The 56,866-nt window shown below is 71.3% G+C and carries 55 protein-coding genes and 5 tRNA genes (2 of these 60 running past the window's edge); 49 read left to right on the top strand and 11 right to left on the bottom strand.

What is annotated here, in order from left to right; all coding sequences use genetic code 11:
* The 9 genes from FHS38_RS31730 to FHS38_RS31690 form a co-directional block, all read left to right on the top strand.
* Positions 1–277 carry the 3' end of a fumarylacetoacetate hydrolase family protein gene (locus FHS38_RS31730; protein ID WP_184739495.1) on the top strand. Its footprint begins 506 nt before the window's first position, so the window shows 277 of its 783 coding nt (coding positions 507–783); its start codon lies off the left edge, out of view; it ends in the stop codon at positions 275–277.
* Positions 270–1,748, top strand: a complete 1,479-nt coding sequence (gene gltX, locus FHS38_RS31725; protein WP_184739493.1) for a glutamate--tRNA ligase — start codon at positions 270–272, stop codon at positions 1,746–1,748. Before FHS38_RS31730 ends, gltX begins: the two co-directional genes overlap by 8 nt.
* Before the next feature lie 287 nt (positions 1,749–2,035).
* A tRNA-Gln gene (locus FHS38_RS31720) sits at positions 2,036–2,110 on the top strand.
* 49 nt (positions 2,111–2,159) lie between these two features.
* A tRNA-Glu gene (locus FHS38_RS31715) sits at positions 2,160–2,232 on the top strand.
* Between the two features lie 62 nt (positions 2,233–2,294).
* Positions 2,295–2,367: transfer RNA gene (locus FHS38_RS31710), tRNA-Glu, on the top strand.
* 12 nt (positions 2,368–2,379) lie between these two features.
* A tRNA-Gln gene (locus FHS38_RS31705) sits at positions 2,380–2,451 on the top strand.
* Between the two features lie 26 nt (positions 2,452–2,477).
* Positions 2,478–2,550, top strand: a tRNA-Glu gene (locus tag FHS38_RS31700).
* 89 nt (positions 2,551–2,639) lie between these two features.
* Positions 2,640–3,533: an MEDS domain-containing protein gene (locus tag FHS38_RS31695; protein WP_184739491.1), complete on the top strand. Its 894-nt coding sequence runs from the start codon at positions 2,640–2,642 to the stop codon at positions 3,531–3,533.
* A complete protein-coding gene (locus tag FHS38_RS31690; RefSeq protein WP_184739488.1) occupies positions 3,523–4,491 on the top strand; it encodes an anti-sigma factor RsbA family regulatory protein in 969 nt (322 codons plus the stop codon). The genes FHS38_RS31695 and FHS38_RS31690 overlap by 11 nt, the downstream gene beginning before the upstream one ends.
* Positions 4,492–4,539: 48 nt before the next feature.
* Here FHS38_RS31690 and ndgR read toward each other — a convergent pair whose 3' ends face one another.
* The gene (ndgR, locus tag FHS38_RS31685; RefSeq protein WP_130880103.1) at positions 4,540–5,268 is read right to left on the bottom strand and encodes an IclR family transcriptional regulator NdgR; all 729 of its coding nucleotides are present in this window, start codon (positions 5,266–5,268) and stop codon (positions 4,540–4,542) included.
* A 128-nt stretch (positions 5,269–5,396) separates the two neighbouring features.
* Between ndgR and leuC the strand changes: the two genes are divergently transcribed.
* The 4 genes from leuC to FHS38_RS31665 all read left to right on the top strand — a co-directional run bounded on the left by leuC (position 5,397) and on the right by FHS38_RS31665 (position 8,675).
* A complete protein-coding gene (leuC, locus tag FHS38_RS31680) occupies positions 5,397–6,830 on the top strand; it encodes a 3-isopropylmalate dehydratase large subunit (RefSeq protein WP_184739486.1) in 1,434 nt (477 codons plus the stop codon).
* 6 nt (positions 6,831–6,836) lie between these two features.
* Positions 6,837–7,430: a 3-isopropylmalate dehydratase small subunit gene (gene leuD / locus FHS38_RS31675; protein WP_184739484.1), complete on the top strand. Its 594-nt coding sequence runs from the start codon at positions 6,837–6,839 to the stop codon at positions 7,428–7,430.
* 169 nt (positions 7,431–7,599) lie between these two features.
* Positions 7,600–7,845 carry an SCO5555 family protein gene (locus tag FHS38_RS31670; protein WP_130880106.1) on the top strand — a complete coding sequence of 82 codons (246 nt, stop codon included), beginning with the start codon at positions 7,600–7,602 and terminating at the stop codon, positions 7,843–7,845.
* Between the two features lie 125 nt (positions 7,846–7,970).
* Entirely contained in the window at positions 7,971–8,675 is a 705-nt protein-coding gene (locus tag FHS38_RS31665) for an HU family DNA-binding protein (RefSeq protein WP_184739482.1), read from the top strand.
* 160 nt (positions 8,676–8,835) lie between these two features.
* On the opposite strand, the gene FHS38_RS31660 is transcribed toward FHS38_RS31665, so the two are convergent.
* The gene (locus FHS38_RS31660; RefSeq protein WP_184739480.1) at positions 8,836–9,048 is read right to left on the bottom strand and encodes a hypothetical protein; all 213 of its coding nucleotides are present in this window, start codon (positions 9,046–9,048) and stop codon (positions 8,836–8,838) included.
* A gap of 9 nt (positions 9,049–9,057) precedes the next feature.
* Positions 9,058–9,714 (bottom strand): 2-phospho-L-lactate guanylyltransferase, encoded by a 657-nt coding sequence (gene cofC / locus FHS38_RS31655; RefSeq protein ID WP_184739526.1) that lies wholly within the window; start codon positions 9,712–9,714, stop codon positions 9,058–9,060.
* Positions 9,715–9,887: 173 nt separating this feature from the next.
* On the opposite strand from cofC, the gene FHS38_RS31650 reads away from it, so the two are divergent.
* The 3 genes from FHS38_RS31650 to FHS38_RS31640 are packed head-to-tail and all read left to right on the top strand — an operon-like array spanning position 9,888 to position 12,845.
* Positions 9,888–10,646 (top strand): lysophospholipid acyltransferase family protein, encoded by a 759-nt coding sequence (locus FHS38_RS31650; protein ID WP_184739478.1) that lies wholly within the window; start codon positions 9,888–9,890, stop codon positions 10,644–10,646.
* Positions 10,643–11,644: an NAD(P)H-dependent glycerol-3-phosphate dehydrogenase gene (locus FHS38_RS31645; protein ID WP_184739476.1), complete on the top strand. Its 1,002-nt coding sequence runs from the start codon at positions 10,643–10,645 to the stop codon at positions 11,642–11,644. The genes FHS38_RS31650 and FHS38_RS31645 overlap by 4 nt, the downstream gene beginning before the upstream one ends.
* 46 nt (positions 11,645–11,690) lie before the next feature.
* Positions 11,691–12,845 (top strand): D-alanine--D-alanine ligase family protein, encoded by a 1,155-nt coding sequence (locus tag FHS38_RS31640; RefSeq protein WP_184739474.1) that lies wholly within the window; start codon positions 11,691–11,693, stop codon positions 12,843–12,845.
* A gap of 53 nt (positions 12,846–12,898) precedes the next feature.
* Here FHS38_RS31640 and FHS38_RS31635 read toward each other — a convergent pair whose 3' ends face one another.
* Positions 12,899–13,402, bottom strand: coding sequence for a DUF3515 domain-containing protein (locus FHS38_RS31635; RefSeq protein WP_184739472.1), 504 nt, complete (start codon positions 13,400–13,402; stop codon positions 12,899–12,901).
* A 20-nt stretch (positions 13,403–13,422) separates the two neighbouring features.
* Complete coding sequence (locus FHS38_RS31630; protein WP_130880113.1) at positions 13,423–13,656, bottom strand: Lrp/AsnC family transcriptional regulator; 234 nt, start codon at positions 13,654–13,656, stop codon at positions 13,423–13,425.
* Positions 13,657–13,802: 146 nt separating this feature from the next.
* On the opposite strand from FHS38_RS31630, the gene FHS38_RS31625 reads away from it, so the two are divergent.
* A complete protein-coding gene (locus FHS38_RS31625; RefSeq protein ID WP_184739470.1) occupies positions 13,803–14,774 on the top strand; it encodes a thiamine-phosphate kinase in 972 nt (323 codons plus the stop codon).
* Between the two features lie 26 nt (positions 14,775–14,800).
* Positions 14,801–15,613: a bifunctional hydroxymethylpyrimidine kinase/phosphomethylpyrimidine kinase gene (gene thiD / locus FHS38_RS31620; protein WP_184739468.1), complete on the top strand. Its 813-nt coding sequence runs from the start codon at positions 14,801–14,803 to the stop codon at positions 15,611–15,613.
* 183 nt (positions 15,614–15,796) lie between these two features.
* Here thiD and rpmB read toward each other — a convergent pair whose 3' ends face one another.
* Positions 15,797–15,982 (bottom strand): 50S ribosomal protein L28, encoded by a 186-nt coding sequence (rpmB, locus tag FHS38_RS31615; RefSeq protein ID WP_078645170.1) that lies wholly within the window; start codon positions 15,980–15,982, stop codon positions 15,797–15,799.
* Between the two features lie 314 nt (positions 15,983–16,296).
* On the opposite strand from rpmB, the gene fakA reads away from it, so the two are divergent.
* The 9 genes from fakA (at position 16,297) to mutM (ending at position 25,684) form a co-directional block, all read left to right on the top strand.
* Positions 16,297–17,958, top strand: a complete 1,662-nt coding sequence (gene fakA / locus FHS38_RS31610; protein WP_229822831.1) for a fatty acid kinase ATP-binding subunit FakA — start codon at positions 16,297–16,299, stop codon at positions 17,956–17,958.
* A gap of 150 nt (positions 17,959–18,108) precedes the next feature.
* Positions 18,109–20,271 carry an ATP-dependent DNA helicase RecG gene (gene recG, locus FHS38_RS31605; RefSeq protein WP_229822833.1) on the top strand — a complete coding sequence of 721 codons (2,163 nt, stop codon included), beginning with the start codon at positions 18,109–18,111 and terminating at the stop codon, positions 20,269–20,271.
* Positions 20,272–20,458: 187 nt separating this feature from the next.
* Positions 20,459–21,058 (top strand): 16S rRNA (guanine(966)-N(2))-methyltransferase RsmD, encoded by a 600-nt coding sequence (gene rsmD / locus FHS38_RS31600; RefSeq protein ID WP_184739462.1) that lies wholly within the window; start codon positions 20,459–20,461, stop codon positions 21,056–21,058.
* 26 nt (positions 21,059–21,084) lie between these two features.
* Complete coding sequence (gene coaD / locus FHS38_RS31595) at positions 21,085–21,564, top strand: pantetheine-phosphate adenylyltransferase (RefSeq protein WP_184739524.1); 480 nt, start codon at positions 21,085–21,087, stop codon at positions 21,562–21,564.
* A 111-nt stretch (positions 21,565–21,675) separates the two neighbouring features.
* Entirely contained in the window at positions 21,676–22,743 is a 1,068-nt protein-coding gene (locus tag FHS38_RS31590) for a F0F1 ATP synthase subunit B (protein ID WP_184739522.1), read from the top strand.
* A gap of 273 nt (positions 22,744–23,016) precedes the next feature.
* Complete coding sequence (locus FHS38_RS31585; protein ID WP_184739460.1) at positions 23,017–23,610, top strand: YceD family protein; 594 nt, start codon at positions 23,017–23,019, stop codon at positions 23,608–23,610.
* Positions 23,611–23,612: 2 nt separating this feature from the next.
* A complete protein-coding gene (rpmF, locus tag FHS38_RS31580) occupies positions 23,613–23,786 on the top strand; it encodes a 50S ribosomal protein L32 (protein WP_030087884.1) in 174 nt (57 codons plus the stop codon).
* Positions 23,787–23,805: 19 nt separating this feature from the next.
* Complete coding sequence (gene rnc / locus FHS38_RS31575; RefSeq protein ID WP_184739458.1) at positions 23,806–24,651, top strand: ribonuclease III; 846 nt, start codon at positions 23,806–23,808, stop codon at positions 24,649–24,651.
* A 121-nt stretch (positions 24,652–24,772) separates the two neighbouring features.
* Positions 24,773–25,684: a bifunctional DNA-formamidopyrimidine glycosylase/DNA-(apurinic or apyrimidinic site) lyase gene (gene mutM, locus FHS38_RS31570; RefSeq protein ID WP_184739456.1), complete on the top strand. Its 912-nt coding sequence runs from the start codon at positions 24,773–24,775 to the stop codon at positions 25,682–25,684.
* 30 nt (positions 25,685–25,714) lie between these two features.
* Here the strand turns inward: mutM and FHS38_RS31565 are convergent, their stop codons facing one another.
* Complete coding sequence (locus FHS38_RS31565) at positions 25,715–26,134, bottom strand: winged helix-turn-helix transcriptional regulator (protein ID WP_184739454.1); 420 nt, start codon at positions 26,132–26,134, stop codon at positions 25,715–25,717.
* 111 nt (positions 26,135–26,245) lie between these two features.
* Between FHS38_RS31565 and FHS38_RS31560 the strand changes: the two genes are divergently transcribed.
* Positions 26,246–26,830 (top strand): flavodoxin family protein, encoded by a 585-nt coding sequence (locus FHS38_RS31560; protein WP_184739453.1) that lies wholly within the window; start codon positions 26,246–26,248, stop codon positions 26,828–26,830.
* Between the two features lie 133 nt (positions 26,831–26,963).
* On the opposite strand, the gene FHS38_RS31555 is transcribed toward FHS38_RS31560, so the two are convergent.
* The gene (locus tag FHS38_RS31555; RefSeq protein WP_184739451.1) at positions 26,964–28,094 is read right to left on the bottom strand and encodes a CAP domain-containing protein; all 1,131 of its coding nucleotides are present in this window, start codon (positions 28,092–28,094) and stop codon (positions 26,964–26,966) included.
* Positions 28,095–28,226: 132 nt separating this feature from the next.
* Between FHS38_RS31555 and FHS38_RS31550 the strand changes: the two genes are divergently transcribed.
* The 4 genes from FHS38_RS31550 (at position 28,227) to FHS38_RS31535 (ending at position 34,608) form a co-directional block, all read left to right on the top strand.
* Entirely contained in the window at positions 28,227–28,508 is a 282-nt protein-coding gene (locus FHS38_RS31550; RefSeq protein ID WP_184739449.1) for an acylphosphatase, read from the top strand.
* Positions 28,509–28,914: 406 nt separating this feature from the next.
* Positions 28,915–29,121: a hypothetical protein gene (locus FHS38_RS31545; RefSeq protein ID WP_045933597.1), complete on the top strand. Its 207-nt coding sequence runs from the start codon at positions 28,915–28,917 to the stop codon at positions 29,119–29,121.
* A gap of 260 nt (positions 29,122–29,381) precedes the next feature.
* Entirely contained in the window at positions 29,382–32,981 is a 3,600-nt protein-coding gene (gene smc / locus FHS38_RS31540) for a chromosome segregation protein SMC (RefSeq protein ID WP_184739447.1), read from the top strand.
* A gap of 208 nt (positions 32,982–33,189) precedes the next feature.
* Positions 33,190–34,608, top strand: a complete 1,419-nt coding sequence (locus FHS38_RS31535) for a sugar porter family MFS transporter (protein ID WP_184739445.1) — start codon at positions 33,190–33,192, stop codon at positions 34,606–34,608.
* A 489-nt stretch (positions 34,609–35,097) separates the two neighbouring features.
* Here FHS38_RS31535 and FHS38_RS31530 read toward each other — a convergent pair whose 3' ends face one another.
* The gene (locus tag FHS38_RS31530; RefSeq protein ID WP_184739443.1) at positions 35,098–36,561 is read right to left on the bottom strand and encodes a purine-cytosine permease family protein; all 1,464 of its coding nucleotides are present in this window, start codon (positions 36,559–36,561) and stop codon (positions 35,098–35,100) included.
* Positions 36,562–36,771: 210 nt separating this feature from the next.
* Between FHS38_RS31530 and ftsY the strand changes: the two genes are divergently transcribed.
* Positions 36,772–38,007 (top strand): signal recognition particle-docking protein FtsY, encoded by a 1,236-nt coding sequence (gene ftsY, locus FHS38_RS31525; RefSeq protein ID WP_184739441.1) that lies wholly within the window; start codon positions 36,772–36,774, stop codon positions 38,005–38,007.
* Positions 38,008–38,126: 119 nt separating this feature from the next.
* Here the strand turns inward: ftsY and FHS38_RS31520 are convergent, their stop codons facing one another.
* Positions 38,127–38,795, bottom strand: coding sequence for a bifunctional DNA primase/polymerase (locus FHS38_RS31520; RefSeq protein WP_184739439.1), 669 nt, complete (start codon positions 38,793–38,795; stop codon positions 38,127–38,129).
* Positions 38,796–39,254: 459 nt separating this feature from the next.
* Between FHS38_RS31520 and nsdA the strand changes: the two genes are divergently transcribed.
* The 5 genes from nsdA (at position 39,255) to ffh (ending at position 46,905) form a co-directional block, all read left to right on the top strand.
* On the top strand, positions 39,255–40,757 hold the full coding sequence (nsdA, locus tag FHS38_RS31515) for a transcriptional repressor NsdA (RefSeq protein ID WP_184739438.1): 1,503 nt from the start codon (positions 39,255–39,257) through the stop codon (positions 40,755–40,757).
* 316 nt (positions 40,758–41,073) lie between these two features.
* On the top strand, positions 41,074–42,351 hold the full coding sequence (locus FHS38_RS31510) for an ammonium transporter (protein WP_184739436.1): 1,278 nt from the start codon (positions 41,074–41,076) through the stop codon (positions 42,349–42,351).
* On the top strand, positions 42,348–42,686 hold the full coding sequence (locus FHS38_RS31505; RefSeq protein ID WP_130880131.1) for a P-II family nitrogen regulator: 339 nt from the start codon (positions 42,348–42,350) through the stop codon (positions 42,684–42,686). Before FHS38_RS31510 ends, FHS38_RS31505 begins: the two co-directional genes overlap by 4 nt.
* Before the next feature lie 46 nt (positions 42,687–42,732).
* The gene (locus FHS38_RS31500; protein ID WP_184739435.1) at positions 42,733–45,189 is read left to right on the top strand and encodes a [protein-PII] uridylyltransferase; all 2,457 of its coding nucleotides are present in this window, start codon (positions 42,733–42,735) and stop codon (positions 45,187–45,189) included.
* 177 nt (positions 45,190–45,366) lie between these two features.
* On the top strand, positions 45,367–46,905 hold the full coding sequence (gene ffh, locus FHS38_RS31495; RefSeq protein ID WP_184739433.1) for a signal recognition particle protein: 1,539 nt from the start codon (positions 45,367–45,369) through the stop codon (positions 46,903–46,905).
* Between the two features lie 119 nt (positions 46,906–47,024).
* Here the strand turns inward: ffh and FHS38_RS31490 are convergent, their stop codons facing one another.
* Positions 47,025–47,852, bottom strand: coding sequence for an MDR/zinc-dependent alcohol dehydrogenase-like family protein (locus tag FHS38_RS31490; RefSeq protein ID WP_184739431.1), 828 nt, complete (start codon positions 47,850–47,852; stop codon positions 47,025–47,027).
* Between the two features lie 376 nt (positions 47,853–48,228).
* Between FHS38_RS31490 and proS the strand changes: the two genes are divergently transcribed.
* The 11 genes from proS to lepB (FHS38_RS31435) all read left to right on the top strand — a co-directional run.
* Positions 48,229–49,641 (top strand): proline--tRNA ligase, encoded by a 1,413-nt coding sequence (gene proS / locus FHS38_RS31485; protein ID WP_184739429.1) that lies wholly within the window; start codon positions 48,229–48,231, stop codon positions 49,639–49,641.
* A 242-nt stretch (positions 49,642–49,883) separates the two neighbouring features.
* Positions 49,884–50,474 (top strand): hypothetical protein, encoded by a 591-nt coding sequence (locus FHS38_RS31480; protein WP_130880135.1) that lies wholly within the window; start codon positions 49,884–49,886, stop codon positions 50,472–50,474.
* 154 nt (positions 50,475–50,628) lie between these two features.
* Positions 50,629–51,069 (top strand): 30S ribosomal protein S16, encoded by a 441-nt coding sequence (rpsP, locus tag FHS38_RS31475; protein ID WP_184739427.1) that lies wholly within the window; start codon positions 50,629–50,631, stop codon positions 51,067–51,069.
* A gap of 2 nt (positions 51,070–51,071) precedes the next feature.
* The gene (locus tag FHS38_RS31470; RefSeq protein ID WP_020868149.1) at positions 51,072–51,311 is read left to right on the top strand and encodes an RNA-binding protein; all 240 of its coding nucleotides are present in this window, start codon (positions 51,072–51,074) and stop codon (positions 51,309–51,311) included.
* A gap of 124 nt (positions 51,312–51,435) precedes the next feature.
* On the top strand, positions 51,436–52,035 hold the full coding sequence (rimM, locus tag FHS38_RS31465; RefSeq protein ID WP_184739425.1) for a ribosome maturation factor RimM: 600 nt from the start codon (positions 51,436–51,438) through the stop codon (positions 52,033–52,035).
* Positions 52,035–52,874, top strand: coding sequence for a tRNA (guanosine(37)-N1)-methyltransferase TrmD (gene trmD, locus FHS38_RS31460; protein ID WP_184739520.1), 840 nt, complete (start codon positions 52,035–52,037; stop codon positions 52,872–52,874). Before rimM ends, trmD begins: the two co-directional genes overlap by 1 nt.
* Positions 52,875–53,006: 132 nt before the next feature.
* Complete coding sequence (gene rplS / locus FHS38_RS31455; RefSeq protein WP_184739423.1) at positions 53,007–53,354, top strand: 50S ribosomal protein L19; 348 nt, start codon at positions 53,007–53,009, stop codon at positions 53,352–53,354.
* A gap of 45 nt (positions 53,355–53,399) precedes the next feature.
* Complete coding sequence (gene lepB, locus FHS38_RS31450; RefSeq protein ID WP_184739421.1) at positions 53,400–54,263, top strand: signal peptidase I; 864 nt, start codon at positions 53,400–53,402, stop codon at positions 54,261–54,263.
* Positions 54,256–55,233 carry a signal peptidase I gene (lepB, locus tag FHS38_RS31445; RefSeq protein WP_184739419.1) on the top strand — a complete coding sequence of 326 codons (978 nt, stop codon included), beginning with the start codon at positions 54,256–54,258 and terminating at the stop codon, positions 55,231–55,233. The genes lepB (FHS38_RS31450) and lepB (FHS38_RS31445) overlap by 8 nt, the downstream gene beginning before the upstream one ends.
* On the top strand, positions 55,175–56,194 hold the full coding sequence (gene lepB, locus FHS38_RS31440; protein WP_184739518.1) for a signal peptidase I: 1,020 nt from the start codon (positions 55,175–55,177) through the stop codon (positions 56,192–56,194). Before lepB (FHS38_RS31445) ends, lepB (FHS38_RS31440) begins: the two co-directional genes overlap by 59 nt.
* Positions 56,195–56,276: 82 nt before the next feature.
* Positions 56,277–56,866 carry the 5' portion of a signal peptidase I gene (lepB, locus tag FHS38_RS31435; protein ID WP_184739417.1) on the top strand. Its footprint extends 154 nt past the window's final position, so the window shows 590 of its 744 coding nt (coding positions 1–590); the start codon lies at positions 56,277–56,279; its stop codon lies off the right edge, out of view.

The raw sequence follows: 56,866 nt of genomic DNA, 5'->3' as shown, positions 1-56,866 counted from the left end.
GCTGGGCCCCTGGGTGGAGACCGAGCTGGACCCGAGCGACCTCGGGATCATGTGCACGGTCAACGGCCAGCAGCGCCAGCTGGGCCGCACGAGCGACATGGTCCGCTCCATCGAGGACCTGATCGTCCACATCACCGAGGCGATGACGCTGCTCCCCGGCGACGTCGTCCTCACCGGCACCCCGGCCGGGGTCGGACCCCTGAACGTCGGCGACGAGGTCGCCGTCACCATCGAAGGCATCGGCACTCTCACCAATAAGGTGATCAAGCGTGGCTAGCGCAACTCCCGTACGCGTCCGTTTCTGTCCCTCGCCGACCGGCAACCCCCATGTGGGTCTGGTCCGCACCGCCCTGTTCAACTGGGCGTTCGCCCGCCACCACGGCGGCACCCTGGTCTTCCGCATCGAGGACACCGACGCGGCGCGCGACTCGGAGGAGTCGTACCAGCAGCTGCTGGACTCGATGCGCTGGCTGGGCTTCGACTGGGACGAGGGCCCCGAGGTCGGCGGCCCGCACGCGCCGTACCGTCAGTCGCAGCGCATGGACATCTACCAGGACGTCGCGCGGAAGCTGCTGGACGGCGGCCACGCCTACCACTGCTACTGCACCACCGAGGAGCTCGACGCCCGCCGCGACGCCGCCCGCGCTGCCGGCAAGCCGTCCGGCTACGACGGCCAGTGCCGGGTGCTGACCGCCGAGCAGAAGGCGGCGTACGACGCCGAGGGCCGCACCTCGATCGTCCGCTTCCGGATGCCCGACGAGCCGATCACCTTCACCGACCTGGTCCGCGGCGAGCTGACCTTCACCCCGGAGAACGTGCCGGACTTCGGCATCGTCCGGGCCAACGGCGCGCCCCTCTACACGCTCGTCAACCCCGTCGACGACGCGCTGATGGAGATCACCCACGTGCTGCGCGGCGAGGACCTGCTGTCCTCCACGCCGCGCCAGATCGCCCTCTACCGGGCGCTCGCCCAGATCGGCGTCGGCAACGGCACCACCCCGCAGTTCGGCCACCTGCCGTACGTGATGGGCGAGGGCAACAAGAAGCTCTCCAAGCGCGACCCGCAGGCGTCCCTGAACCTCTACCGGGAGCGCGGTTTCCTCCCCGAGGGCCTGCTGAACTACCTCTCCCTGCTCGGCTGGTCCCTCTCGGCCGACCAGGACATCTTCACGATGGAAGAGATGGTCGCGGCGTTCGACATCAAGGACGTCAACGCCAACCCGGCGCGCTTCGACCTCAAGAAGTGCGAGTCGATCAACGGCGACCACATGCGCCGCATGGACGTGAAGGCGTTCATCGAGGCCTGTGGCCCCTGGCTGAAGGCCCCGTTCGCCCCGTGGGCCCCCGAGGCCTTCGACCAGACGGTCTTCGAGGCCATCGCCCCGCACGCGCAGACCCGTCTGACGGTGCTCTCCGACATCACCGCCAACGTCGACTTCCTCTTCCTCGACGAGCCGGCGTACGACGAGGCGTCCTGGGCCAAGGCCATGAAGGAGGGCTCGGACGCGCTGCTGCGCACCGCGCGCGCCAAGCTGGCGGCCGCGGAGTGGAACGCCGAGGCCCTCAAGGCGGCCGTCCTCGCCGCCGGTGAGGAGCACGGTCTGAAGCTCGGCAAGGCCCAGGCGCCGGTCCGCGTCGCGGTCACGGGCCGCACGGTCGGCCTGCCGCTGTTCGAATCGCTGGAGATCCTCGGCCGCGAGCGCACCCTGGCGCGCATCGACGCGGCCCTGGCGAAGCTCGCCGGCTGACGGCACAGGGCCGCCCAGGCGGCCACAGCGCCCGTTCGCGGGCTCGGGGGCCCGTTCCCGCGGTGTTCGACCGCGGGGGCGGGCCCCCGGCCCGTGGCGGCTCGTACGGCCGTGCGGGCGCCGGGGCGGGCGCCGCGCGAGGTGCCGCGGGGTGCCCGGGCGGTTATCGGTTTTGGAGCCCCGTCCACCTTCGGGTAATGTTCTTCCTGCGCCGCCCGAGAGGGCCGAGAGGCCGGAGCGGACGGTGCAAGCCCGAGCAAGACCCTTTAACCGAGGTCGAGTTCTGGTGGGGTATGGTGTAATTGGCAGCACGAGGGTTTCTGGTTCCCTTAGTCTAGGTTCGAGTCCTGGTACCCCAGCCAAAGGAAATTCGATCGAGTTTCTTTTGGTAAATTAGTAAGCGCAGTGCGAGCCCCCGTTGTGTAGCGGCCTAGCACGCCGCCCTCTCAAGGCGGTAGCGCCGGTTCGAATCCGGTCGGGGGTACAGATCCTGAATTCCGTCACCATCCGGATAACACCGGAGGCGACGATGAATGGATCGCTAGGGCCCCCGTTGTGTAGCGGCCTAGCACGCCGCCCTCTCAAGGCGGTAGCGCCGGTTCGAATCCGGTCGGGGGTACTGGTATCACCATGGGATATGGTGTAATTGGCAGCACGAGGGTTTCTGGTTCCCTTAGTCTAGGTTCGAGTCCTGGTATCCCAGCGCAGATAGCTCTGCAAACAAAGCTAGCCCCCGTTGTGTAGCGGCCTAGCACGCCGCCCTCTCAAGGCGGTAGCGCCGGTTCGAATCCGGTCGGGGGTACAAGAAAGAAAAAATGCCTTTCGCGCGAGCGGAGGGCATTTTTTCGTGCGCTCTTCCGCACCGCCGGATGCCGCCTCGATAATTCCCGCATGGTCCATCCCCACGGCGGGCGCCGCCGGGTCCACGTCGGTGATCTCCGGCCCGGCGACCACGCGTGCCTCCTCTTCGACTCGGACGAGGAGCGTGCCTTACTCCTGGGCGGCTTCCTGCTCGGGGGCCTGGACGCCAAGGACAAGATCCTCTATCTCGCGGGGGAGGGGGGCCCGACCGGCCACGAGGCCCTGCTGGACCGCTGCCGCTTCCCCGCCGGGCCGCCGGACCTGTCCGGACGGCTGGAGATCGTGGGCCCGGAGGAAGACTCCTCCGGCCGGGGGGAGTTGGAGCCCGCCGCCCTCCTGGAGCGGCTCCGGGCCGCCGCCGACCGCAGCCGCCGGGAGGGCTACCGCACCCTGCGGATCGCGGCCGATCTGGGCACCCTCCTGCGCAACGGGCGCGACGTCCACCGCCTGCTGCGGTACGAAGCCCTGCTGGCCGCGGAGTTCGTCGACGACGAGGCGCTGGCCGTCTGCCAGTACGACCTCCGCCGCTGTGACCCCGCCGCACTGGACGCCCTCGCGGCCGCCCACCCCAGGAGCGTCGAAGTGGATCCACTCGTCCGCACGGCCGATCTGGTCGTGGTCCGCACTTTCAGCCCCCCGGGCCTGCGGATCGAGGGGGCGGTCGACGCCGGCTCGCACGGGCACCTCAGGGAGGCCCTGCAGTCGGTCGCGGCCGTCAGGGGCGACGTCCGCCTGGAGATGTCCCGGGTGGAATTCCTGGACCTCGGCGGGCTGCGGCTGCTGATGACCTTCGCCAGGGCCCGTGCCGCCCGCCACTACGCCGTCGAGCTGACGGGGCTGCTGCCCCATCTGCTGCGCGTCATCACTCTCATCGGCTGGGACCGGACACCCGGCCTCCGGCTGGGGGCCGCGCATGCCTACTGACCACGCCGACGGCACCGGATTCGTCCATCACGCCTGTCTGTACGGGAGCGACGAGGAGTTCCTGGCGACGGCCCTGCCGTTCGTCCGTGACGGGCTGGTGGCCGGGGAGCCCGTGCTGGCCGCGACGACGCCCGCCAACATCGAGCTGCTCCGGGACGCCCTCGGCGAGCGGGCGCACGCCCTGGACACCGCCGAGACCGCCTACTTCGGCCGTCGGCCCGTGGAGCGCGTCTCCGCCTTCCTGCGCTACCACGACCGGCGCGCCCGGCCCGGGCGGCGGATGCGGATGCTCGCCGAGCCGATGTGGGGCGGCAGGTCCGCCCGGCAGGTCGCCGAGTGGAAGCGGATGGAATCCGGGCTCAACGTGCTGCTCGCCGAGCTGCCGGTCTGGATGATCTGCCCGTACGACACCCGGGCCGTGTCCGCCGACGTGGCGGCGGCCGCCTGCGTCACGCACCCCGTGCGGATGGACGGCGAGCGGGCACACCCCTGTGCCCGTTACACGGATCCGCTGGCGTACGCGGCGGCGATCGGACCGCCGCCCGACACCGCCCCGGCCACGGCCGCGCGGATGGGCCCGACGGCCGACGCCTCGGCCGTGCGGCTCTTCGCCCGTGAGCGGGCGGCCGTGGCGGGTCTGACGGGCGAGCGGCTCGCCCTGGCCGAGTTCGCCGTCGCCGAGGCGGCGGGCTATCTGCTGGCCGCCGACGGCGCCCGGGTCGCCCTGCGGATCTGGGAGGTGCCGGGCGCCCTGGCCTGCGAGCTGCTGCGCGACGACCCCCACGGCGCGAGCGTGCCGGCCTTCGCCGGCTTCCTGCCGCCCGCCGAGGCGCCGGACCCCGAGGACGGCCTCTGGCTCGCGCGCACCCTCAGCGAGTCCCTGGAGGTGTGCGCGGAGGGCCCCCGCACCCGCCTCGGCCTACGCCTCGCGGGCCTGCGTGACGCGGAGTGCGGGTGACCGCACGGGCGGTCACCCGCGCACGGGCGGTCGTCTCGGCGAAGCGGGTCAGCCGTTGCGGCGCAGGGCCTCGCTGAGCCTCAGGGCGGCGTCGATGACCGCCTGGGCGTGCATCCGGCCCGGGTGGCGGGTCAGCCGCTCGATGGGGCCGGAGACCGACACGGCGGCCACCACGCGGTTGGAGGGGCCGCGCACGGGCGCGGAGACCGAGGCGACGCCCGGCTCCCGCTCGCCGATCGACTGGGCCCAGCCCCGGCGCCGGACGCCCGAGAGCGCGGTCGCCGTGAAGCGGGCCCCCTGCAGACCGCGGTGCAGCCGCTCGGGCTCCTCCCAGGCCATGAGCACCTGGGCCGCCGAGCCCGCCTTCATCGGCAGGGTCGAGCCGACCGGCACGGTGTCCCGCAGTCCGGACAGCCGCTCCGCGGCCGCCACACAGATCCGCATGTCGCCCTGGCGGCGGTAGAGCTGCGCGCTCTCGCCCGTCACGTCCCGCAGATGCGTGAGCACCGGGCCGGCCGTGGCCAGCAGCCGGTCCTCGCCGGCCGCCGCCGCCAGCTCGCTGAGCCGGGGGCCGAGGATGAAACGGCCCTGCATGTCCCGCGCCACCATCCGGTGGTGCTCCAGCGCCACCGCGAGCCGGTGCGCCGTCGGCCGGGCGAGCCCGGTCGCCGCCACCAGCCCGGCCAGTGTGGCCGGACCGGACTCCAGAGCGCTCAGCACCAGAGCCGCCTTGTCGAGAACGCCCACGCCACTCGAGGCGCCACCAGAGTTGTCCATGAAACGATATTCGCGTCTCACAGTGTGAAACGCAAGTTCAATTTTCCGAGATAGGCGCCAACCTGGATGGACAGGACCCCACTGGCACACGAGTTGGGTCGGCAGCGACGCCGGCCGGAGGGACAGCGATGGGACGGACACTCGCGGAGAAGGTCTGGGACGACCACGTCGTCACGCGCGCCGAAGGCGAGCCCGACCTCCTCTTCATCGATCTGCACCTGCTGCACGAGGTCACCAGCCCGCAGGCCTTCGACGGTCTGCGCAAGGCCGGCCGCGGCGTCCGCCGCCTCGACCTGACCATCGCCACGGAGGACCACAACACCCCCACCCTCGACATCGACAAGCCCATCGCGGACCCGGTCTCCCGGGCCCAGCTGGAGACGCTGCGCAAGAACTGCGCGGAGTTCGGCGTGCGACTGCACCCGCTGGGCGACGTCGAGCAGGGCGTCGTCCACGTCGTGGGCCCGCAGCTGGGGCTGACCCAGCCCGGCACCACCGTCGTCTGCGGCGACAGCCACACCTCCACCCACGGCGCCTTCGGCGCGCTGGCGTTCGGCATCGGCACCAGCCAGGTCGAGCACGTGCTGGCCACCCAGACGCTGCCGCTCGCCCCCTTCAAGACCATGGCCGTCACCGTCGAGGGCGCGCTGCCGGACGGCGTCTCCGCCAAGGACCTGATCCTCGCCGTCATCGCCAGGATCGGCACCGGCGGCGGTCAGGGCTACGTCATCGAATACCGCGGCTCCGCCATCGAGAAGCTGTCGATGGAAGCCCGGATGACCGTCTGCAACATGTCCATCGAGGCGGGCGCGCGGGCCGGCATGATCGCCCCCGACGAGACCACCTTCGCCTACCTGGAAGGACGGGCCCACGCCCCCCGGGGCGCGGACTGGGACGCCGCCGTCGCGTACTGGCGCACCCTGCGCACCGACGACGACGCGGTCTTCGACCACGAGGTCGTCATCGACGCCACCGAGCTCTCCCCGTTCGTCACCTGGGGCACCAACCCGGGCCAGGGCGCCCCGCTGTCCGCCGCCGTTCCCGACCCCGCCTCCTACGAGGACGCCTCCGAGCGGTTCGCCGCCGAAAAGGCCCTGGAATACATGGGGTTGACGGCGGGTCAGGCGCTCCGCGACATCCGGGTGGACACCGTTTTCGTGGGCTCGTGCACCAACGGCCGGATCGAGGACCTGCGCTCCGTCGCCGACGTCATCGAGGGCCGGAAGGTCGCCGACGGCGTCCGGATGCTGGTCGTCCCCGGGTCCGTGCGCGTGGCGCTGCAGGCCGTCGAGGAGGGGCTGGACAAGGTGTTCACCGCCGCCGGTGCCGAGTGGCGGCACGCCGGCTGTTCGATGTGTCTCGGTATGAACCCCGACCAACTCGCGCCCGGCGAGAGGTCCGCGTCGACCTCCAACCGCAACTTCGAGGGCAGGCAGGGCAAGGGCGGCCGCACCCACCTGGTCTCGCCCCAGGTCGCCGCCGCCACCGCGGTACTGGGCCATCTGGCCTCCCCGGCCGATCTGGCCGCCGCGTCCGACGTCACGACTCCCGTGGGGGCCTGAACAGTCATGGAAGCATTCACCACGCACACCGGCCGGGCCGTCCCGCTGCGCCGCGGAAATGTCGACACCGACCAGATCATCCCGGCGCACTGGCTCAAGAAGGTGACCCGCGACGGCTTCGAGGACGGGCTCTTCGAGGCCTGGCGCAAGGACCCGGAGTTCGTGCTGAACCGGCCCGAGCGCGCGGGTGCCACGGTGCTGGTCGCCGGCCCCGACTTCGGCACCGGCTCCTCCCGCGAGCACGCGGTGTGGGCGCTGCAGAACTACGGCTTCAAGGCCGTGGTCTCCTCGCGCTTCGCCGACATCTTCCGTGGGAACTCGCTCAAGAACGGCCTGCTGACCGTCGTCCTGCCGCAGGAGACCGTCGACGCGCTCTGGGAGCTGACCGAAGCCGACCCCACCGCCGAGGTGACGGTGGACCTCGTCGCACGCGAGGTCCGGGCCGAGGGAATCACGGCTGGATTCGACCTTGACGAGAACGCCCGGTGGCGACTCCTGGAGGGGCTGGACGACATCAGCCTGACCCTCCGGCAAGAGGCCGACATCGCCGCCTACGAGGCCCGGAGGCCTTCCTACAAGCCGTCCACGGCCCGGATCTGACATCAATTTCGGGCCCGAACGGCCCATCGTCGGAGCCCTGGAGGGACCCCGGATTTTCGCTGCTCACCCAGGGTTTGGCATGATGCGCCCCCTGTCTTCGGACAGGGGGCGCATCGCTCTGTTGAGGCCCTGTGAAGCGACAACTCGCCTCAGATGGCACAATCGGTGCATGGAACGCGACAGCCAACTCGAGCTCTACCGGCTCGTCGCCGACCAACTCAAGGAAGCGCACACAAGGGTGCGCGCACTGCAAGTCCCGGAGGGCGTACGGATGGCGCTGTCCCGGAAGCTGCTGGTCATCACGGCCGCGGCAAAGCACGATCTCTCAGGCGCGGCAAGGCGTCTGGACCGGCTGATGAACGACCTCGACGAGGGCCGTTTCCCCGAAGAGCCCGACCCCGACGGAACTCCGTGATGGTCGAGTTCGTTGCGGCACAAGGGTGATTAGACCGTTTCGTGTTTGATTTGCGGTATATATCTGCCTAACGTGCGAAAAGGCTGGAACGCATTCGTTCCAGCAATGTCTCCGAAGGGGAAGACGTGAACAAGGCGCAGCTCGTTGAAGCGATTGCCGACAAGCTCGGCGGCCGTCAGCAGGCCGCAGACGCTGTCGACGCGGTACTCGACGCGATCGTCCGTGCGGTGGTCTCCGGCGACCGGGTCTCGGTCACCGGCTTCGGCTCGTTCGAGAAGGTCGACCGTCCGGCCCGTTACGCCCGCAACCCGCAGACGGGTGAGCGCGTCCGGGTCAAGAAGACCTCGGTGCCCCGCTTCCGCGCGGGTCAGGGCTTCAAGGACCTGGTGAGCGGCTCGAAGAAGCTCCCGAAGAACGATGTCGCGGTGAAGAAGGCGCCCAAGGGCAGCCTTTCCGGTGGCGTCAAGACCACCGCCAAGGCCGCGGCCAAGAAGGCCACCGCCAAGAAGGCGGCCGCGAAGAAGGCCACCACGGCCACCACCGCGAAGAAGACCGCGGCGAAGACCACGGCGAAGAAGACCACCACCGCGGCAGCGGCCAAGAAGGCCACCACCGCGAAGAAGGCCACCGCCAAGAAGACGACGGCCACCGCCACCAAGGCCGCCGCCAAGAAGGCGACCCCGGCGAAGAAGGCCACCACGGCCGCCGCCAAGAAGACCACGGCCAAGAAGACCGCGCCCGCCAAGAAGGCCACGGCGACCAAGGCTCCGGCGCGCAAGACCACCGCGCGCAAGACCACCGCCAAGAAGACGGCCGCCAAGAAGAAGTAACGGCGACGCACGGCGTCACGCGCCGGGCCGGGCTCCCCTCGGGGAGCCCGGCCCGCGGTGTGTGTACGGCGAAGAGGGCGCGGAGGAGAAGCTCCGAGGCCCTTGTGCGGGGAGCCGCCCGATGTACCGGGAGCCGCCCCGGGAAGCCGCCCCCGGGAAGCTAGAAGGTCTGCAGCGTCACCAACGTCACGCGTCGGCCCGCGTCGCCGCCCTGGGCCTCGCCGAGTTCGATCCGCACGCGCTGCCCGGGCCGCAGCAGCCGCAGGCCGCCCGCGTCGAACGCCGCCGCGTCGAAGGGCACCGGGGTGCCGTCGTCCAGGAGCACGCTCCCGGCGCGGGTCTGAGGGTCGTAGGTGTACGCGGTGGCCTGCATGGGGCCAGCCTAGTCGAGCCCCACCGCCGGGCCGGGGGCCGCGAGGCCGCCCGCCGCGGCCGCCGTGTGCGGGCCCACGCCCAATGCCAGGGCCGTCCGCAAATCCTGCTCCGTATCCACGTCCTGGCGTACGGAATCCACCCCGGCCAGCTCGATCTCCCGGGCTCCCGAAGCACGGTGACGGGCACGCGACCGGCCCTCGAACGCCGGCGCCAATTCATTTCCCGCGGTCGCCGACAGGAGTGTCGTACCGATTCCAGCGGCATCTGCGAGAAATGCGCGCGGGAATTCGGCGGCCGAATCGAGCACCCGCCCGAGTTCCGCGGGGCGCAGTGCCGGCAGATCCGCGTTGAGCGTCGCCACCCCGGTATGCGGCCATCGCGTCCGGGCGGTGTGCGCCCCGTGCGCGAGGGCACCGTTCAGGCCACCGCCCCCCGTCGGCTCGGGCAGCACCCAGGCGCCGAGCGCGGCCAGCTCCGCCCCCGCCCGGCGATCGTCCGTGACGACCACCACATCCCGCACGGCCCGGCAGGTCAGCGCGGCGCCCACGGTGTCCAGGGCGAACGCCAGCGCGAGGGTGGGCCGGGGCAGCCGCCCGGTGCTGCCCGCGAGGCGGCTCTTGGCCAGGGCCAGCGGCTTCACGGGTACCACCAGCGTCCAGACCACGTCCCCTCCCTCCCGTCGCATGGGTCTTATTGTCACCTGCTGCCGCAGCCCGCCGAGGACCGCCGGGGTTACGGTGTTCTCGACAGACCGGGTACCTGGGGCCACACTTGTCCGGCCCCCGGGTTCGGAGGCTCCCCGAGCCCGGCTACAGGTTCCAAGAGAAGGGTGTCCGAGTGTCCCGCCACAGAATCGGCTTCTGGTACCGCTTTACGGCGGTGTTGGCAAAACCGCCGCTCGTGGTTCTGTTCAAGCGGGACTGGAGGGGAATGGAGCACATTCCGGCCGACGGCGGATTCATCACCGCGGTCAACCACAACTCCTATCTCGACCCGCTCTCGTACGCCCACTACCAGTACAACACCGGGCGAGTCCCCCGCTTCCTGGCCAAGGCCGCCCTGTTCAAGACCACTTTCGTCGGAACGTTGCTGCACGGCACCGGGCAGATCCCGGTCTACCGCGAGACCACCGACGCCGCCACCGCCTTCCGGGCCGCCGTCGACGCCATCAACAAGGGCGAGTGCGTGGCCTTCTACCCCGAGGGCACCCTCACCCGCGACCCCGACATGTGGCCCATGGAGGGCAAGACCGGGGCCGCCCGCGTCGCCCTGCTCACCAAGGCCCCGGTCATCCCGGTCGCCCAGTGGGGCGCCAACGAGGCCATGCCGCCGTACGCCAAGGAGAAGAAGCTGCGGCTCTTCCCCCGCAAGACGCTCAAGGTCGCGGCGGGCCCGCCCGTCGACCTCTCCGCGTACTACGGCAAGGAACCGACCGCCGAGGTGCTGCGCGAGGCCACCGAGAAGATCATGGCCGCGATCACGGAACTCCTCGCCGAACTCCGCGGCGAGCCGGCGCCCGCCGAGCCGTACAACCACAAGCGGGCCCGCACCGCGGCCCGCCGGACACCTCAGCAGACACAAGGGGACAGCAAGTGACGCGCTGCGCCGTCTACGGCACCGGCTCCTGGGGCACGGCCTTCGCGATGGTCCTCGCGGACGCCGGCTGCGAGGTGACCATGTGGGGCCGACGCGCCGCCCTCGTGGACGCCGTCAACACCGGCCGCACCAACCCCGACTACCTCCCGGGCATCGAGCTGCCCGCCTCGGTCCGGGCCACCACCGACCCCGCCGAGGCGGCCGACGGCGCACAGTTCACCGTGCTGGCCGTGCCGTCCCAGACACTGCGCGGCAATCTCGCCGAGTGGGCGCCCCTGCTGCCCGCCGACACCGTGCTCGTCTCCCTGATGAAGGGCGTCGAACTGGGCACGGCCAAGCGGATGAGCGAGGTGATCGAGGAGGTCGCCAAGGTCTCCGCCGACCAGGTCGCGGTCCTCACCGGCCCCAACCTCGCCCGGGAGATCGCCGCCCGGCAGCCCGCCGCGGCCGTCGTCGCCTGCCGCGACGAGTCCGTGGCCAAGCGGCTCCAGGCCGCCTGCCACACCCCGTACTTCCGCCCGTACACCAACACCGACGTGGTCGGCTGTGAGCTCGGCGGCGCCGTGAAGAACGTCATCGCGCTCGCCGTGGGCATCGCCGACGGCATGGGCCTCGGCGACAACGCCAAGGCGTCGCTCATCACCCGCGGGCTGGCCGAGACGACCCGGCTGGGCCTCGCGATGGGTGCCGACGCGCACACCTTCGCCGGACTGGCCGGCATGGGCGACCTCGTCGCCACGTGTTCCTCGCCGCTCTCGCGCAACCACACCTTCGGCACCAACCTCGGCCGCGGCATGACCCTCGCCGAGACCATCGCGGTCACCAAGCAGACCGCCGAAGGCGTCAAGTCCTGCGAATCCGTGCTGGATCTGGCCCGACGCCACGACGTCGACATGCCGATCACCGAGACGGTCGTGGACATCGTGCACGAGGGCAAGCCGCCGCTGGTGGCCCTCAAGGAGCTCATGTCGCGCAGCGCCAAGCCCGAGCGACACTGAAGCGCTGGATTGCACCCGGCGGACCACGAGGTACTCTCGACGCGATATGAGCAGCGAGACCTCCTCCCACAGCCCTGACCGGAGCCGGAAGCCGCGAGTCGCGGTCGTGTTCGGCGGTCGCAGTTCCGAGCACGCGATCTCCGTCGTCACCGCCGGCGCGGTGCTGCGCGCGATCGACCGCACGAAGTACGACGTGCTGCCGATCGGCATTACCACCGACGGCCGTTGGGCGCTCACCGCCGACGACCCCGAGCGGATGGCGATCACCGACCGCGCACTGCCGAGCGTCGAGGGGCTGGCCCAGTCCCTCGACGGCACCGTCGTGCTGCCGGTCGACCTCGCCGACCGCGAGGTCGTCTACACCGAGCCGGGCGCCATGCCCAAGGCGCTGGGCGAGGTCGACGTCGTCTTCCCCGTGCTGCACGGCCCCTACGGCGAGGACGGCACCCTGCAGGGCATGCTGGAGCTGGCCGGGATCCCCTACGTCGGAGCGGGCGTGCTCGCCTCGGCCGTGGGCCAGGACAAGGAGTACATGAAGCGCGTCTTCATCTCCTTCGGACTGCCCGTCGGCCCCTACGAGGTCGTGCGGCCCCGTGAGTGGCAGGCCGACCCGGCCGCCGCCCGGAAGAAGATCGTGGACTTCGCCGGCGAGCACGGCTGGCCCGTCTTCATCAAGCCCGCCCGCGCCGGCTCCTCCATGGGCATCACCAAGGTCGACGACGTCGCCGGCCTGGACGAGGCGATCGCCGAGGCACAGCGCCACGACCCGAAGATCATCGTCGAGTCGCTGCTGAGCGGCCGCGAGATCGAGTGCGGCGTGCTGGAATTCGAGGACGGGCCGCGCGCGAGCCTGCCCGCCGAGATCCCCCCGGTCACGGCCCACGACTTCTACGACTTCGAGGCCAAGTACATCGACTCGGCCGCCGGCATCGTGCCCGCGCCGCTGAGCGAGGAGCAGACCGCCCGGATCCAGGAGCTGGCCGTCCAGGCCTTCGAGGCCACCTCCTGCGAGGGACTGGTCCGCGCGGACTTCTTCCTCACCGAGGACGGCGAGTTCGTGATCAACGAGATCAACACCATGCCGGGCTTCACGCCCATCTCCATGTACCCGCGGATGTGGCAGGAGAGCGGCGTCGGCTACCAGGAACTGGTGGACCGGCTCGTCCAGGCGGCGCTGCGCCGCTCGACCGGCCTGCGCTGACGACACACGAAGCGGGCCGGTCGTGGGACGACCGGCCCGCTCGGCCCGCATTCTCAGACGACGCCCTCGGGAATCGTCTTCTTGACGGCGTCGGCGAAGTCGGTGAGCGCACTGACGTCGCCGGCGTCGCCGACGTATTTCTTCGGCAGGGTGACCTCCACCCACGCCGTCCGCAGCGTGGTCGTGCAGCGGATGCTGCCGTCCGGCTGTCTTTCCGGCAGCCACCCGACGCCGTCGATCTCCACCGAGTCCGCGGTGGGGTTGTAGTGTTCGGAGCCGGGCGTAAGGATCTTGGGGCGGCCCACCCCGCACCGCAGCGCGATCGCGGGCGTGCCCCACACGGCCGTGAAGTCCGAGACGGGTTCGGCGGCACGCCGCTCGTGCCCGTCCACGGTTTCGGGCAGTTCCTCGTGCAGTGCCCGGCAGAGCTTGGCCTCCCGCGCCGAGGGCGTGGGAACCGCAAGGCCCGCCGCGTCGTCCGTGGATGAGCAGCCAACGGCCGCGCACAGCACGGCGACAGCGGACAGGCCGAGGGGCCGGCGGAGCGATGACTTCACCGGCCGAGCATACGGGGGAGCTACAGATGGACGACCGGGCAGGTCAGTGTGCGGGTGATGCCGTCCACCTGCTGCACCTTCGCGACCACCATCCGGCCGAGTTCGTCCACGGTGTCGGCCTGGGCGCGCACGATGACGTCGTACGGTCCGGTCACGTCCTCGGCCTGGATCACCCCCGGGATCTTTGCGATGACTTCGGCCACGGTCGACGCTTTGCCGACCTCGGTCTGGATCAGGATGTACGCCTGTACCACGGAACCTCCAGGGCGGCTTCGAGGATCATGTGGGGAGAAGAGACGCCACGGTACCGCGTCGTCGCACGGTGCGGGGAGACCCGCGCGGCCTGCGCGGCGCGGGACACGTCACGAACAGGGCAACCGACACTCCGAGGAGGAGCTCAGTGAAAGGCACCGTGGGCGAGTTGGGGGAGTTCGGGCTCATCAGAGAGCTTACTTCCCGGCTCACCACCACCCCGGCGGTCCGACTCGGGCCGGGTGACGATGCCGCGGTGGTCGCAGCCCCCGACCGGAGGGTCGTGGCCAGCACGGACGTACTCCTGGAAGGGCGGCACTTCCGCCGCGACTGGTCCACCGCCTACGACGTCGGGCGCAAGGCCGCGGCGCAGAACCTCGCCGACATCGCCGCCATGGGCGCGGTGCCCACCGCGATCCTGCTCGGCCTCGTCGTGCCCGCCGAACTTCCCGTCACCTGGCCGACCGAGCTGATGGACGGCATCCGCGACGAGTGTCAGGTCGCGGGCGCGGCCGTGGTCGGCGGGGACGTGGTGCGCGGCGAGACGATCACCGTCGCCATCACGGCGCTGGGCGATCTGCGCAACCACGAGCCGGTCACCCGGTCCGGCGCCCAGGCGGGCGACGTCGTCGCCGTCACGGGCTGGCTGGGCTGGTCCGCGGCCGGGCACGCGGTGCTCTCCCGCGGCTTCCGCTCCCCGCGGGCCTTCGTCGAGGCCCACCGGCGGCCCGAGCCGCCGTACCACGCCGGCCCCGCGGCGGCCGCCCTCGGCGCCACCGCGATGACCGACATCAGCGACGGCCTCATCGCCGACCTCGGGCACATCGCCGAGGCCAGCAAGGTCCGCATCGATCTGCGCACGGCCGCGATCGACGTACCGACGCAGATGTCCGACATCGGGCAGGCCGTCGGCGTCGACCCGTTGCAGTGGGTGCTGACCGGGGGAGAGGACCACGCGATCGTGGCGACCTTCCCGCCGGACGTGAAGCTCCCCGCCCGCTGGAAGGTGATCGGCGAGGTGGTCAACCCCTCCGCCCTGCCGCAGGTGACCGTCGACGGTGCCCCGTGGGACAAGGCGGGCGGCTGGGACCACTTCGGCGACATGGAGCCCGAGGAGTAGCGGAGGGGGCCTGTAGATTCGGCCCCATGGGCATACCTCCACGCGTCCTGACCGTCGCCGGCTCCGACTCCGGCGGCGGTGCGGGCATCCAGGCCGATCTGAAGACGATGCTCGCCCTCGGCGTGCACGGCATGAGCGTGCTCACCGCCGTCACCGCCCAGAACTCCCGGGGCGTCCAGGGGGCGTGGGAGCTGCCGGCCGAGGCCGTACGGGCCCAGTTCCGCAGTGTGGTCGACGACATCGGCGTCCAGGCCGTCAAGACCGGCATGCTCGCCTCGGTGGAACTGGTGGAGACCGTCGCGGGACTGCTCGCCGAGGTCGGCGCCCGGTACGGGGCACCCGTGGTCGTCGACCCGGTGGGCGTCTCCAAGCACGGCGACGCGCTGCTCGCCGCCTCCGCGCTCGACGCGGTCCGTACGAAGCTGCTGCCGACCGCCACGGTCGCCACCCCCAATCTGGACGAGGTCGCCTGGCTCACCGGTGTACGCGTGAGCACGGAGGCCGATCTGCGGCGGGCGGCCGACGCGGTGCTCTCCTACGGGCCGCGCTGGGCGCTGATCAAGGGCGGTCATCTGGCGGGTGACGCCGTCGACCTGCTGACCGACGGCACCGAGGAACACTGGCTGCGGGCCGTGCGCCACGACAACCGCCACACCCACGGCACCGGCTGCACCCTGGCGAGCGCCATCGCGGCGCGACTGGCGCAGGGACGCTCGGTGCCGGAGGCGGTGGCCGACGCCAAGGACTACGTCACCGGCGCCATCGCGGCCGGCTTCCCGCTCGGCGGCGGCATCGGACCGGTGGACCACGGGTGGCGGTTCCGGGACCGACGGGGCTGACAAGGACACAGCAGCGTGCGGGGCCCCTCCGGGGTGTTCCGTACGCGAAAGGTCCCCGGACATGCGAAAAACCGGCCCATCGTGAGATGGACCGGTATTTCAGGCAACCGGAGGGGGCTGCGCCACGACGTAAACGTCATTGCGAGACCGGCTCACCCCCGCTTGCGCGGGGAGGACCACTCGCTAGCGCGAGACCTTGCCGGCCTTGATGCACGAGGTGCAGACGTTGAGCCGCTTCGGCGTGCTCCCGACCACTGCACGCACCCGCTGGATGTTGGGGTTCCAACGGCGGGGGGTACGGCGGTGCGAGTGCGAAATAGCGTTGCCGAAGCCCGGCCCCTTGCCGCAGACGTCGCAGTTGGCAGCCACGGGTCACTCCAAAGACTTCAGATGCTCTTACGGTGAAATCCCGGCAAGCCGAGATCGAAGTCTGAAGGAAGTCGATGACCGGCAGTGCCAGGAAGGGATGGCCTGATTCTCATCAGGCAACCGGAGCAGCATACAACGGCCGCTCCCGTTCAACGAAACTACCACGAACGCCCCCGCACCCGCCCGGCCGCCCCGGGCCGCCCGCTCCGGCCCCGACGGAACCCCGACCCGGCTGGTCAGGGTCCCATCGGGCCACCCCACGGACTAACCTGCCCAGCATTGCCACAGCCCCCAGGAGTCCGAGGAGGACACAGGTGTCGCACAAGCTGGACGCCGACGCGGTGCGTGCCTGGTGCGCCCTGGCACTCGACGCGCTCGGCCGGGCCCGCGAGGAGATCGACGCGATCAACGTCTATCCGGTCGCGGACGGCGACACCGGCACCAACCTCTACCTGACCGTCGAATCAGCCGCCCGCGCCGTCGACGACGTCTTCCACGGCCACGCCACGACGGAGCCCGCGTCGCCCCCCGCCTTCCCCGACACCGTCCGGGCCATGGCGCACGGCGCGCTGATAGGAGCGCGCGGCAACTCCGGGACGATCCTCGCGCAGCTGCTGCGCGGCATGGCGGAGGTCCTGACGGGCGACGCCGGGACCTCGCCCCGCACCGACGACGCCGAGCGGCTGCGGCGGGCCCTGCGGCGCGCGGTGGAGTCCGCCTACGAGGGCGTGGCCCGGCCCGTGGAGGGCACGGTCCTGACGGTCGCGGCGGCCGCCGCCGACGGGGCCGCGCACGCCCCGGGCGACGGCGCCGCCGTGGCCCGGGCCGCGTACGACGCGGCCCGCACCGCCCTCGCGGCCACCCCCGGACAGCTGGAGGTCCTCGGCCGCGCCGGGGTCGTGGACGCGGGCGGACTCGGCCTGGTCGAGGTGCTGGGCGCGCTGACGCGGGCGCTGGCGGGGGAGACGACGGGACAGCCCGCCCAGGGTGACGCCGTCGCCGAAACGTCCGCCACGCGCGCGTGGCGGACCGAGAGCTGCTCCGCCGACCTCGGAGACGGCGCCGAACCCTCCTACGAGGTGATCTACCTGCTGGAGGCGGACGACGCCGCCGTCGCACGGCTGCGCACCCGGCTCGACGCCCTCGGTGAATCGCTCGTCGTCGTCGGCGGGGACGGACTGTGGAACGTCCACGTGCACGTCGACGACGCCGGGGCCGCCGTGGAGGCCGGCGTCGAGGCCGGCCGGCCCTACCGGATCCGGATCACCCACTTCGGAGCGGCCCAGGAGGAGCGGACGCGCACCCGCGAGCGCGCCCAGCGGGCCGTCGTCGCGGTCGTACCCGGCGAGGGACTGGCCGGGCTGTGCGCCGAGGCCGGGGCGACGGTCGTCGCGACCCGGCCGGGGCAGCAGCCCGCCGGCGAGGAACTGGTCGAGGCGATCCGGCGCGCCCACGCGCGCGAGGTGGTCCTGCTGCCCAACGACGCCGAACTGCGGCAGACCGCCGCCGCGGCCGCCGAACAGGCACGCACCGAGGGCGTCCGCGTCGCCCTCATCCCCACCCGCTCCGCGGTCCAGGGCATCGCGGCCCTCGCCGTCCACGAACCCGGCCGGCGCTTCGACGAGGACGTCGTGGCCATGACCGCCGCCGCCGGCGCCACCCGCTACGCCGAACTGGCCGTCGCCGAGCGGCAGTCCTGGACCATGGCCGGCGTCTGCCAGGCCGGGGACGTGCTCGGCCTGATCGACGGCGACGTGGCCGTCATCGGCGCGGAGCTGGCCGCCACCGCCGAGACCGTCCTGGACCGCATGCTCGCGGCGGGCGGCGAGATGGTCACCCTCGTCCTCGGCGCGGACGTCCCCGACGCCGTCGCGGACCGCCTGGAACGGCACGTACGCGGCGGTCACCTGGCCGTGGACACCGTGGTCTACCGGGGCGGGCAGCAGTCCGCGCCCCTGCTCATCGGGGTGGAGTGAGCCGACCCCGACGAGCAGGGGCACGACACCCCGGAGCTCCCGACTCCTCGGACGTGCCGCCGCGATGTCAGTGGGGTGGTGTCCAATGGTCGCGTGCCCGCGCTCGATGAACCCCTGAAGAAAATCCTCGGCGGCAACACCGCGAAGGTGATGGCCGAGCACCTCGACCTGCACACGGTCGGCGACCTGCTGCACCACTACCCGCGCCGCTACGCCGAGCGCGGCGAGCTGACCCGGCTCGCCGACCTGCCGCTCGACGAGCACGCCACGGTCGTCGCCCAGGTGGCCAAGGCCGCCATGAAGACCTTCAACCACGGCAAGGGCGTCCGCCTGGAGGTCGTGGTCACCGACGGCAGCGGCTCGTTGACCCTGGTCTTCTTCGGCCGCGGCGCCTACGCGCGGGAGAAGGAGCTGCTGCCCGGCCGCCGCGGCATGTTCGCGGGCAAGGTCTCGGTCTTCAACCGCACCCGGCAGCTGCTCCACCCCGACTACGAACTCCTGGACCGCGAGAGCGGCGCGGACGCCGCCGAGTCCTTCGCCGGGCGGCTGCTGCCGATCTACCCGGCGTGCAAGCAGTTCCAGTCCTGGAAGCTCACCAAGGCCGTCGACACCCTGCTGGACCTCTTCGAGGCGGACGCCTGGCAGGGCATCGTCGACCCGCTGCCCCCCGCGCTGCGCGACGGACGCGGCCTGTCCCCCCTCGCGGACGCGTTCCGCAAGGTCCACCGGCCGGCTTCGAAGGCCGACATCGAGGACGCCCGGGCCCGGCTGAAGTGGGACGAGGCCTTCGTGCTCCAGGTCGCCCTCGCCCGCCGGCGCCACACCGACGCCCAGCTCCCGGCCGTGGCCCGCAAGCCCGTGGCGGGCGGCCTGCTCGACGCCTTCGACGCGAAGCTGCCCTTCACGCTGACCGACGGACAGCGGACGGTCTCGGCGGAGATCTTCGACGACCTGGCCACCGAGCACCCCATGCACCGCCTCCTCCAGGGCGAGGTCGGCTCGGGGAAGACGATGGTCGCCCTGCGCGCCATGCTCGGCGTCGTGGACGCGGGCGGCCAGGCCGCGATGCTCGCCCCCACCGAGGTGCTCGCCCAGCAGCACCACCGGTCGATCACCGAGATGATGGGCGAGCTGGCCGAGGGCGGCATGCTCGGCGGCGCCGAGCAGGGCACCAAGGTCGTGCTGCTCACCGGCTCCATGGGCGCGGCCGCGCGCCGGCACGCGCTGCTCGACCTCGTCACCGGCGAGGCCGGGATCGTCATCGGCACGCACGCGCTGATCGAGGACAAGGTCCAGTTCCACGACCTCGGCCTGGTGGTCGTGGACGAGCAGCACCGGTTCGGCGTCGAGCAGCGCGACGCCCTGCGCTCCAAGGGCAAGCAGCCCCCGCACCTGCTGGTGATGACCGCGACCCCGATCCCGCGGACCGTCGCCATGACCGTCTTCGGCGACCTGGAGACCTCGGTCCTCGACCAGCTCCCCGCCGGCCGGTCGCCCATCGCCACCCACGTCGTGCCCGCCAAGGACAAGCCGCACTTCCTGGCGCGCACCTGGGAGCGGGTGCGCGAGGAGGTCGAGGGCGGACATCAGGCGTACGTGGTGTGTCCGCGCATCGGCGACACCCTGGGGGACGAGCCCCAGGGAGAGGGCGACACCCCGAAGAAGAAGGCGGCCGCCGAGGAGCCGGAGGCGGAGAAGCGACCGCCGCTCGCGGTCCTGGACATCGCCGAGCAGCTCGCCAAGGGGCCGCTCGGCGGGCTGCGCGTGGAGGTGCTGCACGGGCGGATGCAGCCCGAGGCGAAGGACGACGTCATGCGCCGCTTCGCCGCGGGCGAGGTGGACGTCCTGGTCGCGACGACCGTCATCGAGGTCGGCGTGAACGTCCCGAACTCCACCGTCATGGTGATCATGGACGCGGACCGGTTCGGCGTCTCCCAGCTGCACCAGCTGCGCGGCCGCGTCGGCCGCGGCTCCGCCCCCGGGCTCTGCCTGCTGGTCAGCGAGGCGTCCGAGGCGAGCCCCGCGCGAGCCCGGCTGACCGCCGTCGCCGGCACGCTGGACGGCTTCGAGCTGTCCCGGATCGACCTGGAGCAGCGCCGCGAGGGCGATGTGCTCGGCCAGGCGCAGTCCGGCGTCCGCTCGTCGCTGCGGATGCTCACGGTCATCGACGACGAGGAGGTCATCGCGGCCGCCCGCGAGGAGGCCACCGCGATCGTCACCGCCGACCCCGAGCTGGAGCGGCTGCCCGAGCTGCGGACCGCGTTGGACGCCCTGCTGGACAAGGAGCGGGAGCGCTATCTCGACAAGGGCTGACAAGGGGCCGACCAGGGAGGGGCAAGCGCCGGCGAAGGGCCGAGGGGCCCCGGCGAGTGGCGCCCGGGTCACCGGGCAGGGCCGGGGCACCACCGACGCCATAGGCTGATGGGGCGGGCCCGCTGCTCACCGCGGCGGTCCGTCACCCGTCAGCCCCGTCACCCCACCGCGAAGGACCGAGGACCCCATGACCCGCGTGATCGCCGGCACCGCCGGCGGACGCCGCCTGGCCGTGCCGCCGGGCAATGGCACCCGCCCGACCTCCGACCGGGCGCGCGAGGGCCTGTTCTCCACCTGGGAGTCGCTGCACGGCCCCCTGGAGGGCAGCCGGGTCCTGGACCTCTACGGCGGCTCGGGCGCCGTCGGTCTGGAGGCGCTCTCACGGGGCGCCGAGCACACCCTGCTGGTGGAGGCCGACGCCCGTGCGGTCCGCACCATCCGGGACAACGTCCGTGCGGTCGGGCTGCCCGGCGCCGAGGTCCGCAGTGGCAAGGCCGAGCAGGTCGTCGCCGGTGCCGCGCCGCAGAGCCCGTACGACGTGGTCTTCCTCGACCCGCCCTACGCCGTCACCGACGCCGAATTGTGCGAGATCCTCCTCACACTGCGCACTCGGGGGTGGCTCGCGGACGACGCGCTGGTCACTGTGGAGAGAAGCACCAGGGGTGGGGAATTTCCCTGGCCGGACGGCTTCGAGGCCCTGAGGGCCCGTCGCTACGGGGAGGGGACGCTTTGGTACGGTCGCGCCGCCTCGACGAGCACCGCCGACCCGGCTCCGTGCACGTCATGAATGGACCGGAGAGCGAGGAACCACCGTTGCGCCGCGCCGTCTGTCCGGGGTCGTTCGACCCCGTCACCAATGGTCATCTCGACATCATCGCCCGAGCTTCCAGGCTGTACGACGTCGTGCACGTCGCAGTGATGGTGAACCAGTCCAAGAAGGGACTGTTCACCGTCGAGGAGCGGATAGAGCTGCTCCGCCAGGTCACCGCCGAGTACGGCAATGTGCGGGTGGAGTCCTTCCACGGCCTGCTCGTGGACTTCTGCAAGCAGCGCGACATCCCCGCCATCGTCAAGGGGCTGCGGGCGGTCAGCGACTTCGACTACGAGCTCCAGATGGCCCAGATGAACAACGGGCTCTCGGGCGTGGAGACCCTCTTCGTCCCCACCAACCCCACCTACAGCTTCCTCTCCTCCAGCCTCGTCAAAGAGGTGGCGGCATGGGGTGGCGACGTCTCCCACCTGGTGCCGCCGCTGGTGCTGGAATCCCTCACCGAGCGGCTCGCCCAGCGCTGACGTACCGGCCGTACCGGTGACGCGCCGCCGGTGGGTGTCGAGCGGGGGCCACTGGCCGTACAGTCGTCCCCGTTCGTGCCCATCCGTCAAAAGAGAGTGGCGAGCGCCAAGGTGGACGTGCAGAAGAAGCTCGACGAGATCGTCGCGACCGTCTCCGGCGCCCGGTCCATGCCCATGTCGGCCTCCTGTGTGGTCAACCGGGCCGAGCTGCTCGCCCTGCTCGAAGAGGTGCGGGCCGCCCTGCCCGGCTCCCTCGCCCAGGCGCGGGAGCTGATCGGCGGCCGGGAGCAGCTCGTCGCGGACGCGCGCGAGGAGGCCGAGCGGATCATCGAGTCCGCGCGCGCCCATCGCGGCTCGCTGATCTCCGACACCGAGGTCGCCCGGCAGTCCCAGGAGGAGGCCGACCGCATCCTCGCGGAGGCCCGTCGGGAGGCCGACGAGATCCGCGCGGAGGCCGACGACTACGTCGACAGCAAGCTCGCCAACTTCGAGGTCGTCCTCACCAAGACCATCGGTTCCGTCGACCGAGGCCGCGAGAAGCTGCTCGGCCACGCGGACGACGCCGGGTTCGGCTCCTCCGGCGGCCTCGCCGAGGACGCCCCCGAGCGCAGCGCCGACCCCCAGACCCAGCGGACGAACGCCGACGCCTACGTGGACGCCAAGCTCGGCGCGGTCGCCGCGGTGCTGGCCAAGACGCTCGAAGCCGTCGGCAAGGGCCGCGAGAAGCTGCTCGGGGCCCGGCCGGCCGACGAGCTGGGCGCCCACATGGCCGCCCAGGACAGCCTGCCCGGCGGTCACCACACCAGCGACGCCGACTTCCTCTCCGAGCTGGCCGCCCCCCAGGCGCCGGCCGTCCCGGCCCCCGCGCCGCCCCAGCAGGACTACTACGCGCCCGTGGGCGGCTACGCCCAGCAGGACCCGTACGAGTACCAGCAGCACTACACCCACCAGGCGGACCCGTACGCGGCCCACGGCGGCTACCAGCAGGACCCGTACGCCTGGGCCCCCCAGGGCACCGGCCAGCCGGGCTATGACCCGCACGGCGGTTACGCGCCCGCGCAGGCCTCGCCGCAGCCGTCGGTGCCGCAGCAGGGCGGTGGTGCGCTCGACGAGACGAGTCTCTTCGACACGAGCATGATCGACCTCGACCAGCTCCGGCGGTACGAGCAGGGCCGCTGACGCCCGGCCGTCGCGTCCCCCGTAGGGTGAAACCGGACCGGTTCCGTCCGCCAGGTTCGACCTGGCCCGGGCCGGGTGCCGCCCGTCGGCGGCCCGACCGCTCCCCATAGGTGCGGATTGGGTCTACGGCGGCCCGTCCAGTATCCTGGCTCTTCGGTCGCGTGTACGTTCGCGATCTCGGCTGCCCTCAGCGCATTCAGCGTCGGGCCGCCGTCGCCGCAGTGTAGAAAGCAGGAAGCCCTGAACACCCGCCTCGATCACCGTGCCCCTCTCGTGTTCGACACACGCGAGCTGGGTCGGCGTCCCGGTGCGCTGAAGAGGGTCTCCCGCTCCATTCCGGCCCCCAAGGACCTCGGCATCGAGGTCATCGGGGTTGCCGAGGGCGCGACCGTGGAGCTCGACCTCCGACTGGAGTCGGTCATGGAAGGGGTGCTTGTCACAGGCACCGCCCGTGCACCGCTGACAGGGGAGTGCGTAAGGTGTCTGGAGCCGCTCGAGCGTGAGCTCGAAGTGGACTTCCAGGAGATGTTCTCCTACCCCGACGCCGACGACCGGAGCCGCCCCGCGGACACCGGCGACGACGCCGAGGAAGAGGAGGACATGCTCTTCCTCGAGGGCGACCTGTTCGACCTCGAACCCGTGCTGCGTGACGCGGTGGTGCTCGCACTGCCGCTGCAGCCGGTGTGCCAGGAAGACTGCCCGGGTCTGTGCGCCGAGTGCGGCGCGCGACTGGCGGACGACCTGGACCACCACCACGAGTCCGTCGACATTCGTTGGGCGGCACTGCAGGGCCTCGCCGGGTCCAACCAGGACGGCGAGATGGACAACGCACCCCGCTCCGGCGGGGATGACTCACAGGAGAAGTAGCCGTGGCTGTTCCGAAGCGGAAGATGTCGCGCAGCAACACGCGCCACCGCCGGTCGCAGTGGAAGGCTGCGGTCCCCACCCTGGTGGCATGCGCTAGCTGCCACGAGCCGAAGCTGCAGCACATCGCGTGCCCCAGCTGCGGCACCTACAACAAGCGCCAGGTCCTCGAGGTCTGATCGGCGGGTGACAGGCTTCATGTCAGACGCCATTACGCCGAAGAAGGCGCCGGCGGACACGGCCTCGTCTCACACGCTTCTGGAAGGGCGGCTCGGGTACAGACTCGAGACCGCCCTTCTGGTGCGTGCACTGACCCACCGTTCCTTCGCATACGAGAACGGCGGTCTGCCCACCAACGAGCGGCTGGAATTCCTCGGGGATTCCGTGCTCGGCCTGGTGGTCACGGACACGCTGTACCGCATCCACCCCGACCTGCCCGAAGGCCAGCTGGCCAAGTTGCGGGCCGCGGTGGTCAACTCGCGTGCGCTGGCGGAGGTCGGTCGCGGCCTTGAACTCGGTTCCTTCATCCGGCTCGGCCGCGGTGAAGAGGGCACGGGCGGCCGGGACAAGGCGTCCATCCTCGCCGACACCCTGGAAGCGGTGATCGGTGCGGTCTATCTCGACCAGGGCCTCGAAGCCGCCGCCGAACTGGTGCACCGGCTTTTCGACCCGCTGATCGAGAAGTCCTCGAATCTCGGGGCCGGCCTGGACTGGAAGACCAGCCTCCAGGAGCTGACCGCGACGGAGGGGCTGGGCGTTCCCGAATACCTGGTCTCCGAGACGGGTCCCGACCACGAGAAGACCTTCACGGCTGCTGCCCGCGTCGGTGGTGTCGCGTACGGCACCGGCACCGGCCGCAGCAAGAAGGAAGCGGAGCAGCAGGCGGCGGAATCCGCCTGGCGCGCCATCCACGAAGCGGCGGAGGCTCGCGCCTCGGCCGCCCAGGCGGCGGCCAAGGCCGCCCCCGCCCCGGTGGACGAGACGCCCGCCGACGGCGTGGCGGCCGAGCCCGCCACGGACGGCGCGCAGGGCGCTTCGCACTGAAAGCGCCGCCCCGCGACGCTACGCACCCCGGCTGCCGGCCGGGCTCGGTGAATCGAGCCCGGCCGGCAGTCGCGGCAGCGCCGCAAGGCTGATGTCCCGGCGACCCCTCCGGAGGAGCACCGTGCCCGAGTTGCCCGAGGTCGAGGTCGTACGGCGCGGGCTGGAGCGCTGGGTCCGCGGCCGCACGGTCGCCGACGTGGCCGTGCTGCACCCCCGCGCGATCCGCCGTCACCTCGCCGGACCCGAGGACTTCGCAGCCCAGCTGCGGGGGCGCCGGCTCGGCGCCGCCCGGCGCCGGGGCAAATACCTGTGGCTGCCCCTCGAAGCCGAGACACCTGCCGAGACACCCGCCGGGACGCCTCTCGGGACCGCTCCCGACCGGGCCGTCCTCGCCCATCTCGGCATGAGCGGCCAGCTCCTCGTCCAGCCGCACGACGCGCTCGACGAGAAACACCTGCGCATCCGCGTCCGCTTCGCCGACGCCACCGGCACCGAGCTGCGCTTCGTCGACCAGCGCACCTTCGGCGGCCTGTCGCTGCACGACACCGTCCCCGGCGACCCCGACGGGCTCCCCGACGTCATCGCGCACATCGCCCGCGACCCCCTCGACCCCGCCTTCGACGAGGACGCCTTCCACGCGGCGCTGCGCCGCCGCCGTACGACCGTCAAGCGTGCCCTGCTGGACCAGTCGCTGATCAGCGGCGTGGGCAACATCTACGCCGACGAGGCGCTGTGGCGCGCCCGGCTGCACTACGACCGGCCCACTGCGACCCTGACCCGTCCGCGCAGCGCCGAGCTGCTGACCCACATCCGCGACGTCATGCACGCGGCGCTCGCCGTCGGCGGCACCAGCTTCGACAGCCTCTACGTCAATGTGAACGGCGAGTCCGGCTACTTCGACCGGTCGTTGGACGCGTACGGACGCGAGGACGAGCCCTGCCGCCGCTGCGGCACGGCCATGCGCCGACGCCCGTGGATGAACCGGTCCAGCTACTTCTGCCCGCGCTGCCAGCGCCCGCCGCGCGTGTCCTAGACCTGCCCGGGCCACGGGGCCCGGCCGGTCTCAGCCTTCGGCGCGCTCCGCGTCGTACCGCTCCCGCGCCACCAGCACCTCCGGCATGCGCTCCTCCACCAGCTCGATCAGCCCCATCAGCCGCTCGGTGACCGCCTGCCCCAGTGGGGTCAGGGCGTAGTCCACCCGGGGCGGGTTGGTCGGCTGTGCCTCGCGGTGCACGAGCCCGTCGCGCTCCAGCGCGTGCAGGGTCTGGGACAGCATCTTCTCGCTGACGCCGTCGACGCGGCGGCGCAGCTCGTTGAAGCGGAACGTGCCGTCGTGCAGGGCGCCCAGGGTCAGGCTGCCCCAACGTCCCGTGACGTGTCCGAGGGTGTCGCGCGAAGGACAGGCCCGGGCGAAGACGTCGAAGGGCAGCTGCTCGTCCGAGCCGGGGTCGGGGGCTTCGCGCACGGTGCCGTCTGTCGCCATGCGGAACACGATACTCCCGCACAGCGCTCACCACAGGATTGCGCTTTCTAAAAGTTAGTGCTTTCCTTTGGTCATCGCACCGCTCGTTCCCCCTTCACGAGGAGCCCGTCCGTGACCACGCCTGTCGTTTCCATCGCCTACCACTCCGGCTTCGGCCACACCACGGTCCTCGCCGAGGCCGTCCGGACCGGCGCGGCCGACACCGGCGCGACCGTCCACCTGATCAAGGTCGACGAGATCAGCGAGGCGCAGTGGGAGCTGCTCGACGCCTCCGACGCGATCGTCTTCGGCTCGCCGACCTACATGGGCACGGCTTCCGGCGCCTTCCACGTCTTCGCCGAGGCCACCTCCAAGCGCTGGGCGACCCGCGCCTGGCAGGACAAGATCGCGGCCGGCTTCAGCAACTCCGCCTCCAAGAGCGGCGACAAGCTGCACACCCTCCAGTACTTCACGGTCCTCGCCGCCCAGCACGGCATGCACTGGGTCGGCCTCAACCTGATGCCCGGCTGGAACAGCTCCGCCGCTTCCGAGAACGACCTCAACCGCCTCGGCTTCTTCCTCGGCGCCGGCGCCCAGACCAACAACGACCAGGGCCCGGAAGGCGTCCACAAGGCCGACATAGCGACCGCCGAGCACCTCGGCCGCCGCGTCGCCGAGCAGGCCCGGATCTACGTCGCGGGTCGCGCGGCCGTCTGACCGGTGCCCCGCGCCGGGTGAACGACGCGCGCGTCGAACGATGACGTCGGCCGCCGCCGACCGGGATCACCCCCGGTCCGCGGCGGCCGACGGCGTTCGACGGGCGCTGGGTGGCGGCGGGTTCAGCGGGGGCTCAGTAGCCGAAGTCCTGCGTCCACCACGGGCCTCCCGGGCCGGAGTGCATGCCGATGCCGATCGTCCGGTAGTCGCCGTTCAGGATGTTCTGCCGGTGGCCGGGGCTGCGCATCCAGGCTTCCATCACGGCCTCCGCGTCACTGTGGCCGCGGGCGATGTTCTCGCCGCCGAGGGTGGTGATGCCGCGCTTGGCGGCCCGGTCCCAGGGGGTCCGGCCGTCCGGGTCGGTGTGGGCGAAGAAACCCCGCCGAGCCATGTCCTCGCTGAAGTCCTGGGCGAGCTGGGCCAGTCGGGCGTCGGCGCGCACCGGCCGGCGGCCCGCCCTCACCCGCTCCCGGTTGACCAGCGCCAGCAGATGCGCCGCGATCGAGGCCCGGGGAGCCGAGATCGCCTGGGCCGCGTCCGGTGCCGGAGAGGCGTCGGCCCGGGGCGGCGAGGACGAAGGGGCCGGGTCGGCCGGCGCCGCGGTCGTCCGGGCCGCTTCCGGTGGTGCCGCCGCGCCGCCGCCACGGGGGTCGGCGCCGAAGCCGGTCTCCTGGGGCGACGGTGTGGCGGACGCCGAGGGCTCGGGCGCGGGCTCCCGCCACGGGGCCGCCGAGGGTGCGTGCGTCGGCTCGGCCTCCCGGTGGGCGGGTAACCACCCCCGCTCCACGGGGCCTACGGGCCGGGGGCGTTGGGTGAGGAGATCGCGGGGGAGGTCGTCGCTGAGATCGGGCGGCAGGTCGGGGTCGGGCGGCTCTTCGGCCCGAAGCTGGCCCCGGGCGCTCTCGCTGCCGGTGCCGCTGTTGAGCGTGTAGGTGTCGCTGCCGCTCGGCAGCAGCCCGGAGGCCACCACGACCGCGCCCATCGCCATCGCGGCGGACGCGCCCAGCAGCCCGGTCCGCACCGGCCCCTTCGCCCTGCTCCGGGCCCCCCGGCGGGGGCTCCGGTGCCGTCCCGTGCCGGCCGCGGGGACGGACGCGCCGAAGGGGCTGCGGGAGTTCGCGGGGAAGGGCTTGGTGAACTGTTGCGTCGGTGAGTTCGGATCGCTGCGTTCGGTCGACTCGCTCGTCAGGGGCGCGCCGGCTGCCTGGGAAATCGCGGCCGTGTCGTCGGAGGTCTCGGGGGCAGAGCGTCGATGGCGACCCATCCGCTGCCTTCCTTACGTGCTCGGCGTCATCGTGCGTCACTCGTACGGCGGAGTCTTAACGAGCGGCGACTGTACGCCAAGACATGGGGGGCCGAGGTGCTACCTGCGCAATTGCCCGGTTAACGTGCAGACATGAACGAGAATGTCCGTCTCACCGCCTGGGTTCGTGGTCATGTGCAGGGCGTCGGCTTCCGATGGTTCACGCGGGAGAACGCTCTGGGTATCGGTAATCTGATCGGCTTTGCCTCGAATCTCGACGACGGGCGCGTCCAGGTGGTCGCGGAGGGCCCGCGCGATCGGTGCGAACAACTGCTCGACTGGCTCCGTGACGGTGACACGCCCGGGCGCGTGGACGGGGTCACCGAGATCTGGGCCACACCCAGGGGTGGTTATGACGGCTTCGAGATCCGCTGACCGGACGGCCCGGAAAGCGGTTTCCGGGGTGAAGCGAAGAGATTTGGCGGGGCATGGAAGTCGTATTCATATGTCGCTGGCATATTCGCTCGGCAGAAATTGCCTGATGGTTGCCAACTCGGCCCCGTCGTGGAAGGCTGCAACTCAACGGATGATCTCCACGCCCCCTCGGGCCCCGGGAGAGGAAAGCGCCGCGCATTCGCTGCCGCGCACCCCTGGGACGCCCGTGGATACGGGGTGTGATCGTGTTGACCGTCAAACCTTTTGGTGAGACTCTGGAAGCCCCGCGCACCTTAGCTGTTTGGCCATTGAACACCGCAGTAGCTGATGGCAGACACCGCGGGTGCGAATCCCTCACGACCCACACCGCTTCCGGTCGGTCACTCAGTGTGGAGGACCATCCATCATGGCAAAGGCGCTTCTCGGTTACGTCGGCGGCTCCGACCCCCGAGTCCTCTCCGAGATGCGACGGCTTCAGCAGCGTGTCCAGGACCTCGAATCCGAGCTCATTCGGATGCAGGCCGAGAACGACGCACTGTCCGCCGCCGCGCACCACGGCGACTCGTTGCTCGACAGCATCGACGTACCCCAGGCGGAGCCTGCGCTCGCCTGACCCCAAAGCCCTTCCTCCGGGGGCCCGGTCAGGCTGCACTGTCAGCCGCTTGTGATCTGCAAGGGACGCTTCGGCGTCCCTTCGTCGTATCCCCCCGGCTGCCGCCCGACGTGGGCGCCTGTCCGATTTTCGCCGCACCGCCCCCTCACCGTCTGATGTGCCCTGCACTTTCCCGGGTGAAACCGAAATGAAGACGCGGTGTCGCCTCCGCCTCGTGCCAGGACGCGACGGGAGACGGGCGGGCGGTAGAGTCCCACCGCGTGCACCTCAAGAGCCTGACCCTGCGTGGGTTCAAATCCTTCGCCTCGGCCACGACGCTGCGCTTCGAACCCGGCATCACCTGCGTCGTGGGCCCCAATGGTTCGGGAAAGTCCAATGTCGTGGACGCGCTTTCCTGGGTCATGGGCGAGCAGGGCGCCAAGTCGTTGCGCGGCGGCAAGATGGAAGACGTCATCTTCGCCGGGACGACCGGCAGGCCGCCGCTGGGCCGCGCCGAGGTCTCGCTCACCATCGACAACTCCGACGGTGTGCTGCCCATCGACTACGCGGAAGTCACCATCACGCGGATCATGTTCCGCAACGGCGGCAGCGAGTACCAGCTCAACGGCGACACCTGCCGGCTCCTCGACATCCAGGAACTCCTCTCCGACTCCGGCATCGGCCGCGAGATGCACGTCATCGTCGGACAGGGCCGGCTCGACTCCGTACTGCACGCCGACCCGACGGGGCGCCGCGCGTTCATCGAGGAGGCGGCGGGCGTCCTCAAGCACCGCAAGCGCAAGGAGAAGGCGCTGCGGAAGCTCGACGCGATGCGCGCCAACCTCGCCCGCGTCCAGGACCTGACCGACGAACTCCGCCGCCAGCTCAAACCGCTCGGCCGACAGGCGGCCGTCGCCCGCCGCGCCGCCGTCATCCAGGCCGATCTCCGTGACGCCCGGCTGCGGCTGCTCGCCGACGACCTGGTGACCCTGCGCGAGGCGCTGCGCGCGGAGATCGCGGACGAAGCCGCGCTCAAGAGCCGCAGGGAGGCCGTGGAGGCCGAGCTGCGGGCGGCGACCGACCGCGAGGCGGCGCTGGAGGAGCGGGTGCGGACGCTGACGCCGCGGCTGGGGCAGGCGCAGCAGACCTGGTACGAACTCTCCCGCCTCGCCGAGCGCGTGCGGGGCACGGTGAGCCTCGCGGACGCGCGGGTCACCAGCGCCACCACCGCCCCCGAGGAGGAGCGGCGCGGCCGCGACCCGGAGGACCTGGAGCGCGAGGCGGCCCGGATCCGCGAGCAGGAAGCGGAGCTGGAGGCCGCGCTGGAGGCGGCGAGCCGGGCGCTTGCGGACACGGCCGAGCACCGCGCCGAGCTGGAGCGACGGCTGGCGGAAGAGGAACGGCGGCTGAAGGACGCCGCCCGCGCCATCGCCGACCGCCGCGAACAGCTCGCCCGGCTGCACGGCCGGGCCACCGCCGCCCGCGGCCGGGTCGCCTCCGCCCAGGCGGAGATCGACCGGCTGGCCGCCGCCCACGACGAGGCCCGGGAACGGGCCGCCGAAGCCGAGGCCGCGTACGCGGCCCGGCAGGGCGAGGTGGACGGCCAGGGCGCGGACGACGCCGAGCTGGCCGGCCGCCACGAGAGCGCCAAGCGCGAGCTCGCCGCGGCGGAGGCCGGGCTGAACGCGGCCCGCGACGCGGCGACGGACGCCGAACGGCACCGCGCGGCGCTCGCCGCCCGCCGGGACGCGCTCGCCCTGGGCCTGCGCCGCAAGGACGGAACGAGCACGCTGCTGTCGGCGAAGGATCGTTTGTCCGGGCTGCTGGGCCCGGCCGCGGAACTCCTCACCGTCACCCCCGGACACGAGCTCCCCGTCGCCGCCGCCCTCGGCGCCGCGGCCGACGCGATCGCCGTCACGGACACCGCCACGGCGGCCGAAGCCCTGCGCCTGCTCCGCAAGGAGGACGCGGGGCGCGCGGCACTGCTGGTGTCGGCGACACCGGAGCCCGCGGGTCCGGACGACGCCGCGGGAGGCCCCGACGGCCCCGACCGGATGCCGGGCACCCCGCGCCCGGCCGCGGAACTCGTGCGCGGCCCGGCGGGATTGATGCCCGCCGTACGCCGGCTGCTGCGCGACGTCATGGTCGTCGCGACTCTGGAGGACGCCGAGGAACTGGTGGCGGCGCGGCCGGAGCTGACCGCCGTCACCGCCGAAGGCGACGCGCTCGGCGCGTACTTCGCGCACGGCGGATCCGGCGGGGCGCCGAGCCTGCTGGAGGTCCAGGCGGCCGTCGACGAGGCGACGGCCGAGCTCACCGAGCTGGACGCGCGGTGCGAGGAACTGGCCGCCGCGATGCGGGCCGCCGCCCGGCGGCGCGCCGAGTGCGCCGACCGGGTCGAGGAACTGGCGGTCCGGCGAAGCGCCGCGGACCGGGAGAAGTCGCAGGTCGCGCAGGATCTGGGACGGCTCGCCGGCCAGGCGCGGGCGGCGGCCGGCGAGGCCGGACGTAGCGCCGCGGCGGCCGAGCGCGCCGCCGAAGCGCTCGAACGGGCCACCGAGGAGGCCGAGGAGCTGGCAGAGCGGCTGGCGGTCGCCGAGGAGCTGGCCGCCGACGGCGACGAGGCGGCGGACGAGCCGGACTCCTCCGTACGCGACCGGCTCGCCGCCGACGGTGCCAACGCGCGCCAGACCGAGATGGAGGCACGGCTCCAGGTCCGCACGCACGAGGAGCGGGTCAAGGGCCTCGCCGGCCGGGCGGACGCCCTCGACCGGGCGGCCCGTGCCGAGCGGGAGGCCCGCACCCGGGCCGAACAGCGGCGGGCGCGGCTGCGCCACGAGGCGCGGGTCGCCGGCGCCGTGGCAGCGGGGGCCCGGCAGCTGCTGGCGCACGTCGAGGTCTCGCTCGTACGGGCCGACGAGGAGCGGCGGGCCGCGGAGACGGCCAAGGCCGAGCAGGAGCGGGAGCTGGTCACCGAGCGGAACCGGGCGCGGGAACTCAAGACCGAACTCGACAAGCTGACGGACTCCGTCCACCGGGGCGAGGTGCTGGGCGCGGAGAAGCGGCTGCGCATCGAGCAGCTGGAGGCCAAGGCCCTGGAGGAACTCGGCGTCGAGCCGGCCGGGCTCGTCGCCGAGTACGGCCCGGACCAGCCCGTACCGCCCTCGCCGGCCGCCGAGGGCGAGGAGCTGCCCGAGGACCCCGACCACCCGCGGAACCAGCCCGTGCCGTACGTACGGGCCGAGCAGGAGAAGCGGCTGCGCGCGGCCGAGCGGGCGTACCAACAGCTCGGCAAGGTGAATCCGCTCGCGCTGGAGGAATTCGCGGCGCTCGAGGAGCGGCACCAGTTCCTCTCGGAGCAGCTTGAAGACCTGAAGAAGACGCGCTCCGATCTGCTCCAGGTCGTGAAGGACGTCGACCGGCGGGTCGAGGAGGTCTTCACCGCGGCCTACCACGACACGGCCCGGGAGTTCGAGGGCGTCTTCGCCCGTCTGTTCCCCGGCGGCGAGGGCAGGCTGGTGCTCACCGACCCGGACGACATGCTGTCCACCGGCGTCGACGTGGAGGCCCGGCCGCCGGGCAAGAAGGTCAAGCGGCTGTCCCTGCTGTCGGGCGGCGAACGGTCGCTGACCGCCGTGGCGCTGCTGGTGGCGATCTTCAAGGCGCGGCCGAGCCCCTTCTACGTGATGGACGAGGTCGAGGCGGCGCTGGACGACACCAACCTCCAGCGGCTGATCGGGATCATGGAAGAGCTCCAGGAGAGCTCCCAGTTGATCGTCATCACGCACCAGAAGCGGACGATGGAGGTCGCCGACGCGCTGTACGGCGTCTCCATGCAGGGCGACGGCGTCTCGAAGGTCATCAGCCAGCGACTTCGATGATCAAAAACCCTCTAGTTCAAGTGTTGAACTCAAGCGCGGGGCAACTCACAGGAAACTTCTTGGTTACGACCTATTGACTTCGAAAGTTGAAGACATAGGGTCTGCAACGTTGCTTTTACCTTTCAGTGGTGGGTGCCGATGCCCCGTGTCCCACTGGAAGGGCCAGCCCCCCACGCCCGGCAACGCGGCCGGGTCTCAGGAGTACACGTTGACCAGCACTGCGACGGCGCAGGGGTCCGAGGGCCGCAAGGCCCAGCCGGACCACCTCGGCCACGTCATTTTCATCACCGCGGCCGCGGCCATGGGTGGCTTCCTCTTCGGCTACGACAGTTCCGTGATCAACGGCGCGGTCGAGGGTATCCGCGGTAAGTACGACATCGGTTCCGCCGCCCTCGCCCAGGTCATCGCCATCGCCCTGATCGGCTGCGCGATCGGTGCCGCCACCGCGGGCCGGATCGCGGACCGCATCGGCCGGATCCGCGTGATGCAGATCTCCGCGACCCTGTTCACGATCAGCGCGGTGGGCTCGGCGCTGCCCTTCGCCCTGTGGGACCTCGCCTTCTGGCGCGTGCTCGGCGGCATCGCGATCGGCATGGCCTCGGTCATCGGCCCGGCCTACATCGCCGAGGTCTCGCCGCCCGCCTACCGCGGCCGCCTCGGCTCCTTCCAGCAGGCCGCGATCGTGGTCGGCATCGCCGTCTCGCAGCTGGTCAACTGGGGCATCCTCAACCTCGCCGACGGTGACCAGCGCGGCAAGCTCATGGGCATAGAGGCCTGGCAGCTGATGCTCGGCGTCATGGTCGTCCCGGCCGTGCTCTACGGTCTGCTCTCCTTCGCGATCCCCGAGTCGCCCCGGTTCCTGATCTCGGTCAACAAGATCGACAAGGCGAAGGCCGTCCTGGCCGACGTCGAGGGCAGCCACGTCGACCTCGACGCGCGCGTCAACGAGATCGAGCTGGCGATGCGCAGCGAGCACAAGTCGTCCTTCAAGGACCTGCTCGGCTCCAAGGCGGGCTTCCTGCCGATCGTCTGGGTCGGCATCGGCCTCTCGGTCTTCCAGCAGCTCGTCGGCATCAACGTCGCCTTCTACTACTCGGCGACCCTGTGGCAGTCCGTGGGCATCGACCCGAGCGACTCGTTCCTCTACTCCTTCACCACGTCGATCATCAACATCGTCGGCACCGTGATCGCGATGATCTTCGTCGACAAGATCGGCCGTCGCCCGCTCGCCCTCGTCGGCTCGGCCGGTATGGCCATCTCCCTCGCCCTCGAGGCCTGGGCCTTCTCCGCCCAGGCGGCGGACGGCTCGCTGCCGACCACCCAGGGCACGGTGGCCCTGATCGCGGCCCACGCGTTCGTGCTGTTCTTCGCCCTCTCCTGGGGTGTCGTGGTCTGGGTCTTCCTGGGCGAGATGTTCCCGAACAAGATCCGCGCCGCGGCGCTCGGCGTCGCCGCCGCCGCGCAGTGGATCGCGAACTGGGCCATCACGGCGAGCTTCCCGAGCCTGTCGGACTGGAACCTCTCGGGTACGTACGTCATCTACGCGGTCTTCGCCGTGCTCTCGATCCCCTTCGTGCTGAAGTTCGTGAAGGAGACCAAGGGCAAGGCGCTGGAGGAGATGGGCTAACCCCCCCGCTGCCCGTCTCCTCGAAGGACGCTGCCCCGGCTCACGATGAGCCGGGGCAGCGTTTTTGTGTTTTGCCGGATGCCGCATCTGGGTGCCTGGCGAGGGCTGGGGCCGGTGCCGTGCCGCTCCGGGGGGTCGGGGGGCTGCTTCGCTTTACGCCCCCCGACCCCCTGCGCGTCCCGCCCCCGGCGTTGTCGACTGCGGGTCGGCTGCGGTTGGCTCACGTGATGGAGGGGGACGCGCAGGGGTGGGTTCGGGGCGTAAAGCGAAGCAGCCCCGAACCCACCCCGGAGCGGCGCGGCCCCGGGCCCGGCCCCCACGGGGTTTCGCCACGCGATACGCGCGGCGCGGCACCGGCCTCGGCCCCCGCGGGTCTCGCCGCTGGCGCCACAGACGCCCCGCTGGCGCCACAGACGGTAGGTAAAACGCGAACGCCCCCTCCGCCGCACAGCGGCAAAGGGGGCGTCCGAACAGTCCAGCGACCAGCGACTACGCGGCAGCGGACTCCCGCTGCGAACCGACGGAGTCGGCGGCCGGGGCCGATTCCCGCGGAGCCGGCAGCACTGCCATCAGCAGGGCGGAGATGGCGATCGTCGCCGCCCAGCTCAGCCCGTACTTTCCGACGAACGTCGAGGCGAGCGGACCGGTGAACCAGTCGCACTTCGTGAAGCAGATGCCCGCGACCAGGGCGATCGTCCAGGCCGTCATCGCCTGCCAGCAGAAGCCGCCCACGTACCAGTAGCGGCTGGTGCGGCCGGTGTCCATGAGGCCCTCGGGGTCGTAGCGCACGGCACGGGCCCGGCGGCGGGCCATGTCGACGGCGTAGACGCCGATCCAGGCGGAGAAGGAGACCGCGAGCAGGATCAGGAAGGTGATGAAGGAGCTGAGGAAGCTCTTCGCGACCAGCATCAGCAGCAGACCGCCGACCAGGGAGATCACGGCGTTGATGCTGACGGCCATCGCACGGGGCAGCTTCACGCCCATGCTCTGCGCGGTGAAACCGGCCGAGTACATCGACAGGCTGTTGATCAGCAGCATGCCCACGATCGCCGTGACGAGGTAGGGCACGGCCAGCCAGGTCGGCAGGATGTCACCCAGGAAGGAGACCGGGTCCGGGGCCTCGGCGAGGCCGGGGGTGGCCACGGCCATGACCGCGCCCATCAGCACCATCGGGACCATGACCAGACCCGCGCCCGAGATCGTCGTGCCGACGATCTTCTTGCCGGAGGCCGCGTGCGGGAGGTAGCGGGTGAAGTCGGGTCCGGTGGGCACCCAGCTGATGCCGCCGGCGGCGATCGTGCCGATGCCGGTGATCATCATGGCGGTGGTGCCGGCGGGCTTGGAGAAGACCTCGTCCCAGTCCATGGTGGCGATCAGGTAGCCGAGGACCAGCACGCTGAAGATGCCGAAGAGGTACGTCGACCACTTGTTGCACACGTTGAGTGCCTTGCGGCCCATGCCGCTGACCAGGAACGTGCAGGCGACGAAGACGAACAGCGTGATCACGATGAGCACGTTGTTGCTCTTGATGCCGAAGAGCAGGTCAAGGACGGTCAGCACCGCATACGCGCCGGTGACCGCGTTGATCGTCTCCCAGCCGAAGCGGGCGACCCACAGGATCGCGCCCGGGAAGAGGTTGCCGCGCACGCCGAAGGTCGCACGGGAGAGCATCGCGCCCGGGGCGCCGCCCCACTTGCCCGACACCGACAGCACGCCGACCATGCCGAACGACGCGAGCGCGGCGCAGGCGGCGACGATCAGCACCTGCCAGAAGTTCAGCGCGTTGAAGACGACCAGGGCCGCGCCCATGGTGAGCAGCAACACGCTGATGTTGGCCGCGACCCACGTCGGGAAGAGTTCCCGGACTCTGCCGTGACGCTCCTGATCCGGTACGGGCTCGATGCCGCGGGTTTCTATCGCGCCTTCTGAATCGGCGAGGACGACGTTGTCCATGAGGTGGGGCTCCGTGCGGGGTGAAGCGAGGCGGGAGGCCTGGGCAGAGGGGGACGTGGGGACTCTACGCGCGTCGCATCGTCGCACGCCACCGTAGTTTGCTCCAACTTTGGTGGGTTGGTCGCTTTGGTCCTCACAACCAAGATCGAACACGCGCGCCACCGTTTGTGGAGTAGTCCCGGCGGCTCCGTGTCCGATACTGGGTCCGTTATGGAAATCGTCATCCTCGCTGTAGTCATCGCTGTGGTCGCGCTCGCCGCGATCAGCGGGCTCGTGGTCAGCAGCCGCAAGAAGAAGCAGCTGCCCCCGGCCCCGCCGAGCAGCCCGTCCGTCACCGCGCCGCCCGCCGAGCCACACGTCGGCGAGGAGGCCGAGACCCCGCGCGCGGAGCCGCGCCGGACCGTTGAAGAGGTGGACCTGCCGCCGGCCGAGGCGCCGGCCGCGGAGGCACCCGTCGTAGAGCCGGAGGCCCCCGAGGCGCCGGCCGCCCCCGAGATCGAGGTCCCCGAGCCCACCGCGGGTCGGCTCGTACGGCTTCGCGCCAGGCTCTCCCGCTCCCAGAACTCCCTGGGCAAGGGACTGCTCACCCTGCTCTCCCGCGAGCACCTCGACGAGGACACCTGGGAGGAGATCGAGGACACCCTGCTCACCGCCGACGTCGGCGTCGCGCCGACGCAGGAGCTCGTCGAGCGGCTGCGCGAGCGGGTCCGGGTGCTCGGCACCCGCACCCCGGAGGACCTGCGCAACCTGCTGCGCGAGGAGCTGCTCGCCCTCATCGGCACGGACTTCGACCGCAGTGTCCACACCGAGCCCGGTGTGGGAACGAACGGCGAGGAGAAGCCCGGCGTCGTCATGGTCGTCGGCGTGAACGGCACCGGCAAGACCACCACGACCGGCAAGCTCGCGCGGGTGCTCGTCGCCGACGGCAAGTCCGTCGTCCTCGGTGCGGCGGACACCTTCCGCGCCGCCGCCGCCGATCAGCTGCAGACCTGGGGCGAGCGCGTCGGCGCCCGCACGGTCCGCGGGCCCGAGGGCGGCGACCCGGCGTCGATCGCCTTCGACGCGGTCAAGGAGGGCATCGCCGAGAGCGCGGACGTCGTCCTCATCGACACCGCCGGCCGCCTGCACACCAAGACCGGGCTCATGGACGAGCTGGGCAAGGTCAAGCGGGTCGTCGAAAAGCACGGCTCGGTGGACGAGGTGCTGCTGGTGCTGGACTCCACCACCGGACAGAACGGCCTGGTCCAGGCGCGGGTGTTCGCGGAGGTCGTGAACATCACGGGCATCGTCCTGACCAAGCTGGACGGCACCGCCAAGGGCGGCATCGTCGTCGCGGTCCAGCGCGAGCTGGGCGTACCGGTGAAGCTGGTGGGCCTCGGCGAGGGGGCGGACGACCTCGCGCCGTTCGAGCCGGAGGCGTTCGTCGACGCCCTCATCGGTGACTGAGGCATGGGGCCCTCCTGAGTTCGGCGGGACCCCATGAGAGAGGGCCCCGCCACGGACATCCGTCCGTGGCGGGGCCTCTTTTTTCTTGTGGGGGGTGAACTCGAGGGGGAACTCCGCGCTCAGCTCGCGGCCGAGCGGTGGCACACATAGGCGAGGGTGCCCAGCAGCAACCGGGCCTGCGGGGGCCGGCCCGCGGTGTCCAGGGCGGGCGGCCGCAGCCAGCGCATCGGACCGAGGCCCGCGAAGTCGGAGGGCGGGGCGGTGATGTGGTCGCCCGCCCCCAGACAGCGCAGATCGAGCCGGGCGTCGTCCCAGCCCATGCGGTAGAGCAGCTGGGGGAGTTCGGCGGCGGCGCCCGGTGCGACGAAGAACAGCGCCCGGCCGTGCGGGGTGAGGGCCACCGGGCCGAGCGGCAGCCCCATCCGCTCCAGCCGCACCAGCGCGTGCCGGCCCGCCGCCTCCGCCACCTCCAGGACGTCGAACGTGCGGCCCACGGGCAGCAGTACGGCCGCGCCCGGCACCTCGGCCCATGCGGCCGTGGCATCGTCCAAGGTGGCCCCGGCCGGGACGGGTGGGGCGAACGAGAGCGGATGGGCGCCTGGGGCAGGGCAGTCGGCGGTGCCGCACGAACACGTCACGCTCCCGCCGCGGGCCGCCCGGGCGCCGGGCACCACGTCCCACCCCCAGAGGCCGGTGTACTCCGCTACCGTCGTCGCGCACTCCGACGCGCGCCACCGGCGCCGAGAACTCGAGCGCAGATCCCGGATGCCGCCGATTGTGAAGCCCATACCCCCTCCAACGGGTCGTGCTCGCAGATGGTTACGACTCGGAGTGTCCCGAACACGTACGGTCGCCGACGCCTGCTCTGCGGCGGCGCGACGGTGCGCGACGGGTGGTGCGGCTCGGTCTTCGCGCCCTGGCGTGCATCAACCCACCCCCTCCTGATCGTTCCCCTGTCAAGTCAATCGCGTTGTGACGTGGAGGAGTTCATTCGATGGGGTGGCGAATGGTGGCGATTACTGGACTCTTCTCGCCGAAGCCGTGATCGTAGGATTACTTTCGGTACGCGAACCCCGGAGACGCACCCGCCGGTGGGTATGCCGGAGGCATTGCTCCGTCCCGGTGCTCCTTGCCTCGCGACCGTTTATTACCGGCCGAGATGGTGCATCACCGGACAAGCAGTCGCAACAGGCGGCATGCTGTGGGCGGTTCGAGCGCAGAGCAGAGTTCCGGATGGGGGCGTTCCAGTGGGCGGCAACGGCAGCGGCATCGGTGGAGCCGACCAGCCTGGCAAGGGCGACAAGCGCCCCAATGAGCAGTTGGGCTCATGGTTCCTGCGCAGTGGTCTGTCGAAGGGTGAGCTGGCTCGGCAAGTCAACCGCAGAGCACGCCAGTTGGGTGCCCATCACATCAGCACGGACACCTCGCGCGTGCGGCGCTGGCTCGACGGCGAGCAGCCGCGCGAGCCGATCCCGAAGATCCTCTCCGAGTTGTTCTCCGAGCGCTTCGGCTGCGTGGTGGGCGTCGAGGACATCGGCCTGCGCGCCGCACACCAGTCGCCGTCCGTGTCCGGGGTGGACCTGCCCTGGGCGGGGCCCCAGACAGTCGAGCTGATCAGCGAGTTCTCGCGCAGTGACCTGATGCTGGCGCGGCGCGGCTTCCTCGGCACCTCGCTCGCCCTGTCGGCGGGGCCCGCGCTGATCGAGCCCATGCAGCGCTGGCTGGTGCCCATCCCGGCGGGCCGTGAGCCCGAGCGGCCGGCCGTGCCCGAGGGCGGGCGCCGCGGGGCCAAGCTCTCCAAGCCGGAGCTGGACCTGCTGGAGTCGACGACCATGATGTTCCGCCAGTGGGACGCCCAGTGCGGTGGCGGGCTGCGCCGCAAGGCCGTCGTCGGGCAGCTCCACGAGGTCACCGACCTGCTCCAGGAGCCCCAGTCGGACGCCACGTCCAAGCGGCTGTTCAAGGTCGCGGCCGAGCTGGCCGAGCTGGCGGGCTGGATGAGCTACGACATCGGTCTGCACCCCACCGCGCAGAAGTACTTCGTGCTGGCCCTGCACGCCGCCAAGGAGGCGGGCGACCGCCCCCTCGGTTCGTACATCCTCTCCAGCATGAGCCGCCAGATGATCCACCTCGGCCGGCCGGACGACGCGCTGGAGTTGATCCACCTCGGGCAGTACGGCTCGCGCGAGACGGCCACCGCGCGGACCCAGGCGATGTTGTATGCGATGGAGGCCCGCGCCTACGCCAATATGGGCCAGCCCGCCAAGTGCAAGCGCGCGGTGAACATGGCGGAGGACTGCTTCGGCGACTGCGTGCCGGGCGACGGCGACCCCGATTGGATCCGTTTCTTCTCCGAGGCCGAACTCAACGCGGAGAATGCCCATTCCTACCGGGATCTCGCTTATGTGGCCGGTCGCAGCCCCACGTACGCCTCGCTCGCGCGGCCCAAGATGGAAACCGCCGTCGAGCTCTTCGAGCGGGACGCGGAACACCAGCGGTCGTATGCGCTCAACCTCATCGGCATGGCCACCGTGCACCTGATGGAGCGCGAGCCCGAGCAGTCCACGGTGCTCGCCGGCAAGGCCCTCAAGATCGCCAAACAGGTGCGCTCGGAGCGGGTCAACAACCGGCTGCGCAAGACCGTCGACACCGCCGTGCGCGACTTCGGGGATGTGGCCGAAGTCGTCGATCTGACCGAGCAACTCGCCGTTCACCTGCCGGAATCCGTGGAGACCGCCCACGCGGTCTGACCCCTCCGGCCCCCTCAGCCCCGGCCGCGACGGCCATCCCGTACAGCCCGACTCGGCTCCCCCCACGCCAGGTCACTTCGGTTGGTCGTCGCGGTCGGCCTCCTCTTCCGCCGCTGGACCGCGGCTGCTCCCGCGGTTCCCGATCGGTGCGGGCACGGTTCATCGGGGTGTAACACGTCGGCTGCCTTCGTCACTGCCGCGAAACAATCGACGGCATCGGCTGAAATCGCGCTGCGTCAGCCTCGAGGCCACACCGGCCCATCGCATTTCCCGCCCGCACGGGTGTACGGGTCGCCGCTTCGAGGAGACGACGACATTGAATGGCGCAGATACCGCATTCGTATTGATCAGTGCCGCGCTCGTGATGCTGATGACACCGGGCCTTGCCTTCTTCTACGGCGGCATGGTGCGGGTGAAGAGCACGCTCAACATGCTGATGATGTCCTTCATCTCGCTCGGTATCGTCTCGGTGCTCTGGGTGCTGTACGGGTACTCGCTCGCCTTCGGTGACGACCTCGGCGGCGGGCTGCTGGGCAACTTCGACCACATCGGCCTCAAAGGCATCAGTCCCGAGAGCCTGACGGGCGGCAAGGAAGGCATTCCCGTCCTCGCCTTCGCCCTCTTCCAGCTGATGTTCGCGGCCCTCACCCCCGCGCTGATGAGCGGGGCCCTCGCGGACCGGGTGAAGTTCAGCGCCTGGGCGCTGTTCATCACCCTCTGGGTGACCGTCGTCTACTTCCCGGTCGCGCACTGGGTCTGGCAGGCCGACGGCTGGCTCTTCAAGCTCAAGGTGATCGACTTCGCGGGCGGCACGGCCGTCCACATCAACGCCGGTGTCGGCGCCCTCGCCGCTGTCCTCGTCGTCGGCAAGCGCATCGGCTTCAAGAAGGACCCGATGCGGCCGCACAGCCTGCCGCTGGTGATGCTCGGCGCGGCGCTCCTGTGGTTCGGCTGGTTCGGCTTCAACGCGGGCTCGGCCCTCGCCGCCAACGGCGTCGCCGCCAACATGGCGATGAACACCCAGGTGGCCACCGGTGCCGCGATGCTCGGCTGGCTCGTCTACGAACGCATCCGGCACGGTGCCTTCACCACCCTCGGCGCGGCCTCCGGTGCCGTCGCGGGCCTGGTCGCGATCACCCCGGCCGGCGCCGCCGTGAACGCCTTCGGCGCGATCCTCATCGGACTCGTCGCCGGCGCCGTCTGCTCCTGGGCCGTCAGCCTCAAGTTCAAGCTGGGCTTCGACGACTCCCTCGACGTGGTCGGTGTGCACCTCGTCGGCGGCGTGATTGGCACCCTCCTCGTCGGCGTCCTCGCCACCGACGGTGTCGGCGGCGCGACCCAGCTCGGCCGGCAGGCCGCCGGGGCGTTCGCCGTGATGGGGTACTCCTTCGTCGTCTCCTGGCTCCTGGCCAAGGGCGTCGACAAGGCGATCGGCTTCCGTGCCACCGAGGACGACGAGGTCAGCGGCGTCGACCAGGCTTACCACGCCGAGAGCGCCTACGACTTCAGCGCGGTCGCGGGCGTCTCCTCCGCACGGGCCGCCGCGCCCGCCCCCGCATCCGACAAGGCGCAGAACAAGAAGGTGGACGCATGAAGCTCATCACCGCGGTCGTCAAGCCGCACCGGATCGACGAGATCAAGGACGCGCTGCGGACCTTCGGCGTCCAGGGCCTGACCGTCACCGAGGCCAGCGGCTACGGCCGGCAGCGCGGCCACACCGAGGTCTACCGCGGCGCCGAGTACGAGATCGACCTCGTCCCGAAGATCCGCATAGAGGTGCTGGTGGAGGACGCCGACGCCGAGGACGTCGTCGACGTCGTCGTGAAGACGGCCCGCACGGGGAAGATCGGCGACGGCAAGGTCTGGGTCGTCCCGGTCGAGACGGTGGTGCGCGTCCGGACCGGAGACCGTGGCCCGGACGCGCTCTGAGCCCGAGCGAGCGCCGGAAGAGGGGCCAGAAGAGGGGAACCCCGAGTTGACCGAGATCAAGACGGACGAGGCTGATCCTGGCCGCCCCGACCCCCGTGGCTACGCGGCGGCCCGGCTGCGTCTCCTGCACGAGGAGGCGCCGGCCGGGCCGCCGCGCCGCGCCGCGCTCGCGCGCGCCACCGACGCGTGGCTGGGCGGGCTGCTCGGCGCGGCGCGGGGCGTCGCGCTGGTGGCCGTCGGCGGCTACGGGCGCGGCGAGCTGTCGCCGCGCAGCGACCTCGACGTCCTGCTCCTGCACGACGGCTCGGCGGACGCGCCCGCCATCGCGGCGCTCGCCGACCGCGTCTGGTACCCCGTGTGGGATCTGGGGCTCGCCCTCGACCACTCCGTCCGCACCCCCTCCGAGGCGCGCAAGACCGCGGCCGGCGACCTCAAGGTCCACCTCGGCCTCCTCGACGCCCGCCACATCGCCGGCGATCCCGCCCTCACCGCCGGGCTGCGCACGGCGGCCTACGAGGACTGGCGGGCCCAGGCGCCCGCACGGCTGCCGGAGCTGCGCGAGCTGGGGGAGGAGCGGGCCCGCCGCCAGGGAGAGCTGCGGTTCCTGCTGGAGCCCGACCTCAAGGAGGCGCGCGGCGGGCTGCGCGACGCGACCGCGCTGCGGGCCGTCGCCGCGTCCTGGCTGGCCGACGCGCCCCGCGAGGGCCTGGAGGAGGCCCGGGCACGGCTGCTCGACACCCGCGACGCACTGCACCTGACCACCGGCCGGGCCACCGACCGGCTCGCCCTCCAGGAACAGCACCAGGTCGCCACCGGTCTCGGGCTGCCCGGCGCGGACGCGCTGCTGCGCGAGGTCTACGAAGCGGCCCGCACCGTCTCGTACGCCGCCGACGTGACCTGGCGCGAGGTGGGACGCGTGCTGCGGGCCCGGTCCGGGCGGCCGCGGCTGCGCCGGCTCCTCGGCGGGCGGGGCGGCCGCGGCGGGTTCGTGGAGCCCGAGCGCACACCGCTGGCGGAAGGCGTGGTCGAGCAGGACGGCGAAGCCGTGCTCGCCCGCACCGCACGGCCCGAGCGCGACCCGGTCCTGCCGCTGCGCGCGGCGGCCGTGGCGGCACAGGCGGGGCTGCCGCTGTCCCGGCACGCCGTACGCCGCCTCGCGGGCGCCGGGCCGCTGCCGGTGCCGTGGCCCGACGAGGCCCGCGAGCAGCTCGTCACACTGCTCGGGGCGGGCGAGTCCACGGTCGACGTCTGGGAGGCCCTCGAAGCGGAGGGCATCGTCTCCCGGCTCCTGCCCGAGTGGGAGCACGTGCGCTGCCGCCCGCAGCGCAACCCCGTCCACCGCTGGACCGTCGACCGGCATCTGGTCGAGACGGCCGTCCGGGCCGCCGCCCTCACCCGCCGCGTCGGCCGCCCCGACCTGCTGCTCGTCGCGGCCCTCCTGCACGACCTCGGCAAGGGCCTGCCCGGCGACCACAGCGTCGCGGGCGAGACCGTCGCCCGGGAGGTGGCGCCCCGGCTGGGCTTCGACCCGGCCGACACGGAGACCCTCGCCACCCTCGTGCGCCACCATCTGCTGCTCGTCGAGACCGCCACCCGCCGCGACCTCGACGACCCGGCCACCGTCCGCTCGGTCACGGACGCTGTCGGGCACCCGGACACCCTGGAGCTGCTGCACGCCCTCACCGAGGCCGACGCCCTCGCCACCGGCCCGGCGGCCTGGAGCGCCTGGCGGGCCTCGCTGGTCGCCGACCTGGTCCGCCGTGCCTCCGCCGCCCTCGCGGGCGGTGTGACCCAAGGCCGCGCGGAGGCGGCGGCGCCGACCGTGGAGGAGGAACGGCTGGCGATCGAGGCGCTGCGCACGGGCGGCCCGGTCCTGGTCCTGCGCACCCGGCCGGAAGGCACCGACGACCCGACGGGCGCCGATGCCCCGGCGCCCGTCGGCATCGAGCTCGCCGTCGCCGTCCCCGACCGGCCGGGCGTGCTGCCCGCGACCGCCGGCGTCCTCGCCCTGCACCGGCTGACGGTCCGCGCGGCGGAACTGCGCACGATCGCCCCGGACCCCGCCATCGGCGGCAGCGCCCTGCTGCTGAACTGGCGGGTGGCCGCCGAGTACGGCGCGCCCCCCGAGGCGGCCCGTCTGCGGAACGACCTGGTGCGGGCCCTGGCGGGCACCCTGGACATCGCGGGCCGGCTGGCCGAGCGCGAGGCCGCCTACGGCAAACGGCGCCGCGGCGTCGGCCACGCGCCGCCGCGGGTGAGCGTGGCCCGGGGCGTCTCCCGGGCCGCGACGGTGGTGGAAGTGCGGGCGCACGACGCCCCCGGACTGCTGCACCGGATCGGCGGGGCCCTGGACGAGGCGGGGGTGTGGGTGCGCAGCGCCCACGTCTCCACGCTGGGCGCGAACGCCGTGGACACGGTCTATCTCACACGCCAGGACGGCTCACCGCTGCCGGACGCGGACGCGGTGGCGCTGGCGAAGGCGGTCGAGGACGCCTTGCGGTGACCGCGTCGCGGTGGTGAGGCCGCCCCGGCGGGGAGGGCGGCCGGGCCGCCCTCCCCGCACCCCGGGGGAATCCCCTCTTCGTCTCATATCCGGCGGGCGAGGACACCTGCTTGGCGCGGCCGGATACCCTGGGAGGCGATTGACTCTGCCCCCCGACTCCGAGGACCTACGAGCGCCGTGTTCGATACCCTCTCCGATCGCCTTTCCGCGACTTTCAAGACCCTTCGGGGCAAAGGCCGCTTGAGCGAGGCGGACATCGACGCCACGGCGCGCGAGATCCGCATCGCGCTGCTCGAAGCGGATGTGGCCCTCCCCGTCGTCCGGGCCTTCATCAAGCAGGTCAAGGAGCGCGCGCTCGGGGCCGAGGTCTCCAAGGCCCTCAACCCGGCGCAGCAGATCATCAAGATCGTCAACGAGGAGCTCATCGGCATCCTCGGCGGCGAGACCCGACGGCTGCGCTTCGCCAAGACCGCGCCGACCGTGATCATGCTCGCCGGTCTCCAGGGTGCCGGTAAGACCACCCTCGCCGGAAAGCTCGGCCACTGGCTCAAGGCGCAGGGCCACAGCCCGCTGCTCGTGGCCTGTGACCTCCAGCGGCCGAACGCGGTGAACCAGCTCGGCGTCGTCGCCGAGCGCGCCGGCGTCGCGATCTATGCGCCCCAGCCGGGCAACGGCGTCGGTGACCCGGTCCAGGTCGCCAAGGACTCCATCGAGTTCGCGAAGACCAAGGTCCACGACATCGTCATCGTGGACACCGCCGGCCGCCTGGGCATCGACCAGGAGCTGATGCAGCAGGCCGCGGACATCCGCGACGCGGTGCGTCCGGACGAGATCCTCTTCGTCGTCGACGCGATGATCGGTCAGGACGCGGTCAACACCGCCGAGGCCTTCCGCGACGGCGTCGGCTTCGACGGCGTGGTGCTCTCCAAGCTCGACGGCGACGCCCGCGGCGGTGCCGCCCTGTCGGTCGCGCACGTGACCGGCAAGCAGGTCATGTTCGCCTCCAACGGCGAGAAGCTGGACGACTTCGACGCGTTCCACCCGGACCGCATGGCGTCCCGCATCCTCGGCATGGGCGACATGCTCAGCCTGATCGAGAAGGCCGAGCAGACCTTCAGCCAGGACGAGGCCGAGAAGATGGCGGCCAAGCTGGCGAAGGGGCCGAAGGAGTTCACGCTCGACGACTTCCTGTCCCAGATGGAGCAGGTCCGCAAGATGGGCAGCATCAGCAAGCTGCTCGGGATGCTGCCCGGCATGGCGCAGATGAAGGACCAGATCAACAACCTCGACGAGCGCGACGTGGACCGCACCGCCGCGATCATCAAGTCGATGACCCCGGCCGAGCGCCAGGACCCGCACATCATCAACGGCTCGCGCCGCGCCCGTATCGCCAAGGGCTCGGGTGTGGAGGTCAGCGCGGTCAAGAACCTCGTGGAGCGCTTCTTCGAGGCCCGCAAGATGATGTCGCGCATGGCCCAGGGCGGCGGCATGCCGGGCATGCCGGGAATCCCGGGAATGGGCGGCGGCCCCGGCCGGCAGAAGAAGCAGCAGAAGCAGGCCAAGGGCAAGCGCAAGAGCGGCAACCCGATGAAGCGCAAGGCCGAGGAGCAGGCCGCGGCCGCGCGCCGCGAGCAGGGCGACAACCCGCTGGAGCTGCCGGCTCAGGCCCCGCAGAACTTCGAACTGCCCGACGAGTTCAAGAAATTCATGGGCTGAGACCGATCCGTCGGCCACAGCCGCTGAAATCGCCCGTCACGGTCGTCCGTGGCGGGCGATTTCGCTGTCCGGTCAGAGCTGTCCGGTCGGAGCTGTCAGGTCGGAGGGGAAGGCACGGGCTAGACGCGCGCGATGAGATAGCGGAAGACATTCGGCATCCAGACGGTCCCGTCCCGGCGCAGATAGGGGTGCAGGGCCTCGACCAATTCCTTGGTCACCTGCTCCTCGTCCGTCGCCCGCATCGCCGCGTCGAACGCGCCCGTCGACAGCAGACCGCGCACCGCGCTGCCCATGTCGGCGTAGCCGTACGGGCACGACACCCGCCCCGAGCCGTCCGGCACGAGCCCGGCCCGGCGGGCCAGGTCCTCCAGATCGTCACGGCCACTCGGCCGCCAGCGAGCGGGCGCGCACATAGGGTCCGCGAGCCGGGCCGCGACCCGAAGCGCCCCCGAGGCCGCGCAGCGCTCCTGCGGTCCCCAGCCGGCCAGGACGACCGGAGCGCCGTGCTCCGCGCAAGCGGCGGCCCGGGACAGCGCCTCCGCCATGCCGCGGGCGCTGCCGCCCGCGCAGTACAGCGGATCGAAGGCCGTGATGAGGTTGAAGGCCGGAGCACCGGGTTCGAGGACGCACTCCGGACCGCCGTGGCCCAGCCGGGTGCCGTCGCCGCCGGTGTCCTTGGGTATCAGCCGTTCCCGGGCCAGCTCCAGCCTGCGCCCGTCCTGGTCGACGCCGGAGACGGCGGCCCCGCGGGCCGCCGCCATCAGCAGCGCCAGGCCGGAGCCGCAGCCGAGGCTGAGCAGCCGGGTGCCGGGACCGACCTCCAGTCGTTCGTAGACCGCTTCGTAGAGCGGCACCAGCATCCGTTCCTGGATTTCCGCCCAGTCGCGGGCCCGGGGATCGGGCGACGTGGAGGACGGCCGGTGCCGCCGTACGAGCGTTGGTGTCATCGAAAGCGCCCCAATCCGCCGAGAGACGTGATCTGGTCCTGATTGCCGCCCCCGTGTGCTGCTGTGCGCGCTGCTGTGAAACACCCCCGATAGCCAGAGAACTCCGCTTCCGTCCCCGAGTCCAGAGGGTCGGTGCCAGAACGTTCCCGTCTGCCCACGATGGCATGTGCCGGGTGTCATCGCACGGAGAGGATTTCGGGGAGGGGCCCGACGGAAACCCGGCGGGAGAAGGGGCCGACCGGGCGAATCGGGTGGGGACGGCCGGTGGCCGCGGACCGGCCGGAAGGTTTCCCGGAAGGTGTCCCGAACGGGGCCGTGAAGGGGGCCGTGACGGGGGATTCACGCTCGACCCTGAGCGCCCCGTACCATTCGCACCATGGCAAAGGCTCCCATTCTCACCCCCCAGGCGGAAGATTTCCCGCGCTGGTACCAGGACTTGATCAACAAGGCCGAGCTGGCCGACAACGGCCCGGTGCGCGGCACCATGGTCATCCGCCCGTACGGGTACGGGCTCTGGGAGCGCATGCAGCAGGAGATGGACGCGCGCATCAAGGACGCGGGCGCCCAGAACGCGTACTTCCCGCTCTTCATCCCGCAGTCCTACCTGACGAAGGAAGCCGAGCACGTCGAGGGCTTCGCCCCCGAGCTGGCGGTCGTCACGCACGGCGGCGGCAAGGAGCTGGAGGAGCCGGTCGTCGTCCGGCCGACCTCCGAGACGATCATCAACGAGTACTTCTCCAAGTGGGTGCAGAGCTACCGCGACCTGCCCCTGCTGATCAACCAGTGGGCCAACGTGGTCCGTTGGGAGATGCGCCCGCGCGTCTTCCTCCGGACGAGCGAGTTCCTCTGGCAGGAGGGCCACACCGCCCACGCCACCTACGAGGACGCCCGCGACTACGCCGCCCGGATCCACCGCGACGTCTACGCCGACTTCATGGTCAACGTCCTCGGCATCGACGTGGTCCTGGGCCGCAAGACCGCCAAGGAGCGGTTCGCCGGTGCCATCAACACCCTCACCCTCGAGGGCATGATGGGCGACGGCAAGGCCCTCCAGCTGGGCACCAGCCACGAGCTGGGCCAGAACTTCGCCAAGGCCTTCAACACCCAGTACCTGTCCAAGGGCGGCCAGCAGGAGCTGGTCTGGCAGACCTCGTGGGGCGTCTCGACCCGCATGGTCGGCGGCCTGATCATGTCGCACGGTGACGACAACGGTCTGCGCGTCCCGCCGCGGCTGGCGCACGTCCAGGTCGTCGTCATGGCGATCAAGGGCGACGAGGCCGTGGCCAAGGTCCGCGAGCTCGGCGACCGGCTGAAGGCCGCGGGCATCCGCGTCCAGGTCGACGACCGCGTCGACACCCCCTTCGGCCGCCGGGCCGTGGACTGGGAGCTCAAGGGCGTACCGGTCCGCATCGAGATCGGCCCGCGCGACCTGGAGAACGGCACCGCGATGCTGGCCCGCCGGATCCCCGGCGGCAAGGAGCCGGTGGCGATCGACTCCCTCGTCGACCTGCTGCCGAAGGTGCTGGAGGAGGACCAGGCGCAGCTGCTGCGCGAGTCGCGCGAGCGCCGTGAGGCCCGTACGGCCGACGTCACCACCATCGAGGAGGCCGCCGAGGCCGCCGTCGCCGGTGGCTGGGCGCGGATCCGCTGGGCGGACCTGGGTCCCGAGGGCGAGGCCAAGCTCGGTGAGCAGGCCGTGTCCGTGCGCTGCCTGGTCGCCGAGGACGGCTCGGTGCCGGACGCGGACGACGCCCCGGGCACCGTCGCCATCGTCGGTCGCGCCTACTGAGCCCGCCCGGGCATCGACGGGCGCCCGGGCCGCCAGGGGGCACGCCCCCGGCGTGTGCCGGCCCGATTCACCCTTACCGGTGAGTCAGTACGTCCACTCTTGCGAACGGGTGCGCGGCTTCTCCACAGATCTGCGCACCCGCCCTCGTCAGGACGCATGAGCGTGAAACTGACTGGTACGTGCAAATTATTTGGGATGGCCCGGTATCGGAACACCGGGCCTTCCTTGCTCGTTGTCACGACGTGAGCACGACACCACCTGTTCTCGCCGCAGAGCTGGCGCAGGCGTGGGCCGACATTCAGCGGTACCACCCCGAGCTGCCAGATCTTGCCGCGCCCGAATCGTTGATCGGGGAGTCGTCGTCCGCCTGCGGCGCCGAGCTCTCCTTCGAACGGCTGCTGCACGAGGCAGTTCACGGCATCGCGGCCGCCCGCGGTATCCGTGACACCTCACGCGCCGGCCGCTACCACAACCGCCGGTTCCTCGCGATCGCCGAGGAACTGGGGCTCGACCACAGCGATGAGCCGCATCCCAGTAGCGGCTTCTCCCTGGTCGTGCTCAATCCGGAGGCGCGCAAGCGCTACCGCCCGACCATCGACAGACTCCAGCGCGCCCTCAAGGCGCACACGGTCGCGACCGCCGCCGACACCTCGCGCACGTTCCGGGGTCCCGCCGCGCGGCACGGCTCCTCCGGCGGAGGGGTGCGCGTGAAGGCGGTGTGTGACTGCGGCCGTAATGTCCGGGTCGTGCCCTCCGTGCTGGCCCAGGCGCCGATCATGTGCGGTGGCTGCGGCAAGCCGTTCCGTATCCCCGAGGCCGTATCGGTCGGCTGACCTGGAGCGGTGTGGCACAATGGGACGCTGTACTCGACAGTCGCATAGGACCCCTCTCTCCTCCGGCTGACGCGTCCATCGGGCACCCGAGTACCGCAACCCCACGTGGCATCTCATGTGCCCAACCACGTCAAGACCAGGAGACACCACTCCAGTGGCAGTCAAGATCAAGCTGAAGCGTCTGGGCAAGATCCGTTCGCCTCACTACCGCATCGTCGTCGCCGACTCCCGTACCCGCCGTGACGGCCGGGCCATCGAGGAGATCGGTCTGTACCACCCGGTGCAGAACCCCTCGCGCATCGAGGTCGACACGGACCGCGTCCAGTACTGGCTGAGCGTCGGCGCGCAGCCGACCGAGCCCGTCATGGCCATCCTCAAGGTCACCGGCGACTGGCAGAAGTTCAAGGGCCTGCCGGCCCCGGCCCCGATGCTCCTCCCCGCGACCAAGGAGGACAAGCGTCGCGCGTTCGACGAGTTCACCAAGGGTCTCGAGGCTGGCGCCGCGAAGGGTGAGGCCATCACCCCGAAGGCCAAGAAGTCGGAGAAGAAGGACGAGGCCGCCGCGGCCGAGTCCGCTGAGTCGACCGAGGCCTGAGGATGCTCGAGGAGGCCCTTGAGCACCTCGTAAAGGGCATCGTCGACAACCCCGACGAGGTGCAGGTCGCTTCGCGCAACCTGCGCCGTGGTCGCGTGCTCGAGGTCCGGGTGCACCCCGATGACCTCGGCAAGGTGATCGGCCGTAACGGCCGCACCGCACGCGCACTGCGCACCGTCGTGGGCGCCATCGGCGGCCGTGGTATCCGTGTCGACCTCGTCGACGTGGATCAGGTCCGCTGAGAAGCGATAGAGCACCGGCACGGGCCGGGAAGGGTTACGGCCCTTCCCGGCCCGTTGTCGCGTTCGTACGCAAAAGCCGCGTCCGTGTGCGGAAGCCGTCCGCGGAAGCAGAGAAGGATTCACAGTGCAGCTGGTAGTCGGCAGGATCGGCCGCGCCCATGGGATCAAGGGCGAGGTCACGGTTGAGGTGCGTACGGACGAGCCCGAGCTGCGGCTCGGCCCCGGCGCCGTCCTGGCCACGGACCCCGCCGGGGTGGGGCCGCTGACCATCGAGACCGGCCGGGTGCACAGCGGCCGGCTGCTGCTGCGGTTCGCCGGCGTCAAGGACCGCACGGGCGCCGAGGCGCTCCGCAACACGCTCCTGATCGCCGAGATCGACCCCGAGGACGTCCCCGAGGACCCCGAGGAGTTCTACGACCACCAGCTGATGGACCTGGACGTCGTCACCGTCGACGGGGTCGAGATCGGCCGGATCACCGAGATCTCCCACCTGCCGTCGCAGGACCTGTTCATCGTGGAGCGCCCCGACGGCAGCGAGGTGATGATCCCCTTCGTCGCCGAGATCGTGCCGGAGATCGACCTGGAGGCGCAGCGTGCGATCATCGACCCGCCGCCGGGCCTGATCGACGCCGACCAGGCCGTGGTCGCGAGCGCCCGGGACGCCGAGGCGGCCGACGCCACGGAGTCCGGCGAGGCGGGCGACGACGAGAAGGGGGACGCGTGATGCGGCTCGACGTCGTCACGATCTTCCCCGAGTACCTGGAACCGCTGAACGTCTCGCTCGTCGGCAAGGCCCGGGCCCGCGGCCAGCTCGATGTGCGCATCCACGACCTGCGGGAATGGACGCACGACCGGCACAACACCGTCGACGACACCCCGTACGGCGGCGGCCCCGGCATGGTCATGAAGCCCGACCCCTGGGGCGAGGCGCTCGACTCGATCATCGAGTCCGGTGACGGCTCCGAGGACGCTTCCGGGGACGGCGGGGCCCGCCCCGTCCTGGTCGTTCCGACGCCCAGCGGCAAGCCCTTCACCCAGCAGCTCGCCGTGGAGCTGTCCGAGAAGCCGTGGCTGGTCTTCACCCCCGCCCGTTACGAGGGCATCGACCGCCGCGTCATCGAGGAGTACGGCGACCGCCTCGACGTGCGCGAGGTCTCCATCGGCGACTACGTGCTGGCGGGCGGCGAAGCCCCGGTCCTGGTCATGGTCGAGGCCATCGCCCGGCTGCTGCCCGGTGTGCTGGGCAACGCCGAATCGCACCGGGACGACTCCTTCGCCCCCGGCGCCATGGCCGACCTCCTGGAGGGCCCGGTCTACACCAAGCCTCCCCAGTGGCGCGGCCGCGGCATCCCGGACGTCCTGCTCAGCGGCCACCACGGCAAGATCGCCCGGTGGCGCCGCGACGAGGCCTTCCGCCGCACGGTGCTGAACCGGCCCGATCTGATCCGCCGCGCCGACCCGGCCGCCTTCGACAAGAAGGACCGCGAAACCCTCTCGATCCTGGGCTGGGCGCCGGGGCCCGACGGCCGATTTGGGCCACTGGCCCCGGACGTGGAAGAATAAGCCGTTGCCTTGCGTCCGGCGCGCGCCCCTGCCACAGGGGGAACGACGTTCGCCCGACGTTTCGGTACACCCCCATCATCATTACTAATTTCCGCTGATGACCTGTGGCATCGGCGAGGAGAGCAGACGGTTATGAACCTTCTCGACAACGTCGACGCCGCATCGCTGCGCACGGACGTCCCGAACTTCCGCCCGGGTGACACCGTGAACGTTCACGTTCGCGTCATCGAAGGCAACCGCTCCCGTGTGCAGCAGTTCAAGGGTGTCGTCATCCGTCGCCAGGGTGCGGGCGTCCGCGAGACCTTCACGGTCCGCAAGGTCTCCTTCTCCGTCGGCGTCGAGCGCACCTTCCCGGTGAACTCCCCGATCTTCGAGAAGATCGAGCTCGTCACCCGCGGTGACGTGCGTCGCGCCAAGCTGTACTACCTCCGTGAGCTCCGCGGCAAGGCCGCGAAGATCAAGGAGAAGCGCGACAACTGAGCTTCTGTCGGGGGTCCTGGCCGGGCCGGATAGGCTTTCGGCTCGATGGACACCGACGCACAGCTTTCGGAGCGCGACCGCTCTCCAGAACCCGCCGAGGGGGAGGAGCAGGGGTCGCGCTCCGCGCGTATTTCCGGGGACTCCCCGGACGAGCCCGCCGAGCGGGCGGCCGGGCGCTCCGAGCGCCTCTCCTTCGCCGCCGTGGGGCAGTGGCTGACCGGCGGCGGACCGCTGCGCCGGGCCGGGCTGCTGCTGACCGCCTGCATGATCTTCCTGCTCCTGGTCAGCAGCTATCTCGTGCAGCCCTTCCTGATCCCCTCCAGATCGATGGAGAACACCTTCCAGGTCGGCGACCGGGTGCTGGTCAACAAGCTCGCCTACCGCTTCGGCGGCGAGCCGCGCCGCGGTGACGTGGTGGTCTTCGACGGCACCGACTCCTTCATCCAGGGCAGACCGCCCGAGAACCCGGTGGCGGCGCTGGTGCGCGAGGGGGCCTCGGCCGTCGGGCTGATGCGGCCGGCGGAGACGGACTACATCAAGCGGGTCGTGGGCGTCGGCGGCGACCGGGTCCGCTGCTGCGACCAGCGCGGCAGGCTCGAGGTGAACGGCCGGCCGGTGATCGAGGACTACCTCCACCCGGGCGACACACCCTCCGAGGTGCCGTTCGACATCGTGGTCCCGGAAGGCAAACTCTGGGTGATGGGTGATCATCGCAGTGACTCCCGTGACTCCCGTGACCACCTCGGCGAGCCCGGTGGCGGCACGGTCCCGGTGGACCGGGTCATCGGCCGGGCGGATTGGATCGGCTGGCCCCTCGGCCGGATGACGTCGGTGAAACGGCCCGAAGCCTTCGCGCGCGTACCGGAGCCGGGGCAGGGGCCGGGGCACGGCGGGAGCCCGCATGGGTAGCCGGGGGCGTACGGAGCAGGCGCCGGGCGGGCGGGCCGCGCGACGGAAGGCGGCGCGGCGGGTCAAGCGACGGCGGCGTCGGTCGGCGGTCAAGGAGGTGCCGATCCTCATAGGGGTGGCGCTGCTGATCGCGCTGGTGCTGAAGACCTTCCTGGTGCAGGCGTTCGTGATCCCGTCCGGCTCGATGGAACAGACCATCCGGATCGGCGACCGGGTGCTGGTGGACAAGCTGACGCCGTGGTTCGGGTCGAAACCGGAGCGCGGCGACGTCGTGGTCTTCAAGGACCCGGGCGGCTGGCTCGACGGGGAACCGAAGGCCGGGCCCGACCCCGTGGTCATCAAACAGGGAAAGCAGTTTCTGACGTTTATCGGCCTGCTGCCCTCCGCCGATGAACAGGATTTGATTAAGCGGGTCGTCGGGGTCGGCGGCGATACCGTCAAGTGCTGTGACAAGGACGGCAGAGTCACGGTCAACGGAACGCCGCTCAACGAGCCGTATCTCAACCCGGGGGACGTTCCCTCGCAGTTGAAATTCGAGGTGAAGGTGGCCCCCGGCCGGATCTTCGTGATGGGCGATCACCGCTCCGATTCGGCCGATTCGCGCTATCACCTGGACGAACCCGGGAACGGCACGATCGCCGAGGACATGGTGGTGGGGCGCGCCACGGTCATCGCCTGGCCGTTCGGCCACTGGCGGCGGCTGGCCGAACCGAACACCTTCGCATCGGTCGGGGACGCGCCGGGGACGAGGACGTCGGCGCGCGGTTCGCCGAATAGTGTGTCTCTCATGGATCGGCAAGGAATGATCCAGCTCCCGACCCCTGCGGAACTCCCGCTCGTTATGGGAGTGGTGGGCCTGCGTCGTATGTACGACAGGCGGCAGCGCGGAGTGAGGAGTGGATGTGGGGGATTTGGCGGTAGGCGCCCGTTCCGGTCACGGAGAGCCGGAAAAGCGGCCCGGGGAAGCTGAGCAGTCGCCCGTGGGCGAGGCGCCGGAGGTGGCCGTGTCCCAGGCGTCCCAGCCAACCCAGGCGCCCCAGACCTCGCAGGAAACGACGGGTGGACCGGTGGGTGGACCGACAGGCGGATCGCCGGGCGCGGACCCCGGCGATGTGACGCCCGAGAGCGACGCGACGCAGGACGGACAGCGGGCGGCCAAGAAGCAACGATCCTTCTGGAAGGAACTGCCGATCCTCATCGGCATCGCCCTGCTGCTCGCGCTGGTCATCAAGACGTTCCTGGTGCAGGCGTTCTCCATCCCCTCCGACTCCATGCAGGACACCCTGCAGCGCGGTGACCGGGTGCTGGTGGACAAGCTGACGCCGTGGTTCGGTTCGAAACCCGAGCGCGGCGAGGTGGTGGTCTTCCACGATCCGGGCGGCTGGCTCGACGAGACGACGACGGCGGACCCCGGTCCGGTCGCGGGCGGCATCCAGAAGGTCCTGAGCTTCATCGGCCTGATGCCCTCCGCCGAGGAGAAGGACCTGATCAAGCGGGTCATCGCGGTCGGCGGGGACACCGTCGAGTGCAAGGGCAACAACGACCCGGTGACGGTCAACGGCAAGGCCCTCAAGGAGCCGTACATCTTCCCGGGCAACACCCCCTGCGGTGACAAGCCGTTCGGCCCGATCAAGGTCCCCAAGGGCCGGATCTGGGTGATGGGCGACCACCGCCAGAACTCCCTGGACTCGCGCTACCACCAGGAACTGGACAAGTTCCAGGGCACGGTCTCGGAGGACGAGGTCGTCGGGCGCGCGATCGTCATCGCCTGGCCGATCAACCGCTGGTCCACCCTGCCCGTCCCGGACACCTTCGACCAGAAGGGGATCGGCGCGGCCGTCGCGCCGCCGGCCCTCGGGCTCGCGGGCGCGGTGCCGCTGGTGCTCTGGCGCCGGAGCCGGATCGCCAGGAAGACCGTGCTGAAGGGCTGACCGCGTCCGTACCGCCGGGTAGTGTGCGATTCCGTGCCCCCGGGCATGGAATCCGATCTTCTACGCGGGACGGGGGCACGGGATGAGCGCGGTGACACGTACGACCGACGGCCACGGCCGCGCGGGCAGGACACTGTCCGGGCTGGCCGTGGCCGTCGGTCTGTTGCTCTTCCTCGGCGGATTCGTATGGGGAGCCGTCCTCTACCGCCCCTACACCGTGCCCACCAACTCCATGTCGCCCACCATCGGGATCGGCGACCGGGTCCTCGCCCAGCGGATCCACGGCGACGACGTGCGACGCGGGGACGTCGTCGTCTTCGAGGACCGGCTCTGGGCCGACCAGCCCATGGTCAAGCGGGTCGTCGGGGTCGGCGGTGACAAGGTCGCCTGCTGCGACCGGCAGGGCCGGATGACGATCAACGGCGAGCCGCTGGTGGAGCCGTACGTGCCGGGGACGGGGCCGGCCTCGCCGACCGGCTTCTCCGCCACCGTGCCCGACGGACAGCTCTTCCTCCTCGGCGACCACCGCGCCGACTCCCTGGACTCCCGCACCCACCTGAACGACGCCGGCCGGGGATCCGTGCCGCGCACGGCCGTCAAGGCGCGCGTGGACGCCACCGCCTGGCCCATGGCCGGCTGGGGCATGATCGACCGGCCCGCCGCCTTCGCCGC

It is taken from the genome of Streptomyces netropsis (assembly GCF_014203545.1).
Taxonomy (GTDB): Bacteria; Actinomycetota; Actinomycetes; order Streptomycetales; family Streptomycetaceae; genus Streptomyces; species Streptomyces netropsis.
This window is presented reverse-complemented; position numbering and strand designations above follow the sequence as displayed.

Coding starts and splice junctions, on each gene's coding strand:
- leuD (WP_184739484.1), top strand. CDS start 6,837: ATGGAAGCATTCACCACGCACACCGGCCGGGCCGTCCCGCTGCGCCGC.
- leuC (WP_184739486.1), top strand. CDS start 5,397: ATGGGACGGACACTCGCGGAGAAGGTCTGGGACGACCACGTCGTCACG.
- FHS38_RS31490 (WP_184739431.1), bottom strand. CDS start 47,852: ATGACACCAACGCTCGTACGGCGGCACCGGCCGTCCTCCACGTCGCCC.
- recG (WP_229822833.1), top strand. CDS start 18,109: ATGGCCGAGCACCTCGACCTGCACACGGTCGGCGACCTGCTGCACCAC.
- rplS (WP_184739423.1), top strand. CDS start 53,007: ATGAACCTTCTCGACAACGTCGACGCCGCATCGCTGCGCACGGACGTC.
- FHS38_RS31505 (WP_130880131.1), top strand. CDS start 42,348: ATGAAGCTCATCACCGCGGTCGTCAAGCCGCACCGGATCGACGAGATC.
- FHS38_RS31530 (WP_184739443.1), bottom strand. CDS start 36,561: ATGGACAACGTCGTCCTCGCCGATTCAGAAGGCGCGATAGAAACCCGC.
- FHS38_RS31470 (WP_020868149.1), top strand. CDS start 51,072: ATGCTCGAGGAGGCCCTTGAGCACCTCGTAAAGGGCATCGTCGACAAC.
- FHS38_RS31690 (WP_184739488.1), top strand. CDS start 3,523: ATGCCTACTGACCACGCCGACGGCACCGGATTCGTCCATCACGCCTGT.
- FHS38_RS31640 (WP_184739474.1), top strand. CDS start 11,691: ATGAGCAGCGAGACCTCCTCCCACAGCCCTGACCGGAGCCGGAAGCCG.
- FHS38_RS31670 (WP_130880106.1), top strand. CDS start 7,600: ATGGAACGCGACAGCCAACTCGAGCTCTACCGGCTCGTCGCCGACCAA.
- lepB (WP_184739421.1), top strand. CDS start 53,400: ATGGACACCGACGCACAGCTTTCGGAGCGCGACCGCTCTCCAGAACCC.
- FHS38_RS31520 (WP_184739439.1), bottom strand. CDS start 38,795: ATGGGCTTCACAATCGGCGGCATCCGGGATCTGCGCTCGAGTTCTCGG.
- lepB (WP_184739419.1), top strand. CDS start 54,256: ATGGGTAGCCGGGGGCGTACGGAGCAGGCGCCGGGCGGGCGGGCCGCG.
- rnc (WP_184739458.1), top strand. CDS start 23,806: ATGTCAGACGCCATTACGCCGAAGAAGGCGCCGGCGGACACGGCCTCG.
- thiD (WP_184739468.1), top strand. CDS start 14,801: ATGGGCATACCTCCACGCGTCCTGACCGTCGCCGGCTCCGACTCCGGC.
- ndgR (WP_130880103.1), bottom strand. CDS start 5,268: ATGGACAACTCTGGTGGCGCCTCGAGTGGCGTGGGCGTTCTCGACAAG.
- FHS38_RS31660 (WP_184739480.1), bottom strand. CDS start 9,048: ATGCAGGCCACCGCGTACACCTACGACCCTCAGACCCGCGCCGGGAGC.
- proS (WP_184739429.1), top strand. CDS start 48,229: ATGGCAAAGGCTCCCATTCTCACCCCCCAGGCGGAAGATTTCCCGCGC.
- FHS38_RS31565 (WP_184739454.1), bottom strand. CDS start 26,134: ATGGCGACAGACGGCACCGTGCGCGAAGCCCCCGACCCCGGCTCGGAC.
- rsmD (WP_184739462.1), top strand. CDS start 20,459: ATGACCCGCGTGATCGCCGGCACCGCCGGCGGACGCCGCCTGGCCGTG.
- FHS38_RS31555 (WP_184739451.1), bottom strand. CDS start 28,094: ATGGGTCGCCATCGACGCTCTGCCCCCGAGACCTCCGACGACACGGCC.
- FHS38_RS31695 (WP_184739491.1), top strand. CDS start 2,640: ATGGTCCATCCCCACGGCGGGCGCCGCCGGGTCCACGTCGGTGATCTC.
- ftsY (WP_184739441.1), top strand. CDS start 36,772: ATGGAAATCGTCATCCTCGCTGTAGTCATCGCTGTGGTCGCGCTCGCC.
- FHS38_RS31545 (WP_045933597.1), top strand. CDS start 28,915: ATGGCAAAGGCGCTTCTCGGTTACGTCGGCGGCTCCGACCCCCGAGTC.
- FHS38_RS31550 (WP_184739449.1), top strand. CDS start 28,227: ATGAACGAGAATGTCCGTCTCACCGCCTGGGTTCGTGGTCATGTGCAG.
- trmD (WP_184739520.1), top strand. CDS start 52,035: ATGCGGCTCGACGTCGTCACGATCTTCCCCGAGTACCTGGAACCGCTG.